The 55,192-nt window shown below is 68.9% G+C and carries 53 protein-coding genes, 2 tRNA genes and 1 pseudogene (2 of these 56 cut by a window edge); 33 read left to right on the top strand and 23 right to left on the bottom strand.

Going from position 1 to position 55,192, the window contains the following annotated elements; all coding sequences use genetic code 11:
* Together M2165_RS25405 and M2165_RS25400 are read right to left on the bottom strand one after the other, a co-directional pair.
* Nucleotides 1-238, bottom strand: the start of a protein-coding gene (locus M2165_RS25405) for an ATP-binding cassette domain-containing protein (RefSeq protein WP_280817323.1). It extends 1,538 nt beyond the left edge of the window; the window shows 238 of its 1,776 coding nt (coding positions 1-238); it begins with the start codon at nt 236-238; its stop codon lies beyond the left edge, outside the window.
* Entirely contained in the window at nt 239-1,249 is a 1,011-nt protein-coding gene (locus tag M2165_RS25400; protein ID WP_280817322.1) for an HlyD family efflux transporter periplasmic adaptor subunit, read from the bottom strand.
* 100 nt (nt 1,250-1,349) lie between these two features.
* Here M2165_RS25400 and M2165_RS25395 point away from each other — a divergent pair, with 100 nt between their 5' ends.
* A complete protein-coding gene (locus tag M2165_RS25395) occupies nt 1,350-2,084 on the top strand; it encodes a CerR family C-terminal domain-containing protein (RefSeq protein WP_280817321.1) in 735 nt (244 codons plus the stop codon).
* Here the strand turns inward: M2165_RS25395 and M2165_RS25390 are convergent.
* The 3 genes from M2165_RS25390 to M2165_RS25380 all read right to left on the bottom strand — a co-directional run bounded on the left by M2165_RS25390 (nt 2,062) and on the right by M2165_RS25380 (nt 5,400).
* Nucleotides 2,062-3,441 carry a phospholipase D-like domain-containing protein gene (locus tag M2165_RS25390; RefSeq protein ID WP_280817320.1) on the bottom strand — a complete coding sequence of 460 codons (1,380 nt, stop codon included), beginning with the start codon at nt 3,439-3,441 and terminating at the stop codon, nt 2,062-2,064. The two genes, M2165_RS25395 and M2165_RS25390, sit on opposite strands and share 23 nt — an antisense overlap.
* Nucleotides 3,442-3,482: 41 nt before the next feature.
* Nucleotides 3,483-4,148 carry a glutathione S-transferase family protein gene (locus M2165_RS25385; protein WP_280817319.1) on the bottom strand — a complete coding sequence of 222 codons (666 nt, stop codon included), beginning with the start codon at nt 4,146-4,148 and terminating at the stop codon, nt 3,483-3,485.
* 130 nt (nt 4,149-4,278) lie between these two features.
* On the bottom strand, nt 4,279-5,400 hold the full coding sequence (locus M2165_RS25380) for a 5-methyltetrahydropteroyltriglutamate--homocysteine S-methyltransferase (protein WP_280817318.1): 1,122 nt from the start codon (nt 5,398-5,400) through the stop codon (nt 4,279-4,281).
* 145 nt (nt 5,401-5,545) lie between these two features.
* On the opposite strand from M2165_RS25380, the gene M2165_RS25375 reads away from it, so the two are divergent.
* From M2165_RS25375 to M2165_RS25335, 9 genes are all read left to right on the top strand, one after another.
* Nucleotides 5,546-6,655, top strand: coding sequence for an aromatic ring-hydroxylating dioxygenase subunit alpha (locus M2165_RS25375; RefSeq protein WP_280817317.1), 1,110 nt, complete (start codon nt 5,546-5,548; stop codon nt 6,653-6,655).
* 23 nt (nt 6,656-6,678) lie between these two features.
* Nucleotides 6,679-7,440, top strand: a complete 762-nt coding sequence (locus M2165_RS25370; protein WP_280817620.1) for a GntR family transcriptional regulator — start codon at nt 6,679-6,681, stop codon at nt 7,438-7,440.
* Between the two features lie 35 nt (nt 7,441-7,475).
* Nucleotides 7,476-8,462 (top strand): PDR/VanB family oxidoreductase, encoded by a 987-nt coding sequence (locus tag M2165_RS25365; protein ID WP_280817316.1) that lies wholly within the window; start codon nt 7,476-7,478, stop codon nt 8,460-8,462.
* Between the two features lie 160 nt (nt 8,463-8,622).
* Nucleotides 8,623-9,798, top strand: coding sequence for an ABC transporter substrate-binding protein (locus tag M2165_RS25360; protein ID WP_280817315.1), 1,176 nt, complete (start codon nt 8,623-8,625; stop codon nt 9,796-9,798).
* 163 nt (nt 9,799-9,961) lie between these two features.
* Nucleotides 9,962-10,834, top strand: a complete 873-nt coding sequence (locus M2165_RS25355; protein ID WP_280817314.1) for a branched-chain amino acid ABC transporter permease — start codon at nt 9,962-9,964, stop codon at nt 10,832-10,834.
* Entirely contained in the window at nt 10,835-11,824 is a 990-nt protein-coding gene (locus M2165_RS25350; protein WP_280817313.1) for a branched-chain amino acid ABC transporter permease, read from the top strand. It begins immediately after the preceding gene.
* Nucleotides 11,821-12,591, top strand: coding sequence for an ABC transporter ATP-binding protein (locus M2165_RS25345; RefSeq protein WP_280817312.1), 771 nt, complete (start codon nt 11,821-11,823; stop codon nt 12,589-12,591). Before M2165_RS25350 ends, M2165_RS25345 begins: the two co-directional genes overlap by 4 nt.
* The gene (locus M2165_RS25340; protein WP_280817311.1) at nt 12,584-13,288 is read left to right on the top strand and encodes an ABC transporter ATP-binding protein; all 705 of its coding nucleotides are present in this window, start codon (nt 12,584-12,586) and stop codon (nt 13,286-13,288) included. The genes M2165_RS25345 and M2165_RS25340 overlap by 8 nt, the downstream gene beginning before the upstream one ends.
* A 178-nt stretch (nt 13,289-13,466) precedes the next feature.
* A complete protein-coding gene (locus M2165_RS25335; RefSeq protein ID WP_280817310.1) occupies nt 13,467-15,167 on the top strand; it encodes a tannase/feruloyl esterase family alpha/beta hydrolase in 1,701 nt (566 codons plus the stop codon).
* A gap of 18 nt (nt 15,168-15,185) precedes the next feature.
* On the opposite strand, the gene M2165_RS25330 is transcribed toward M2165_RS25335, so the two are convergent.
* On the bottom strand, nt 15,186-15,929 hold the full coding sequence (locus M2165_RS25330) for a DsbA family protein (RefSeq protein WP_280817309.1): 744 nt from the start codon (nt 15,927-15,929) through the stop codon (nt 15,186-15,188).
* A 118-nt stretch (nt 15,930-16,047) separates the two neighbouring features.
* Nucleotides 16,048-16,965 carry a LysR family transcriptional regulator gene (locus M2165_RS25325; RefSeq protein ID WP_280817308.1) on the bottom strand — a complete coding sequence of 306 codons (918 nt, stop codon included), beginning with the start codon at nt 16,963-16,965 and terminating at the stop codon, nt 16,048-16,050.
* A gap of 101 nt (nt 16,966-17,066) precedes the next feature.
* Between M2165_RS25325 and M2165_RS25320 the strand changes: the two genes are divergently transcribed.
* Genes M2165_RS25320 through M2165_RS25310 form a run of 3 tightly spaced genes read left to right on the top strand, consistent with a single transcriptional unit; the run spans nt 17,067 to nt 20,264 of the window.
* Nucleotides 17,067-18,014 (top strand): hydroxymethylglutaryl-CoA lyase, encoded by a 948-nt coding sequence (locus M2165_RS25320; RefSeq protein ID WP_280817307.1) that lies wholly within the window; start codon nt 17,067-17,069, stop codon nt 18,012-18,014.
* Nucleotides 18,011-19,231, top strand: a complete 1,221-nt coding sequence (locus tag M2165_RS25315) for a CoA transferase (protein ID WP_280817306.1) — start codon at nt 18,011-18,013, stop codon at nt 19,229-19,231. Before M2165_RS25320 ends, M2165_RS25315 begins: the two co-directional genes overlap by 4 nt.
* A gap of 46 nt (nt 19,232-19,277) precedes the next feature.
* Complete coding sequence (locus M2165_RS25310; RefSeq protein ID WP_280817305.1) at nt 19,278-20,264, top strand: tripartite tricarboxylate transporter substrate binding protein; 987 nt, start codon at nt 19,278-19,280, stop codon at nt 20,262-20,264.
* Between the two features lie 6 nt (nt 20,265-20,270).
* Here the strand turns inward: M2165_RS25310 and sugE are convergent, their stop codons facing one another.
* The 5 genes from sugE to dnaG form a co-directional block, all read right to left on the bottom strand.
* Entirely contained in the window at nt 20,271-20,591 is a 321-nt protein-coding gene (gene sugE / locus M2165_RS25305; RefSeq protein ID WP_280817304.1) for a quaternary ammonium compound efflux SMR transporter SugE, read from the bottom strand.
* Nucleotides 20,592-20,619: 28 nt separating this feature from the next.
* Nucleotides 20,620-21,756: an HPP family protein gene (locus M2165_RS25300; RefSeq protein WP_280817303.1), complete on the bottom strand. Its 1,137-nt coding sequence runs from the start codon at nt 21,754-21,756 to the stop codon at nt 20,620-20,622.
* A gap of 3 nt (nt 21,757-21,759) precedes the next feature.
* Nucleotides 21,760-22,995 (bottom strand): multidrug effflux MFS transporter, encoded by a 1,236-nt coding sequence (locus M2165_RS25295; RefSeq protein WP_280817302.1) that lies wholly within the window; start codon nt 22,993-22,995, stop codon nt 21,760-21,762.
* A 98-nt stretch (nt 22,996-23,093) separates the two neighbouring features.
* Nucleotides 23,094-25,439 (bottom strand): RNA polymerase sigma factor RpoD, encoded by a 2,346-nt coding sequence (gene rpoD, locus M2165_RS25290; RefSeq protein ID WP_280817301.1) that lies wholly within the window; start codon nt 25,437-25,439, stop codon nt 23,094-23,096.
* A gap of 298 nt (nt 25,440-25,737) precedes the next feature.
* Nucleotides 25,738-27,720 carry a DNA primase gene (dnaG, locus tag M2165_RS25285; protein WP_280817300.1) on the bottom strand — a complete coding sequence of 661 codons (1,983 nt, stop codon included), beginning with the start codon at nt 27,718-27,720 and terminating at the stop codon, nt 25,738-25,740.
* 80 nt (nt 27,721-27,800) lie between these two features.
* On the opposite strand from dnaG, the gene M2165_RS25280 reads away from it, so the two are divergent.
* On the top strand, nt 27,801-28,733 hold the full coding sequence (locus M2165_RS25280) for a YihY/virulence factor BrkB family protein (protein ID WP_280817299.1): 933 nt from the start codon (nt 27,801-27,803) through the stop codon (nt 28,731-28,733).
* On the opposite strand, the gene M2165_RS25275 is transcribed toward M2165_RS25280, so the two are convergent.
* Both M2165_RS25275 and M2165_RS25270 read right to left on the bottom strand, forming a co-directional pair.
* Entirely contained in the window at nt 28,693-29,451 is a 759-nt protein-coding gene (locus M2165_RS25275) for a 3-hydroxyacyl-CoA dehydrogenase (protein ID WP_280817298.1), read from the bottom strand. The genes M2165_RS25280 and M2165_RS25275 overlap by 41 nt on opposite strands.
* A 122-nt stretch (nt 29,452-29,573) precedes the next feature.
* Entirely contained in the window at nt 29,574-30,125 is a 552-nt protein-coding gene (locus tag M2165_RS25270) for a phasin family protein (protein ID WP_280817297.1), read from the bottom strand.
* 194 nt (nt 30,126-30,319) lie between these two features.
* Here M2165_RS25270 and M2165_RS25265 point away from each other — a divergent pair, with 194 nt between their 5' ends.
* Nucleotides 30,320-30,763 (top strand): thioesterase family protein, encoded by a 444-nt coding sequence (locus M2165_RS25265; RefSeq protein ID WP_280817296.1) that lies wholly within the window; start codon nt 30,320-30,322, stop codon nt 30,761-30,763.
* Nucleotides 30,764-30,860: 97 nt separating this feature from the next.
* On the opposite strand, the gene M2165_RS25260 is transcribed toward M2165_RS25265, so the two are convergent.
* Nucleotides 30,861-31,268 (bottom strand): hypothetical protein, encoded by a 408-nt coding sequence (locus tag M2165_RS25260; protein WP_280817295.1) that lies wholly within the window; start codon nt 31,266-31,268, stop codon nt 30,861-30,863.
* Nucleotides 31,269-31,332: 64 nt separating this feature from the next.
* Nucleotides 31,333-31,566, bottom strand: coding sequence for a CsbD family protein (locus M2165_RS25255; RefSeq protein ID WP_157613120.1), 234 nt, complete (start codon nt 31,564-31,566; stop codon nt 31,333-31,335).
* A gap of 175 nt (nt 31,567-31,741) precedes the next feature.
* Here M2165_RS25255 and pncB point away from each other — a divergent pair, with 175 nt between their 5' ends.
* From pncB to M2165_RS25230, 5 genes are read left to right on the top strand one after another with little or no spacing between them, the layout of a single operon-like run.
* Nucleotides 31,742-32,962, top strand: a complete 1,221-nt coding sequence (pncB, locus tag M2165_RS25250; RefSeq protein WP_280817294.1) for a nicotinate phosphoribosyltransferase — start codon at nt 31,742-31,744, stop codon at nt 32,960-32,962.
* A gap of 24 nt (nt 32,963-32,986) precedes the next feature.
* Nucleotides 32,987-34,399 (top strand): sodium:proton antiporter, encoded by a 1,413-nt coding sequence (locus tag M2165_RS25245; RefSeq protein WP_280817293.1) that lies wholly within the window; start codon nt 32,987-32,989, stop codon nt 34,397-34,399.
* A gap of 11 nt (nt 34,400-34,410) precedes the next feature.
* A complete protein-coding gene (locus tag M2165_RS25240) occupies nt 34,411-35,397 on the top strand; it encodes a D-glycerate dehydrogenase (RefSeq protein WP_280817292.1) in 987 nt (328 codons plus the stop codon).
* A gap of 32 nt (nt 35,398-35,429) precedes the next feature.
* The gene (gene rmuC, locus M2165_RS25235; protein WP_280817291.1) at nt 35,430-36,800 is read left to right on the top strand and encodes a DNA recombination protein RmuC; all 1,371 of its coding nucleotides are present in this window, start codon (nt 35,430-35,432) and stop codon (nt 36,798-36,800) included.
* A complete protein-coding gene (locus M2165_RS25230) occupies nt 36,797-37,960 on the top strand; it encodes an MFS transporter (RefSeq protein WP_280817290.1) in 1,164 nt (387 codons plus the stop codon). Before rmuC ends, M2165_RS25230 begins: the two co-directional genes overlap by 4 nt.
* Nucleotides 37,961-38,001: 41 nt before the next feature.
* Here M2165_RS25230 and M2165_RS25225 read toward each other — a convergent pair whose 3' ends face one another.
* The 3 genes from M2165_RS25225 to earP all read right to left on the bottom strand — a co-directional run bounded on the left by M2165_RS25225 (nt 38,002) and on the right by earP (nt 40,798).
* Entirely contained in the window at nt 38,002-38,865 is an 864-nt protein-coding gene (locus tag M2165_RS25225) for a TIGR00730 family Rossman fold protein (RefSeq protein ID WP_280817289.1), read from the bottom strand.
* Nucleotides 38,866-38,971: 106 nt separating this feature from the next.
* Entirely contained in the window at nt 38,972-39,526 is a 555-nt protein-coding gene (efp, locus tag M2165_RS25220) for an elongation factor P (protein WP_280817288.1), read from the bottom strand.
* Nucleotides 39,527-39,697: 171 nt separating this feature from the next.
* Nucleotides 39,698-40,798, bottom strand: coding sequence for an elongation factor P maturation arginine rhamnosyltransferase EarP (gene earP, locus M2165_RS25215; RefSeq protein ID WP_280817287.1), 1,101 nt, complete (start codon nt 40,796-40,798; stop codon nt 39,698-39,700).
* A gap of 85 nt (nt 40,799-40,883) precedes the next feature.
* Between earP and M2165_RS25210 the strand changes: the two genes are divergently transcribed.
* The 4 genes from M2165_RS25210 to M2165_RS25195 all read left to right on the top strand — a co-directional run bounded on the left by M2165_RS25210 (nt 40,884) and on the right by M2165_RS25195 (nt 45,840).
* Nucleotides 40,884-42,317 (top strand): M20/M25/M40 family metallo-hydrolase, encoded by a 1,434-nt coding sequence (locus tag M2165_RS25210; protein WP_280817286.1) that lies wholly within the window; start codon nt 40,884-40,886, stop codon nt 42,315-42,317.
* A gap of 67 nt (nt 42,318-42,384) precedes the next feature.
* A complete protein-coding gene (uvrC, locus tag M2165_RS25205; protein WP_280817285.1) occupies nt 42,385-44,346 on the top strand; it encodes an excinuclease ABC subunit UvrC in 1,962 nt (653 codons plus the stop codon).
* Nucleotides 44,347-44,392: 46 nt separating this feature from the next.
* Nucleotides 44,393-44,959 carry a CDP-diacylglycerol--glycerol-3-phosphate 3-phosphatidyltransferase gene (gene pgsA / locus M2165_RS25200; protein ID WP_280817284.1) on the top strand — a complete coding sequence of 189 codons (567 nt, stop codon included), beginning with the start codon at nt 44,393-44,395 and terminating at the stop codon, nt 44,957-44,959.
* Nucleotides 44,956-45,840: a DMT family transporter gene (locus tag M2165_RS25195; protein WP_280817283.1), complete on the top strand. Its 885-nt coding sequence runs from the start codon at nt 44,956-44,958 to the stop codon at nt 45,838-45,840. Before pgsA ends, M2165_RS25195 begins: the two co-directional genes overlap by 4 nt.
* 7 nt (nt 45,841-45,847) lie before the next feature.
* Here M2165_RS25195 and M2165_RS25190 read toward each other — a convergent pair whose 3' ends face one another.
* On the bottom strand, nt 45,848-46,807 hold the full coding sequence (locus M2165_RS25190; RefSeq protein ID WP_280817282.1) for a LysR substrate-binding domain-containing protein: 960 nt from the start codon (nt 46,805-46,807) through the stop codon (nt 45,848-45,850).
* A gap of 70 nt (nt 46,808-46,877) precedes the next feature.
* On the opposite strand from M2165_RS25190, the pseudogene M2165_RS25185 reads away from it, so the two are divergent.
* The 6 genes and pseudogenes from M2165_RS25185 to M2165_RS25160 all read left to right on the top strand — a co-directional run bounded on the left by M2165_RS25185 (nt 46,878) and on the right by M2165_RS25160 (nt 52,242).
* Nucleotides 46,878-47,794, top strand: a pseudogene (locus M2165_RS25185) (alpha/beta hydrolase).
* On the top strand, nt 47,791-48,876 hold the full coding sequence (locus tag M2165_RS25180; RefSeq protein WP_280817281.1) for a tartrate dehydrogenase: 1,086 nt from the start codon (nt 47,791-47,793) through the stop codon (nt 48,874-48,876). The pseudogene M2165_RS25185 and the gene M2165_RS25180 overlap by 4 nt, the downstream one beginning before the upstream one ends.
* A 233-nt stretch (nt 48,877-49,109) precedes the next feature.
* Nucleotides 49,110-49,382 (top strand): HU family DNA-binding protein, encoded by a 273-nt coding sequence (locus M2165_RS25175; RefSeq protein ID WP_007830705.1) that lies wholly within the window; start codon nt 49,110-49,112, stop codon nt 49,380-49,382.
* A gap of 28 nt (nt 49,383-49,410) precedes the next feature.
* Nucleotides 49,411-49,486 (top strand) — tRNA-Val (locus M2165_RS25170).
* 72 nt (nt 49,487-49,558) lie between these two features.
* Nucleotides 49,559-51,472: a SurA N-terminal domain-containing protein gene (locus M2165_RS25165; protein ID WP_280817280.1), complete on the top strand. Its 1,914-nt coding sequence runs from the start codon at nt 49,559-49,561 to the stop codon at nt 51,470-51,472.
* Between the two features lie 95 nt (nt 51,473-51,567).
* Nucleotides 51,568-52,242, top strand: coding sequence for a histidine phosphatase family protein (locus M2165_RS25160; protein ID WP_280817279.1), 675 nt, complete (start codon nt 51,568-51,570; stop codon nt 52,240-52,242).
* Between the two features lie 20 nt (nt 52,243-52,262).
* Here M2165_RS25160 and M2165_RS25155 read toward each other — a convergent pair whose 3' ends face one another.
* Nucleotides 52,263-52,595 (bottom strand): hypothetical protein, encoded by a 333-nt coding sequence (locus M2165_RS25155; protein ID WP_280817278.1) that lies wholly within the window; start codon nt 52,593-52,595, stop codon nt 52,263-52,265.
* Between the two features lie 23 nt (nt 52,596-52,618).
* A complete protein-coding gene (locus tag M2165_RS25150) occupies nt 52,619-52,867 on the bottom strand; it encodes a GlsB/YeaQ/YmgE family stress response membrane protein (RefSeq protein WP_280817277.1) in 249 nt (82 codons plus the stop codon).
* 162 nt (nt 52,868-53,029) lie between these two features.
* Between M2165_RS25150 and M2165_RS25145 the strand changes: the two genes are divergently transcribed.
* From M2165_RS25145 to M2165_RS25135, 3 genes are all read left to right on the top strand, one after another.
* On the top strand, nt 53,030-53,662 hold the full coding sequence (locus tag M2165_RS25145; protein WP_280817276.1) for a YbhB/YbcL family Raf kinase inhibitor-like protein: 633 nt from the start codon (nt 53,030-53,032) through the stop codon (nt 53,660-53,662).
* Nucleotides 53,663-53,736: 74 nt separating this feature from the next.
* Nucleotides 53,737-53,812, top strand: a tRNA-His gene (locus M2165_RS25140).
* A gap of 269 nt (nt 53,813-54,081) precedes the next feature.
* Nucleotides 54,082-54,426, top strand: coding sequence for an H-NS histone family protein (locus tag M2165_RS25135; RefSeq protein WP_280817275.1), 345 nt, complete (start codon nt 54,082-54,084; stop codon nt 54,424-54,426).
* Nucleotides 54,427-54,518: 92 nt separating this feature from the next.
* Here the strand turns inward: M2165_RS25135 and M2165_RS25130 are convergent, their stop codons facing one another.
* Nucleotides 54,519-55,192 carry the 3' portion of an NADPH:quinone oxidoreductase family protein gene (locus M2165_RS25130; protein ID WP_280817274.1) on the bottom strand. Its footprint extends 313 nt past the window's final position, so 674 of the gene's 987 nt are visible here — the last part of the coding sequence; its start codon lies off the right edge, out of view — the gene reads right to left on this strand; the stop codon is at nt 54,519-54,521.

Here is a 55,192-nt window from a genome sequence, read left to right as displayed (position 1 = left end):
CCTGCGGATCGGCCGCCACGTCGATGCCGAGCACGCGCAGCGTGCCTTCGTCGGCGCGCAGCAGGCCCGCCATCAGCCGCAGCAGCGTGGTCTTGCCGGCGCCATCGGGCCCGACCAGCGCGGTGAGGGTGCCGGCCGGCACCTCGAGCGAGACGCCGGCGAGCGCATGCACCGCCTGCTCCGAGCCCTTGATCTCGAAGCGCTTGTGCAGCGAGCGGGCGATGACCGCGGGCGCCATTCAGGTGCCGCCCGTGGCGAGTTGCAGCGTCACCGTCGCGGGCATGCCGAGCCGCAGCCGGTCGTCGCGGTCGTCGACCATCACGCGGATCTCGTAGACCAGGCTGCTGCGGAGCTCTTCGGTCTGCACCGTCTTGGGCGTGAACTCCGCCACCGACGAGATGTAGCCCACCCGGCCGGCGATCGGCTGGCCCGGATGGCTGTCGGTGGTCACGCGCGCGGCCTGGCCGGGGCGCACGCGGCCGAGGTCGGGCTCGGCCACATAGGCGCGTACCCACTTGGGATCGGTGATCGCGAGCGTGAAGGCCGGGCGCTGCGGCGAGGCCATGTCGCCCGGCTCGAGCAGGCGTGCGCGCACCACGGCATCGATGGGCGACCGGAGCTCGGCCTCCTGCAGCTGGTGGTTCATGAGCGCGAGGTCGGCACGCGCCGATTCGAGCTGCGCCTGCGCCTGCGCGATGTCTTCCCTGCGCGGACCGGCCACCACGAGCTGCTGTGCCTTGCGCGCGTTGTCGAGCTGCGCCAGCGCCACCTTGCGCCGCGCCTGCGCGCTGTCGAGGTCCTGCTGGCTCACGGCACGGCCGGCCGTGGTCTGGCCGATGGCCTGCAGCCGCGCGAGCTGCTGCTGCGCGAGATCGGCATCGGCCTGCGCCGCGGCGACCTGCGCCGATGCCTGCGCCACCTCTTCGGGGCGGCTGCCGGTCTTCAGCCGCAGCAGCGCCTGCTCCTGCACGCCGATGCGCGCCTGCGACTGCGCCACGCGCAGCGCCAGCGCGCGGGTGTCGAGCCGGCCGAGCACCTGGCCCGCGCGCACGCGGTCGCCTTCGCGCGCCGCGAGTTCGGCCACGCGCTCGGTGCCGTTGAAGGCGAGCGAGACCTGGCGCAGGTCGACGTTGCCGTACAGCACGATCCGGTCCGAGGGGGCGGCCGGGCGGCCGAAGTGCCACCAGCCGGCAGCAGCGGCTGCGGCCAGTGCCACGAGGGCAGCGGCGATGAGGGGTTTCCTGTTCATGGGCGTTTTCCTGCCGGGTGGTTTCAGATCGGGTGCGGCGGATGTTATCAAATTCAAATTTGAATTTGAAGTATTTTCTGCTTTCGATTAACCTCGGCCCATGGCGACCCGCTCTTCCCGTACCCCTTCTTCTTCTTCTTCCTCCGCCGCGGCCCGCGCGCCCGATGCGGCGCGCAGCCAGCGCACCGACGGCAGCACCACGCGGCTGCACATCCTCGAGACGGCGGGCCGGCTGTTCGCGGAGCGCGGCTTCGCCGAGAGCACCAGCAAGGAGATCTGCACGCGCGCGGGCACCAACATGGCGGCGGTCAACTACCACTTCGGCAGCCGCGACGGGCTCTACGAGGCGGTGCTGGTCGAGGCGCACCGCCAGCTCGTGAGCCTGGACGAACTCGCGAGCCTCGCCGGCGCCCAGGCCGATCCGCGCGAGAAGCTGCGCGCGCTGCTGGCGCACCTGATCGCCGCCGGCAGCCGGCCCGAGGCGCCCTGGGGATTCCGCGTGGTGCTGCGCGAGGCGCTGTCGCCGTCGCCGGCGCTGCCGGTGATGATCCGGCAGGCGGTGCAGCCCAAGGCGCGGCTGATCCGCGGCCTGATCGGCGACATCGTGGGCCTGCCCGAAGACCATCCCTCGGTGCAGCGCGCGCTGCTGTTCACGGTGCTGCCCTGCATCGTGCTGATGGTCGCGCCCAAGGACCTGGGCAACAAGGTGCTGCCGGCGCTGAAGGATGCGGACGGCCTGGCCGACGATCTGATGCGCTACGTCTTCGCCGGCCTCGATGCGCTGGCGAAGCAGGCTGCCGGGCCGGCCCCTGCTACAGCTGGAAAGCGACGGTGAGCAGCAGCCCCTCGGCCAGGTCGCGCAGGAGGCCCGGCCGGCGCGCACGGTAGGCCTCGCCGGCCGAGGCGGTGGTCTCGATCCACTCGGCCAGCCAGTCGATCTCGCGCGCGCCGTAGAACACCACCGCCGCCTCGTGGTTGATCAGCAGGCTGCGCAGGTCGAGGTTGATCGAGCCGCAGAGCGCCAACTCCTCGTCGACCACCACGGCCTTGGCATGCACCATGAACGGCAGCATGCGAAAGCTCACGCCGGCGCGCGCGAGGTCGCGCATGGCGCGGGCGCGCACGAAGTCGGCCAGCCGGTGGTTCGAGCGCGCGGGCATCGCGATGGTCACCTGCACGCCGCGGCGCGCCGCGAGCCGGAGCGCATCGCGCAGCCCGTCGCCGGGCACGAAGTAGGGCGTGACCGCGAGCACCCGGTGCTCGGCGCGGAAGCAGGCGTCGATCAGCAGCGCATGGGCCGTGTCCTCCGTCTGGTCGGGACCGCTCGGCAGGAACTGCGCGAGCGCGCCGCCCTCGCGCTCGTCCACGTCGGGCGCAGTGATGGCGCGCGCCTTGCGCCCGCGCACCGAACTCCAGTCGTGGTCGAACTGCCGCGCCGCCGCGGCGGCCACGCTGCCGCGCAGGTCGAACGAGAGGTCGCGCCAGGCTTCGGGGCAGCGCTCGCTGCCGGTGAAGTACTCGCCCGCGAGGTTGCGTCCGCCCGACCACAGCCAGCCGTCGTCGGCAATGGTGAACTTGCGGTGGTTGCGCAGGTTGCGCGGCCCGATGCGACGCAGGCTGAAGAAGGGCCGGAACACCGCGACCTCGCCGCCGGCGTCGCGCAGCCGGTCGAAGTGGCGGCGCGGCAGCGTCAGCGCGCCGAAGCCGTCGAGCAGCACGCGCACCTTGATGCCTTCGCGCGCGCGCGCGGCGAGCCGCTCGATCACCGCGCGGCCCATGGCGTCGTCGCCGATGATGAAGGTGCACACGTCGATGCGCTCGCGCGCGCCGTCGATCACCTGCCACAGCGCCTCGCGCGCGGCCTCGCCGTCGGCATGCAGGCGGATCGCGCAGCGCCCCGGCGGCGCGAGGCCGAAGCTCTCGATCAGGTCGGCCGCCCAGTGCTTGGGCGGCAGCGAGCGCGGCGGCCGCGGCGAGCCCGCCGGGCGCAGCTTGCGCTGCCCGAACAGCAGGTACATCGGCAGGATGACGTAGGGCATGAGCACCAGCCCCATGACCCAGGCGATGGCGGTGGTGGGCGCGCGCTGCTCGCGGCGCGCGCGCGTGGTCAGCACGTAGACCAGGAGCGCGAAGGTGACGACGAGAAAGTGCTGGGACGGGGAGGGGAGCCAGTCGAAACTCGTGTTCGGCATGCGGCGATGATGCCTGAGGACGCCGCCGCCGCGCCAGCCAGTCAGCGCTGCAGGAACGAGGCCACCTCGCGGCCTTCCGATGCCAGGAACTTCATCATCGGATCGACCACCGCATGCACGGCCGGACGGTTGCCCACGCGGCTGCGCCAGGCCAGCAGCCGCGGCGTGTCCTGCGCCATGCGCGCGCCCTTGCGGTCCGCGAAGATGCAGGCCATGTAGAACGCGATGTCGGCGAAGGAGTAGGGCCCGGCCAGGTGGTCGCGGTCGGCGAGCAGGGCCTCCATCTCGTCGTAGTAGCGCGTGCAGGCGGCGACCGCCGCGACCGCCGGGGCGCTCTGCATGTCGTGCTGCAGGCCGAAGAGCTTGATGACGTTGGGAAAGAAGACCTCGTCCGACTTCTGCTCGAGCTGCCGCGCGCGGGCCCGCTCGGCGATGCCGCGGGGCCAGAGTGCCGGTTCGGGATGGCGGTCTTCGAGGTATTCGAAGATCTGCGTGGAGTCGAACAGCGCCACCTCGTCGTCGACCAGCACCGGCACCTGCTGCTTGACCGGGTTCACGCGCAGCACCTCGGGGTGCTTGGGCTCGTAGGCGTCGTCCTTGGTGAACGGCACCATCACGAGCTCGAAGTCAATGCCCTTTTCGAGCGCGGCGATCTGCACCTTCGCGCCGAACATGCTGAGGGGGCCGGAATAGATCGTGGTTGTCATGCCCTGATTTCACCAGAAGCCGCCGGGGAGCACCCGCGGAACCGGCTTGGCCGGGCCGCCGGGTGCGCCCCCCTCCCGCCGAAGGCGAGAGAGGGGGGAGCCGCGAAGCGGCTTGGGGGGTGCTTCCCTTTCAGGTCGAGCCCCAGACTTCTTGCGCGGTTTCGACGACCAGACGCAGCTTGGCGCGCTGCGCTTCCACCGCGATGTTGTTGCCGTGCACCGTGCTCGAGAAGCCGCACTGCGGCGACAGCGCGAGCTGCTCGATCGGCGCGTACTTGGCGGCCTCGTCGATGCGGCGCTTGAGCGCGTCCTTGTCCTCCATCTCGCCGAACTTGGTGGTCACCAGGCCGAGCACCACGGTCTTGCCCTTGGGCAGGTAGCGCAGCGGCTTGAAGTCGCCCGAGCGCGCGTCGTCGTATTCCATGAAGTAGGCGTCGAGGTCCATCTCCTGGAGCAGCGCCTCGGCCACCGGCTCGTAGTTGCCGGCCGCGGCATGCGTGCTCTTGAAGTTGCCGCGGCACAGGTGCATGGCCAGCAGCATGCCCGGCGGCTTCTGCGCCACCACCTTGTTGATGAAGCCGGCATAGCGGTGCGGCAACTCGTTGGGATCGTCGCCGCGCTTGCGCGCCGCCTCGCGCATGTGCTCGTCGCAGAGGTAGGCGAGGTTGGTGTCGTCCATCTGCACGTAGGTGCAGCCGGCCGCGGCCAGCGAGCGCAGCTCGTCGCCATAGGCCTTGGCCACGTCGTCGTAGAACGCGGGATCGAGCTCGGGGTAGGCCTCCTTGCTGATGCCGGCGCGGCCGCCGCGGAAGTGCAGCATGGTCGGCGAAGGAATGGTCACCTTCGGCGTGCGGCCGGCCGAAACCTGGCTCTTGAGGTACTCGAAGTCGGCGAGCTGGATGTTCTTGGCGTGGCGCACCTTGTCGATGACGCGCATCACGGGCGGCGCGAGCTCCTCGGTGCCGTCGGGCTTGCGAATGGTGACCGGGATGTCGGTCTTCACGCCGCCGAGCTGCTCGAGGAAGTCGATGTGGAAGTAGGTGCGGCGGAACTCGCCGTCGGTGATGCTCTTGAGGCCGATGTCCTCCTGGAACTTCACGATCTCGGTGATCGCCTGGTCCTCGACCTGGCGCAGCTGCTCGGGCGTGATCTCGCCCTTGGCGTTCTTCTCGCGCGCTTCGAGCAGGTAGCGCGGGCGCAGGAAACTGCCGACATGGTCGTAGCGGGCGGGCAGGGCGGCGTGTTGGGACATGGAGTTCTCCGTCGTGGCTGAAAACGAGGCGTCCATGCTATCGCCTCGATAAGCTGCGTCGCTGTATACATTGATCTTAGTATTTACCCTTGGATTTCCGCTAAGGGGCTGGAAATTTTCAATCATCTGTATACATTGAGTATCCATGAACACCTCCACGCCCGCCTTCCCGCTCAACGCCTGGTATGCCGCCGCCTACGACGTCGAAGTGCGGCACGCGCTGCTCTCGCGCACCGTCTGCAACGAGAAGCTGGTGCTGTTCCGCCGCACCGACGGGCAGGTCGCCGCGCTCGAGGACGCCTGCTGGCACCGGCTGCTGCCGCTGTCGATGGGCCGGCTCGAAGGCGACGAGCTGGTCTGCGGCTACCACGGCCTGGTCTACAACAGCCAGGGGCGCTGCACCCACATGCCGAGCCAGGAGACGCTCAATCCCTCGGCCTGCGTGCGCAGCTTCCCGGTGGTCGAGAAGCACCGCTTCGTCTGGGTCTGGCCCGGCGATCCGGCCAAGGCCGATCCGGCGCTGGTGCCCGACATGCACTGGAACGACGACCCGGCCTGGGCCGGCGACGGCAAGATGATCCGCGTGGCCTGCGACTACCGGCTGGTGGTCGACAACCTCATGGACCTCACGCACGAGACCTTCGTGCACGGCTCCTCGATCGGCAACCGCGAAGTGGCCGAGGCGCCCTTCGTCGCCACGCACGGCGACCGCTCGGCCACCGTCACGCGCTGGATGGAGAACATCGATGCGCCGCCGTTCTGGGGCGGCCAGATCCGCCATGCGCGCGGCTACGCCGGCAAGGTGGACCGCTGGCAGATCATCCGCTTCGAGGCGCCGTGCACCGTCAACATCGACGTCGGCGTGGCCGAGGCGGGCAGCGGCGCGGTGCCGAAGGACGGCCGCCCCGGCGACCGCAGCAAGGGCGTGAACGGCTACGTGCTCAACACCATCACGCCCGAGACCGACAAGACCTGCCTCTACTTCTGGGCCTTCGCGCGCAACTACTGCCTGGGCGAGCAGCGCCTCACGCACGAGCTGCGCGAGGGCGTGGCGGGCATCTTCCGCGAGGACGAGATCGTGCTCGAGGCGCAGCAGAAGGCGATCGACGCGCGGCCCGGCCACCAGTTCTACAACCTCAACATCGACGCCGGCTCGATGTGGGCTCGCCGCCTCATCGATCGCATGGTCGAGAAGGAGCGGCCCGCGCGCGCGGCGATCCCGATCCGGCCGGTGCCGCAGAAGGTGGCCGCGTGAAGGGCCCGGCGGCGGTCACGCCGTTGCCGGCCGCGGCCGAGACGGTCGACGGCGGCGGCTCGCAGGCGGTGAAGGCGCAATTGCGGCTGCGCGAGATGATCCTCGCGGGCGAATTGCCCGGCGGCGCGCGCATCGCCGAGGTCGCGATCGCCGAGCAGCTCGGCGTCTCGCGCACGCCGGTGCGCAGCGCGCTGATGCGGCTCGAACAGGAAGGGCTGCTGGAAGCGCTACCCAACGGCGGCTATGCAGTGCGCACCTTCTCCGAACGCGACGTGGCCGATGCGATCGAACTGCGCGGCACGCTCGAGGGCCTGGTCGCGCGGCTCGCGGCCGAGCGCGGTGCGGCGTCCGTGGTGCTGCGCGAGGCGCGCGCCTGCCTGGCGCGCATCGACGAACTGCTGCGCGAGCCCGCGCTCGACGATGCGGCCTTCTCGCGCTACGTCACGCACAACGAGAAGTTCCATGCGCTGCTGTGCGAGATGGCCGCCAGCCCGGTGATCGCGCAGCAGCTCGACCGCGTGGTCAACCTGCCATTCGCCTCGCCCTCGGGCTTCGTGATCGTGCAGGCCAACTCGCCGGCCGCGCGCGACATGCTCGTGATCGCGCAGGACCAGCACCGGCAGGTGCTCGATGCCATCGAAGCCGGCGAGGGCTCGCGCGCCGAGGCGCTGATGCGCGAGCACAGCCGCATCGCGCGGCGCAACCTGCGCGAGGCGCTGCACGGCACGCCGGGCGCCGAGCAGCGCCCGCTGCCGGGCGTGCAACTGATCCGCCGCCGCGGCTGACGCCCCACTCCTTTTTCCCTGTTGGTGTTCTCTCGATGAAAAGCGATCTTCAATGGATGCAGGCGCAGGTGGTTGCGCTGCGCGACCTCACGCCCACCGTGCGCGAGTTCGAACTGCGGCCCGCGTCGGGCGAAGTGCTGCCCCACGAGCCCGGCGCGCATCTGCAGGTGCAGGTGATGACCGCCCAGGGCCGGCTGCAGACGCGCTCGTACTCGCTGGTCGGCGAAGGCGAGGGCGGTTGCTGGCGCATCGCCGTGAAGCGGCTCGACGACGGCCGCGGCGGCTCGCTCGCGATGTGGCGGCTGGCCGAGGGCGACCGGCTGCAGGTCAGCACGCCGCAGAACCACTTTCCGCTCGACACGCGCGCGCCGGGCTACCTGCTGGTGGCCGGCGGCATCGGCATCACGCCGCTGGTGCTGATGGCGGAACGCCTGGGCGCCCAAGCGCGGCGCAGCGGCGTGCCGGTGCGCATGCTCTACGGCGCGCGGCATGCGGGCGAGTTCGCCTACCTCGACCGGCTGCGCGCGGCGCTCGGCGACGACGTGGTGCCGCACGAAGGCACGGCGCCGATCGACTTCGCCGCCGCCATCGCCGCGCTGCCCGCGGGCGGCCAGCTCTACACCTGCGGCCCGGTGCCGATGCTCGAAGCGGTCAAGCGCGCCTGGGCCGACGCGGGCCGCGCCCCGGCCGACCTGCGATTCGAGACCTTCGGCAGCAGCGGCCGCCTCGCGGCGCAGCCTTTCACGGTGCGCATTCCGCGCCACGAACTCGCCATCACCGTACCGGCCGACTGCACGCTGCTCGAGGCGCTCGATGCCGCGGGCGTCGAGACCCTGTGGGACTGCAAGCGCGGCGAATGCGGGCTGTGCGCGATGGACGTGCTCGCGGTCGAGGGCGAGATCGACCACCGCGACGTGTTCCTGAGCGAGCACGAGAAGCAGGCCACCACGCGCATCTGCGCCTGCGTCTCGCGCGCGGTCGGCACGCTCACGCTCGACTCCTCGTACCGCCCCGACAGCTGAGCCGGACGGCGCGTTGCGCGATGATCGCGCAGTGCGTTTGTTCATCGCGCAACAATGCCGTGCGCCGCGCGGGGCCTAGGTGAATGCCTGGCCCCGCCGCGTGTTGCAAAGTGCACAAAATACGCCGGTTCCGCATTCCGCCCCTCCAAGGAAAAAAACCATGCAAAGACGCCACATCCTCCAGACCGCGGCCCTGACGGCGCTCGCGCTTTCCATGCCGTTCGCGAGCGCGCAGGACGGCAACAAGTTCAAGATCGGGCTGATCCTGCCCATGACCGGCCAGCAGGCCTCGACCGGCCGGCAGATCGAGGCGGCGGCGCGGCTCTACATGGCGCAGCACGGCGACACGGTGGCGGGCAGGAAGATCGAGCTGATCGTCAAGGACGACGTGGCCACGCCCGACGTGACCAAGCGCCTCGCGCAGGAACTCATCGTCAACGACAAGGTGAACGTGATCGCGGGCTTCGGCGTCACGCCGGCCGCGCTCGCCGCCGCGCCGCTGGCCACGCAGTCGAAGACGCCGCAGGTGGTGATGGCCGCCGCCACGTCGAGCATCACCGAGGCCTCGCCCTACATCGTGCGTTCGAGCTTCACGCTGCCGCAGGTGTCGGTGGCGATGGGGGACTGGGCGCCGAAGAACGGCGTGAAGACGGTGGTCACGCTGGTGGCCGACTACGGCCCGGGCAACGACGCCGAGAAGTTCTTCAGCGAGCGCTTCCAGCTCAACGGCGGCAAGGTGGTCGAGAAGCTGCGCGTGCCGCTGCGCAACCCCGACTTCGCGCCCTTCCTGCAGAAGGTGCGCGACGCCAAGCCCGATGCGCTGTTCGTCTTCGTGCCCTCGGGCGCGGGTGCGGCGGTGATGAAGCAGTTCCTCGAACGCGGCATGGACAAGGCCGGCATCCGCATGATCGCCACCGGCGACGTGACCGACGACGACCAGCTCAACGATATGGGCGACGGCGCGCTCGGCGTGGTCACCTCGCACCACTACTCGGCCGCGCATCCCTCGGCGCTGAACAAGAAGTTCGTCGAAGCCTTCCAGAAGGCCAACCCCAAGATGCGCCCCAACTTCATGGCCGTGGGCGGCTACGACGGCATGCGCGTGATCTACGAGGCGCTCAAGGCCACCAAGGGGCAGGGCGGCGGCGAGGCGCTGCTCGCGGCCATGAAGGGCCAGATCTTCGAAAGCCCGCGCGGGCCGGTCTACATCGACGCGCAGACGCGCGACATCGTGCAGGACGTGTATCTGCGCAAGGTCGAGAAGAAGGACGGGCAGCTCTACAACGTCGAATTCGACGTGATCAAGGGCGTGAAGGACCCCGGGAAGGCCAAGTAATACGAATACGGGATCGGGAGCCGAACGCAGAGGCCGCGAAGGTTTCGCAGAAGTCGCAGAAGGAAAACCAAGAATTCATTCTGTTTTTTCTGCGACTTCTGCGTAGCTTTTGTCTTCCTTCTGCGTTCGGCTGTCCGCTTTCGGCTGCATCGAAGACCCTCGCATGCTCACCATTCTTTTCGACGGCATTGCCTACGGCATGCTGCTCTTCGTGCTTGCCGTCGGGCTGGCCGTCACGCTCGGGTTGATGAACTTCATCAACCTCGCGCATGGCGCCTTCGCGATGGCGGGTGGTTATCTCACGGTGTTCGCGATGCAGAAGCTGGGGTTGCCGTTCCTGGCCTGCCTGCCGCTGGCGTTCATTGCGGCGGCGCTGGCGGGTGCGCTGCTCGAGCGCACGCTCTACCGGCCGATGTACGGCAAGCCGCACCTCGACCAGGTGCTGTTCTCGATCGGGCTGGCCTTCATGGCGGTGGCGGCGGTCGACTACTTCGTCGGCTCCTCGCAGCAGAACGTGCAATTGCCCGAGTGGCTGCGCGGCCGCACCGAGATCGGCGACGGCGCGCTGCTGCTCGGCATGGGGCACTACCGGCTGTTCATCATCGCGGTCTGCGCGGTGCTCACGGTGGTGCTGCAGCTGATCCTCTCGAAGACCCGCTTCGGCAGCCGGCTGCGCGCCGCGGTGGACGACCCGCGCGTGGCCGCGGGGCTGGGCATCAACGTCAACGTGGTGTTCCTGCTGACCTTCGCGGTCGGCTCGGGGCTCGCGGGCCTGGGCGGCGCGCTCGGCGCGGAGATCCTCGGGCTCGATCCGACCTTTCCGCTCAAGTACATGATCTATTTCCTGATCGTGGTGTCGGTCGGCGGCACCTCGTCGATCACCGGGCCGCTCGCGGCCGCGCTGCTGCTCGGCATCGCCGACGTGGCGGGCAAGTACTTCATCCCGAAGATGGGTGCGTTCACCGTCTACCTGCTGATGATCCTGATCCTGATGTGGCGCCCGCAGGGCCTCTTCACGCGCAAGGGGGGCCGCTAGATGAGCACTTCCGCGCATGAAACGGCGCTGCTGCGCCAGGCGCGCTGGCGCCCGCTCGAGTTCGTGGTCTGGGCCGCGGCCTTCGTGCTGCCCTTCCTCGTGCCTTCGCACTCCTTGCTGGTCAACGAGATCGTCATCGTCGCGCTGTTCGCGATGTCGCTCGACCTGATCCTCGGCTACACCGGCATCGTCTCGCTGGGGCATGCGGCCTTCTTCGGCTTCGGCGCCTATGCCGCGGCGCTGTTCGCCAAGCTGGTGATGCCCGATCCGCTCGTCGGCCTGCTCTTCGCGACCGTGCTGTCGGCGGCGCTCGGGCTGGTGGCGAGCGTGACGATCCTGCGCGGCAGCGACCTCACGCGGCTGATGGTCACGCTGGGCACCGCGCTGCTGCTGCTCGAACTCGCCAACAAGCTCGACTGGCTCACCGGCGGCGCCGACGGGCTGCAGGGCGTGGTCATGGGGCCGCTGCTCGGCCGCTTCGAGTTCGACCTCTACGGCCGCACGGCGGCCTGGTATTCGCTCTCGGTGATGCTGCTGCTGTTCCTCGGCATGCGCCGGCTCGTGCACTCGCCCTTCGGCGCCACGCTCAAGGCGATCCGCGACAACCGGCTGCGCGCGATGGCGATCGGCATTCCGGTGGTCTCGCGGCTGGCCGTGGTCTACACCGTGGCCGCCGGCATCGCGGGCGCGGCGGGCGCGCTGCTCGCGCAGACCACCGGCTTCGCCTCGCTCGACGTGCTGGCCTTCGACCGCTCGGCCGATGTGCTGCTGATGCTGGTGATCGGCGGCGTGGGCTGGCTCTACGGCGGCGTGGCGGGCGCGATCGTCTTCAAGCTGCTGCAGACCTGGCTCTCGAACGTCACGCCGCAGTACTGGATGTTCTGGATCGGCCTGATCCTGGTGCTGCTGGTGCTCGTGGGCCGCGACCGGCTGCTCAAGCCCTGGGCCCTGCTCGGCGCCGGCCGCGCGAAGAAGGGCGGTGCGCGATGAGCGAGACCGTGCTTTCGATGCAGAACCTGGTGATGCGCTTCGGCGGCATCACCGCCACCAACGACGTGACGATGGCGCTGCGGCGCGGCGCGCGCCATGCGCTCATCGGCCCCAACGGCGCGGGCAAGACCACGCTGATCAACCTGCTGACCGGCGTGCTGGTGCCCACGGCGGGCCGCATCGCGCTGCTCGGCGAGGACATCACCACGCTCGCGCCGCACAAGCGCGTGGCGCGCGGGCTGGTGCGCACCTTCCAGATCAACCAGCTGTTCGACTCGATGACGCCGCTCGAGACGCTGGCGCTCGTGGTGTCGCAGCAGCGCGGCCTGGGCGCGCGCTGGTGGCGCCCGCTCGGCGCCGACCGCGCCGTGACCGGGCGCGCCGCGCAGCTGCTCGAGCAGTTCCGCCTCGCCGACGTGGCGCAGCAGCAGGTGAAGCACCTGGCCTACGGCAAGCGCCGGCTGCTCGAGATCGCGATCGCGCTCGCCTGCGAGCCGCGCGTGCTGCTGCTCGACGAGCCGGTGGCCGGCGTGCCTGCGGGCGAGCGCGAGGAGCTGCTGCAGACCGTGGCGGCGCTGCCGGCCGACGTGTCGGTGCTGCTGATCGAGCACGACATGGACCTGGTGTTCAGCTTTGCCGACCGCATGACGGTGCTGGTCAACGGCACGCTGCTGACCGAGGGCGACCCCGAGACCATCGCCAACGACCCGAAGGTGAAGGAGGTCTACCTGGGCCACGGCACGGCCGCGGAGGGCGCCCATGTCTGAGCTGCTGCGCATCGACAACCTCAGCGCGGGCTACGGCGAAGCCGTGGTGCTGCACGACGTGGCTTTCGCACTCGCCGAGGGCCAGACGCTGGCGCTGCTGGGCCGCAACGGCACCGGCAAGACCACGCTGATCAACACCCTGGCAGGCGCCACGCGCCAGCACGGCGGCAGCATCACGCTCGGCGGGCAGGCGCTGCACAGGCTCGCGCCGCACCAGCGCGCGGCGGCGGGCATCGGCTGGGTGCCGCAGGAGCGCAACATCTTCAAGTCGCTCACGGTGCACGAGAACCTCACGGCCGTCGCGCGGCCGGGCCGCTGGAATCCGCAGCGCGTGTACGAGATGTTCCCGCGCCTGGCCGAGCGCAAGACCAACCTCGGCACGCAGCTCTCGGGCGGCGAGCAGCAGATGCTCGCGGTGGGCCGCGCGCTGGTGCTCAACCCGCGGCTGCTGCTGCTCGACGAGCCGCTCGAAGGCCTGGCGCCGATCATCGTGGAAGAGCTGCTGCGTGCGATCCGCCGCATCACGCAGGACGAAGGCCTGGCGGCGATCATCGTCGAGCAGCATCCGCAGGCGATCCTCGCGATCTCCGACCAGGCGGTGGTGCTCGACCACGGCACGGTGGTCCACACCGACAGCGCGGCGGCCCTGCGCAGCCAGCCGCAGGTGCTCGAACGACTGCTGGGCGTCGGCAGATGAAACACCCCCCATGCCGCTTCGCGGCTCCCCCCTCTCTCGTCTTCGGCGGGAGGGGGGCGCACCCGGCGGCCCGGCCAAGCCGGTTCCGCGGGTGCCCTGGGCTGGGCCTGCGAAGTTTCGTGCGATGCGGGTAGCGCGTTGCGCCGTCGAGAACCGAAGAACCACAAGGAGACAGACCATGGCGATCCCGAACACAGTCTTCCGCGGGGGCGCCATGCTGGCGGCCGCCGCCTTGCTCGCGGCCTGCGACACCACCTCCGGCCCGCAGCGCATTCCCCTCGGCAGCAACCCACCCGTGGCCTGCGCGGCGCTCGCGGCGCCGGTCGCGCCTTCGGCGATCGGCCTGCCGAGCGGCGCGGCAAGCATCGATTCGGCCACGCTCGTCCCGGCCTCCGCGCTCGCGGTGGCCGAGCGCGGCCCCACGCCCGCGGCGCGCATCGCGCCCGCGCTGCCCGCGCACTGCAAGGTGCTGGGGCGCATCGCGCCGCTCGACCCGAACGCGCCGCCGATCCTGTTCCAGGTCAACCTGCCGCTCGCATGGAACGGGCGCAGCGTGCAGTACGGCGGCGGCGGCTTCAACGGCACGCTGATCACCGGGCTCGCGCTGGTGCCGGGCGCGCGCTTCGACCAGCCCGCGCCGCTCGCGCAGGGCTACGTGACCTACGGCACCGATTCCGGCCACCAGAACGTCGCCGGCCAGCCGCCGCAGGCCTTCGCGCTCAACGATGAGGCGCTGGTGAACTTCGCGCATGCCTCGTACAAGAAGGTGCGCGACGTGGCGGTGGCGCTGATGCAGCGCGCCTACGGTCAGGCGCCGCAGAAGCTGTACTTCGTCGGCAGTTCCGAAGGCGGGCGCGAGGCGCTCACGATGGCGCAGCGCTATCCGCAGGATTTCGACGGCATCTTCAGCCGCGTGCCGGTGATCCACTGGACCGGGCTGCAGCATGCCGGCACGCGCAACGGCATCGCGACCTTCGGCGAAGGCTGGCTGCGGCCGGCGCAGGTGCAGCTGGTGCACGACGCGGTGCTCGCCGCCTGCGACGCGGCCGACGGCCTGGCGGACCGCGTGGTCTCGAACCCGGTGGCCTGCCTGCAGCGCTTCGATCCGGCCGCCTTGCGCTGCGCGGCCGGCACCAGCGGCACCAACTGCCTGAACGATGCGCAGGTGCAGGCGGTGCGCACGCTGCGCTCGCCCTGGCGTTCGCCGGTGCCGCTGGCGAACGGCGTGGCCGAGTACCCGGGCTGGGGCATCGGCGGCGAAGCCACGCCGGCCTTCGCCTCGACCGGCGGCTGGACCGCCTGGTGGACCGGCACCGCCGCGCCCACCGTGCCGCCGCAGCCGGCCAACGGCATCGCCTGGTTCTACGGCAGCGGCGCGCTGCAGTACTTCTATGCACGCGATCCTTCGCTCGACGTGCGCAACTACCGCGCGGAGAACTTCGCGGCGCGCATCGCCGCCGTGTCGCAGCTCATGGACTCGACCAACCCCGACCTCTCGGCCTTCGCCGCGCGCGGCAGCAAGCTGCTGATGCTCGAGCACATGGCCGACTACGCGCAGAGCCCGTTCGCGGGCATCCTCTATCACGAGTCGGTGGTCGCGCGCATGGGCCGCGACAACGTGAGCCGCTTCATGCGCCTCTACACGGCGCCCGGCGTCGACCACGTCGGCAGCGGCGCGCCGGCCAACGTCGACATGCTGGCGGCACTGGCCGACTGGGCCGAGCGCGGGCGCGCGCCGGCGGGGCTGCAGCTCGCGGAGCAGGAGCTGCAGCCGCCGTTCAGGACCGTGCGCGCGCGACCGCTGTGCGAGTGGCCGCTGTGGCCGCGCTACACGGGCGGCGATGCGGCGCTCGCCTCGAGCTTCCAGTGCAGCCGTTGACGGCCTGAGGCCGAGGCGCTAGCGCGCGCAGCCGCCGGGTCCGCAGGCCGGCCCTGACTCGGCCGCGGCAGCGGCATCGGCGGGCAAGGGCGCCGCGCCCGCGAGTTCACGCAGGTGCGCCGTCCAGCCGTCGACGTTGCCGAGCCACGGGCCGATGTCGAGCAGGCTTGCGCGCACGTCCGCCTGCGCGAACACGAAGGTCGGAAAACCCTGGCCGCCCGCGCGCTGCAGCAGCGCGCGGCTCTCGGCGATGTGCCGCGCGGTCGGCGCGCCGGCGAGGCGCGCGAAGGCCGCGCCGAACGCGTCCGGCGCGAAGCCGAGTTCGGCCGCCAGCGCATGGAGCACCGCTGCATCGGCGATGCGCCGGCCCTCGACGTAGTGCGCACGCTGCAGGCGGTGGACCATGTCGAGGCCGCCGCCGCTGCGCAGCGAGTCGGCCGCGAGCACGGCCGTGGTCGGCGGCTCGGAATCCATCACCGCGCCGCTGTCCCGCAGCAGGCCCTCGAAGTAGGGCTCGCCGAAGGGCTGGCCCGTCATCTCCGCGATGCGGCGGTCGTGCGGCATCACGTAGGCGCGCCATGCCGGCGAGACGCTGCGCCGGTTCGCGCCGGTCATCATGCCGCCGCCATGGAAGCGGACCGCGAGGCCCGGGATGCCGCGGGCGGCCTCCACCAGCGGCGCGGCGGCATAGCACCAGCCGCACATCGGGTCGAAGATGTAGTGCAGCGTGGCACCGGTGGCGGACGGGGTCTGGTGGCGCATTCGGGCTTTCGGGGGTGGGCGCCTGCGTGGCGGCGTGAGCGCGCATGGTAGGCGGCGGCAGGCGGCGCACCAAGCACCGCCGCCGCAACGCACCGTTGCCGGTTCCGTGCAGATCGGCTCAGGCGTCGGCGGCGCGGTCGGTCGCGCAGTGCTCCAGGTGCGCCATCAGCAGCCGGGCCGCGAGCGACAGCGTGGCCTCGTCGCGGAAGCAGATCGCGAAGCGCCGCCGCGCCCAGGCGTCGGTGAGCGGCATCAGCCGCAGGCCGTAGGTCTGGGCGAAGGGCTCCGCCACCTCCGCGGGCACCACGCTGATCGCGAGCCCGGCGCGCACCACGCGCAGCGCCGCGTCGAAGTTCGACACCAGCACGCGGTGCACCAGCGGCTTGCCCGCGACGGCGGCCTCGCGCGCGAGCATCAGCTGCACCGCGCTGAGCGCGGGCATGCCGACGAATTCATGGTCGAGCACCTGCTCGAAGCGCACCGATGCGTGCTGCGCGACCGGATGCGCCGGGTGCGCGACGATCGCCAGGTGGTCGCTGCGGTAGCTGCGCCGCTGCAGGCCCTCCAGGTCGGCCGCGTCCCAGCACAGGCCGATGGAGGCGCTGCCCTCGCGGATGCCGCGCACGATCTCGGGGCTCACGCGCTCTTCCATGTCGACGCGGATGTCGCGGTGCGCGGGGTTCTGCAGGAAGTTCGCCACGTCCTCGGCCAGCGACTCGGCCATGACCGAGGCCGAGGCGAGGATGCGCACATGCCCGCGCGCGCCGCCCGCGTAGGCGGCCATGTCGCGCTCGATGCGGTGCGCGCTGCCGAGCATCGCGCGCGCATGCTCGAGCAGCGTCTCGCCGGCCGGCGTCGGCACCACGCCGCGGCGCTTGCGCAGCAGCAGCGGCGTGCCCACGGTGTCCTCCAGTTGCGCCAGGCGCTTGCTGATGGCCGAGCCGACGATGCTGGCCTGCTCGCCCGCGCGCGCGATGCTGCGGGTTTCGCAGACGGCCACGAAGAGCCGCAGGGTGGTGAGGTCGAGGTCTCTCATGATGTTCCATTCTGGAATCGGATCGCTTCCAAAATATACCTTCTGGATCGAATCGGAACTTCTAAGATCGACGCCGTACCCCCCACGACGGAGACAAAGACTTGATCCACGCCTTCCTGCCGCCGCGCGCGGTCGTCCGAGAAGTGGGCCTGCGCGACGGCCTGCAAAGCATCGCCCGCGTGCTGCCCACCGAACGCAAGCGCCAGTGGCTGCGCGATGCGCATGCCGCGGGCCAGCGCGAGATCGAGGTCGGCTCGTTCGTGCCGGCGCACCTGCTGCCGCAGCTGGCCGACACGGCCGAGCTGCTGACCTTCGCGAAGACGCTGCCGGGGCTCTTCGCCTCGGTGCTGGTGCCGAACCTCAAGGGCGCCGAACGCGCCATCGCCGGGGCGGCCGACCTGATGGTCGTGCCGCTGTCGGCGAGCCATGCGCACAGCCTCGCCAACCTGCGCAAGACGCCCGACGAAGTGGTGGCCGAGGTGGCGCGCATCCGCGCCGCGCGCGACGCGGCGGGCGCGAAGACGCTGATCGAGGGCGGCGTGGGCACGGCCTTCGGCTGCACCATCCAGGGCGAGGTCGACCCCGACGAGGTGCTGCGGCTGATGCAGGCGCTGCTCGACGCCGGCGCCGACCGCGTCAGCTTGGCCGACACCGTGGGCTATGCCGATCCGGCGATGGTGCGCAGCCTGTTCGAGCGCGCCCTGCGCATCGCGGGCGATCGCCTCTGGTGCGGCCATTTCCACGACACCCGCGGCCTCGGCCTCGCCAACGCCTACGCCGCGCTCGAACTCGGCATCGCGCGCTTCGACGCCTGCCTCGCGGGCATCGGCGGCTGCCCGCATGCGCCCGGCGCGAGCGGCAACGTCGATACCGAGGACCTGGTCTTCATGCTCGAGCGGATGGGCGTGGCCACCGGCGTCGACCTGCCGCGGCTGCTCGCGCTGCGCGAACACGTGGCGGGCTGGCTCGAGGGCGAGACGCTGCAGGGCACGCTCTGGCGCGCGGGCTTTCCGAAGACCTTCGTGCCCGCCGCGGCGGAGGCGGCATGAACGCGGCGGCAGCGGAGGCGACGAGCGAGGGCAAGCGCCTGCCGCTCGCGGGCATCCGCGTGGTCGAGTTCACGCACATGGTCATGGGACCGACCTGCGGCATGGTGCTGGCCGACCTCGGCGCCGAGGTCATCAAGGTCGAGCCGATCGAGGGCGACCGCACGCGCCATCTGCTCGGCGCGGGCGCGGGCTTCTTCCCGATGTTCAACCGCAACAAGAAGAGCATCGCGCTGGACCTGCGCCACCCGCAGGGCCTGGAAGCGGCCCTGCGGCTGTGCGTCAGCGCCGACGTGGTGGCGCAGAACTTCCGGCCCGGCACCATGGACAAGTACGGTCTCGGCCATGCCGCGCTGCGCAAGCTCAACCCGCGGCTCGTGTACGTGAACCACACCGGCTTCCTGCCCGGGCCCTACGAGCATCGCACCGCGCTCGACGAAGTGGTGCAGATGATGGGCGGCCTGGCCTACATGACGGGACGGCCCGGCGATCCGCTGCGCGCGGGCACCAGCGTGAACGACATCATGGGCGGCATGTTCGGCGCCATCGGCGCCATGGCCGCGCTGATGCAGCGCCAGCAGACCGGCGAGGGGCAGGAGGTGAACTCGGCACTGTTCGAGAACAACGTGTTCCTCGTCGGCCAGCACATGCTGCAGTACGCGATCACCGGCCAGCCTGCGGCGCCGATGCCCGAGCGCATCTCGGCCTGGGCGCTCTACGACGTGTTCACCGTGAAGGACGGCGAGCAGATCTTCCTCGCTGCGGTGAGCGACGCGCAATGGACGGTGTTCTGCGACGCGCTCGGCTTCGACGACCTGCGGGCCGACCCCGCGCTGCGCACCAACAACGACCGCGTGCGCCTGCGGCCCACGCTGCTGGCGGAACTGCGCCGGCGGCTCGCGGACCGGTCGGCCGCGGAGCTCTCCGCGATCTTCGAGGCGCGCGGCCTGCCGTTCGCGCCGATCACGCGGCCCGAGGACCTCTACGGCGATCCGCACCTCAAGGCGACGGGCGGCCTGGCCGACATCCGCCTCCCCGACGGCGAACGCGCGGGCGAAGTGGCACAGACCACGCTGTTCCCGATCACGCTCGGCGGCGAGCGCCTGGGCGTGCGCCTCGATCCGCCGACGCTCGGCGCGCACACGCGCGAGCTGCTCGCGGAACTCGGCTATGCCGAAGCGCAGGTGGCGGCGATGCAGGCGGAGCGGGCGGTGGCCTGAGCGCCGGCCTTCTTCTTTTTCCAGAACCACGACGAGAGACAAGCACATGCACACGATTTCTTCGGCGATGAACCGCCGCACGGTCCTCGGCCTCGGCGCCTCGGCCGCGGCGCTGGCGGCCTGGCCCGCGCTTGCGCAGGGCTCCGACAAGCCGATCCGGCTGATCCTGCCGATCAGCGCGGGCTCGGGCGTGGATGCCATCGCGCGCGCGGCCTCGGTCGCGCTCGGCAAGGCCTTCGGCCAGCCGGTGGTGATCGAGAACCTGCCCGGCGCGGGCGGCATCACCGGCACCTCGGCCGTGGTCAAGGCCGCACCGGACGGGCTCACGCTCGGCATGGTGTCGAACAACCATGTGATCAACCCGGCGGTCTACAAGAAGATGCCCTTCGACGCGATCGCCGACGTGACGCCGATCACGGTGGTGGGCGCGACGCCGCTGGTGCTGGCCGTGCATCCCAAGGTGGCGGCGAAGAACGCGAAGGAACTGATCGCGCTGCTGCGCGCCAGGCCCGATGCGTACAACTACGCCTCGTCGGGCAACGGCACCATCATCCATCTGGCCGGCGAGATGTTCCTCGATCAGGCGGGCGTGAAGGCGCGGCACATCCCGTACAAGGGCACGGGGCCGATGGTGACCGACATGATCGCGGGCCAGGTCGAGATGGGCGTGGTGGCGCTGCCGGCGCTGCAGCCGCATCTGAAGAGCGGCGCATTGCGCGCCATCGGCGTCTGCGGCCCCGCGCGCTCGCCCGCCGCACCCGAGATTCCCACGATCGCGGAGCAGGGCCTGCCGAACTACGTGGTCGAGGGCTGGGTCGCGGTGATCGGCCCCGCGAAGATGCAGCCCGCCGACGTGCAGCGCGTGCACGACGCCGTGGCCGCCGCCTTCGCGACGCCCGAGGTGCGCGAGGCGATGGACAAGCAGGGCAACATCGTCAAGCCCACCACGCCCGAGCAGGCCGCGAGCTACTTCCGCAGCGAGGCCGCGCGCTATGCCGCGCTGGTGAAGAAGGCCAACGTGGTGGTCGAATGACGCGGCTCAGTGCGGGCTCGTGAGCTTGAGCCCGAGGATGCCCGCGACGATCAGGCCGACACAGATCAGCCGCGCGGCATTAGCGGGCTCGTGGAACAGCACGATGCCGAGGATCACGGTGCCAACCGCCCCGATGCCGGTCCACACCGCGTAGGCCGTGCCCACGGGCAGCGTGCGCATTGCCCAGCCGAGCAGCACCACGCTGAGCACCATCGACAGCGCGGTGCCGATCGAGGGCCACAGCCGCGTGAAGCCCTCCGTGTACTTGAGACCGATGGCCCAGCCCATCTCCAGCAGACCCGCCACGAACAACACCGCCCACGCCATGCGCGCTCCTTGAGGAAAAGGTTTTTCTTCAGCTCTCCGGCCGCACGGCGCTGTACAGGGCGCGAACGAAATCGGACTGCGTGATCATGCCGGTGAGGCGCTTTTCATGGTCGATGATGGGGATATGGTGGTGGCCGCCCTCGGAGAACAGCGGCACCAGGTCGACCACCGGCCGGTCGGCGCTGGCCACGCGCACCTGGCGTGTCATGATCTGGCCCACCACCTCGGGCTTGGTCGAGACCACGGTGCGCGTGGCCCGGATCAGGTCGCGCAGCCGGCCCGCGATGCCTTCATGGTGCTCCAGGTCGAGCTGGCGGAAGAAGTCGGCCTGCGTCACGATGCCCACCACGCGGCGCGTGCGGTCGGTGACGGGCAGGGCCTTGATGCGGCGCTGCTTCATCAGCATCCAGGCCTCCTGGAGCGGCGTGCCGAACTCCACCGAGACCGGGTCGCGCGACATGATGTCGTTGCAATGCAGCGTGCCGAGGCGGCGCTTGTACGACTCGAGCTCGGTCTGCTGGATCAGCGATTCGAGGTCGTCGCGGCTGATGTCGAGCACCTGGTTGTAGCGCGCGAGCACCGCGTCGATGTCGGCCTGGCTGAAGCGCGCTTCCGGCGAGGGCGGGCGCGCGACCTGCACGTGCGGATAGCGCCGGCCCGTGAGGCTGTTGTAGGCCACGCCCGCGAGCACCAGCAGCAGCGAATTGGCGAGCGCGGGGAACAGCGCGGCCGAGTAGTCGGTGGTGTGCGTGAGCACCGCGAGCAGCGCTGCCGCGCCGCCGGGCGGATGCAGGCTGCGCGTGGCGAACATCAGCCCGATGGCCACGCCCACGGCGGCGGCGGCGGCCCAGGCGGTGTCGGGGATCCAGTGCACGCAGGCGATGCCGACCAGCGTCGAGAGCGTGTTGCCGACCAGCACCGACCATGGCTGCGCCAGCGGGCTCGCCGGCACGGCGAACACCAGCACCGCACTCGCGCCCATGGGGGCGATCAGCCAGACGCTGTGGCCGGTCCAGGGCGCCATCCAGCGGCACAGCAGCGCGGTGATCACGAGGCCCACGGCCGCGCCGAAGGCGGCGCGCATGCGCTCGCGCGCATCGACCGTGTTGCGGCCCGGCAGCCAGGCGCGGGCATGCGTCAACAGGGCGGAAATCGGCGCCGGCATGCCTCAGGCTTCCGCGGCGACCCTGCGGCCGATCTCGGGCCAGCGCCCGTGCAGCCAGACCCAGGCCACCAGGCCGATGCCGAGCATCAGCATCGAGGTCAGCGCCAGCGCGAGCGTGGAATGCATCACCAGCGGCGCGATCACGCCCGCGACGATGCCGTTGGCGGTGGAGCCGATCACCGCCTGCAGCGACGAGGCCATGCCGCGCCGGTCCGGATGCAGGTCGAGCACCAGCAGCGTCACGACCGGCACCATCAGCGCCCAGCCGAAGGCGAACACCGCGATGGGCCAGAGCGCCCAGGCCGCATGCGCGGTGAAGAGCGCGTTGGCCGCCACGTTGACCAGCGAGGTCAGCAGCATGATCAGGAAGCCGTCGCGGATCTGCCGCTTGGGCGCGACCTTGCCGGCCATGCGGCCGCTGGCCCAGGCCCCCGCCATGATGCCGCCGATGGTCAGCATGAAGAACCAGAAGAACTGCGTCGGCGCGAGCGCGAGGTGGTCGCCCAGGAAGGCCGGCGCCGCGAGCACGTAGAGGAACATGCCGTTGAACGGCACGCCGCTCGCGAACGCGAGCAGCAGGAAGCGCGGATCGGAGCAGAGGTCCCAGTAGCCGCGCATCAGGTGCCGGACCTGGAACGGCTGGCGCTGGCTCTGGTGCAGCGTCTCCGGCAGCAGCTTGTAGTTGGCCGCGAACAGGATCACGCCGACCGCGACCAGGAACCAGAAGATCGCATGCCAGCCGGCATGGACGAAAAGAAAGCCGCCGACGATCGGTGCGATGGCCGGCGCCACGCCGAAGTAGATCGTCACCTGGCTCATCACGCGCTGCGCGTCGGCGGGCGGGAACATGTCGCGGATCACCGCGCGCGAGACCACGATGCCGGCGCCGGTCGACAGGCCCTGCAGCCCGCGGAACAGCACCAGCTGCGCGATGTTCTGCGACAGCGCGCAGCCCAGCGAGGCGAGCGTGAACACCGCGAGGCCCCACAGCACCACGGGCCGGCGGCCGAAGCTGTCCGACAGCGCGCCGTGGAACAGGTTCATGAACGCGAAGCCGAACAGGTAGGCCGAGAGCGTCTGCTGCATCTCGGCGGGCGTCGCGCCGATCGAACGCGCGATGCCCGAGAAGGCCGGGATGTAGGTGTCGATCGAGAACGGGCCCAGCATGCCCAGCACCGCGAGCAGCACGGCCAGCGCCCAGCGCGGGGCCTGCCAGAGTTTGGCTGCGTCTGGATTCATGGCGATTGATCCATTCTTCTTATTTGCGTGGCACAAAAGAGAACGCCCGCCGCCCCGTGAGGGGCGCTGCGGGCGCTTGTGGCTTCAGGGAACCCGGATTACAGAGTATCGATGAAGCTGCGGAGCTTGTCCGAACGCGACGGATGCTTCAGCTTGCGCAGCGCCTTGGCCTCGATCTGGCGGATGCGCTCGCGGGTCACGTCGAACTGCTTTCCGACTTCTTCCAGCGTGTGGTCCGTGCTCATCTCGATGCCGAAGCGCATGCGCAGCACCTTGGCTTCGCGCGGCGTGAGCGAATCGAGGATGTCCTTGACCACGTCGCGCAGGCCGGCCTGCATCGCGGCCTCGATCGGGGCCGTGTTGCTGCTGTCCTCGATGAAGTCGCCCAGGTGCGAATCGTCGTCGTCGCCGATGGGGGTTTCCATCGAGATCGGCTCCTTCGCGATCTTCATGATCTTGCGGATCTTGTCTTCCGGGATCTCCATCTTCGCGGCCAGGATGCCGGCGTCGGGCTCGAAGCCGAACTCCTGCAGATGCTGGCGCGAGATGCGGTTCATCTTGTTGATCGTCTCGATCATGTGCACCGGGATGCGGATCGTGCGTGCCTGGTCCGCGATCGAGCGCGTGATGGCCTGGCGGATCCACCAGGTGGCGTAGGTCGAGAACTTGTAGCCGCGGCGGTATTCGAACTTGTCGACCGCCTTCATCAGGCCGATGTTGCCTTCCTGGATCAGGTCCAGGAACTGCAGGCCGCGGTTGGTGTACTTCTTGGCGATGGAGATCACGAGGCGCAGGTTGGCCTCGATCATTTCCTTCTTGGCATCGCGCGACGAGGCCTCGCCCTCGTTCATGCGCTTGTTGATGTCCTTGAGCTCGGTCAGCGGCACCACCACGCGCGACTGGATGTCGGCGAGCTTCTGCTGCAGTTCCTGCACCGGCGGGATGTTGCGGGCCAGCACCGCGCTCCAGGGCTTGCCCGAGGCGGCCTGCTTCTCGATCCACTTCTGGTTCAGCAGGTTCGACGCCACGCGGTTGCCGTTCTTGTCGTAGCCGGAGAAGTCGCGGATGAACTCGTCCTGCGGGAAGCCGCACTTGTCCACGATGATGCGGCGCAGCTCGCGCTCCTTCTTGCGCACGTCGTCGACCTGCGTGCGCACCAGGTCGCACAGCTTCTCGATCGTCTTGGCCGTGAAGCGGATGGTCATGAGCTCGTCCGACAGGGCCTGCTGGGCCTTCTGGTAGGCGGGCGTGCCGTAGCCTTCCTTGTCGTAGATCTTGTGCACCTTCTCGAACATCTCGGCGATGCGGTCGAAGCGCGAGAGCGCCTCGTTCTTGAGTTCCTCGAGCTTCTTGGTGAGCGCCTTGGAGCCGCCCTTGCCGTCGTCGTCGTCTTCCTCGTCGAACTCGTCGAAGTCTTCCTCAGCCACGTAGTCGTCGGCCTCGTTGGGGTTCGAGAAGCCGTCGACCACGGTCGAGATGACGACCTTGCCCTCGCGGATGTCGGCCGCCATGCGCAGGATCTCGGCGATGGTGGCGGGGGAGGCCGAAATCGCCTCCATCATGGCCATCAGGCCGCCCTCGATGCGCTTGGCGATCTCGATTTCGCCTTCGCGCGTCAGCAGCTCGACCGTGCCCATCTCGCGCATGTACATGCGCACGGGGTCGGTGGTGCGGCCGAATTCGCTGTCCACCGTGGAGAGCGCGGCTTCGGCTTCTTCCTCGGCTTCTTCCACCGTGGTGGCGGTGGGCGCGGTGTTGTTCAGCAGCAGGGTCTCGGCGTCGGGCGTCTGCTCGTACACCGCCACGCCCATGTCGTTGAGCATGGTGACCACGACTTCCATGGTCTCGGCGTCGACCAGCTTGTCGGGCAGGTGGTCGGAGATTTCGCCGTGCGTGAGGTAGCCGCGGGTCTTGCCGAGCGTGATCAGGGTCTTGAGGCGCGAGCGGCGCTTGGCCAGGTCTTCCTCGGAGAGCACGGTCTCGTCGAGGCCGAACTCCTTCATCAGGGCGCGTTCCTTCGCCTTGCTGATCTTCATGCGCAGCGGCTTGACCTTTTCCTCGGTCGCCGCCGCGGGTTCGTCGCCGGCCAGGTCGTCCTCGATGTCCGACAGGTCGATGTCGTTCTCGGCGGCTTCGTTGCCGGCCTTGGGCTTGCGGCCGCGCTTGGCGCCGGTGGCGGGCGCGGCGGCGCCGGCGGCCTTGGGCGGGCGGCCGACCTTCTTGGCGGGGGCGGCGGTGGCGGCCTTGGCGGCAGCCTTCTTCGGATCGTCGATGGAGGTCGATTTCGTGGGCACGGTTTTCACTTTCGTAGCGGTTGCCGATTTGGAAGCGGCGGCACCCGACTTAGTTGCCGGCATGGCGCCGGCTTTCAACGGTTTTTCTGCAACAGACTTCGGGGCGACGCTTTTGGCGAGTGAAGGAGCAGGCTTCTTTGAACTGGGCATACGACCTCGTTGCGACAAGATGGACCAAGCGAACTCACAGGCGCAACGCCGCACCAGGGCAGCGTCGCCACAGCCCGCGCACGGGCGCGGACGGACAAATGGGAAAGAGGAAGAAATTCCTCGTCAGGCAAGATGTCGGGCGAACATTTGGTGTGCAGTCCTTGCGGTTATTGACCCTTTCCGACGGAATCTGCCGTCGGAGTGCATTGCGCGAGGGGTCGGCCCGGAGGTGCTGCTGTCGCTCTTGCCTGGATTTCGCCAGTTGCGAAGCCTTACATTATAGCTTATTGCGCGGATTTCAAGCGTTTTCTGCGCCGCGCGGGTTCAGCCGCTGGCGCAGTTCGAGGCGGCGGGCCTCGAGCGCCTTGTAGCGTTCGAGCGCCTTCGGGTCCTTGCCGACCGCCGCGATGGCCTCGCTCTGCTGCGCTTTCAGGCGGTCGTCGAGCATGAAATCGAGCACGCTGGCGAGTTCCTTGGCCGCCTCGGCCAGATGCTGCGCCTCCTCGCCCTCGGGCACCGGCGCCGCTTCTTCCACGCTCATCAGGCGCTCGGCCAGCGGCTCGAAGTCGAGCCCGCGCATGCCTTCGCGCAGCGCCGCCCAGGGCTGGACGCCATGCTCGTGCGACTGGCTGTCGAGCCAGGTGAAGAGCGCCCCGTGCGGCCCCGGCAGGTCGCAGAGCATCAGATGGAGCTCCTGCGAGAGCGCCTCCCATTGCGCCATGTTCGACAGCAGCAGCCGCGCCGCCACGTCGGGCCGGCTCGGCGGCTTGCCGCGGCCGCGCAGCGGCTCGGGCGCCGGTTCGAACTTGCCGCCCCAGCGCTTGCCCTTGACGAACTTGCGCGGCTTGCTATCGCTTTCGTAGCGCGGCGGTTCGGAGTCGAAGGGCGGCGGCATGCCCGGGTCGTGGCCGAATTCGTCGCCCGGCCCGCTGCCGTGGCGCGGCGCGGGCGCCGCCGCCTTCCGCGGGCCGGGCGTGGCGGCCCAGAGCTCGGTCAGCGCCGGCGCGTCCAGCTGCACCAGCGTGGCGATCTCGCTCAGCAGCTGCCGCTTGAGCGCGCCGTCGGGCATGGCGCTCCAGAGCGGGCGGGCATTGCTGCTCATGTGGGCGCGGCCTTCGGCGGTCGTGAGGTCGCAGCCCTCGCGCGCCACCTCGATCATGAAGCGGGACAGCGGCGTGGCTTCCTGCACGAAGCGCGCGAAGGCGTCAGCGCCGAATTCGCGGATGAAGCTGTCGGGGTCGTGCTCCGCGGGCAGGAACAGGAACTTGATGCTGCGCACGTCCGTGGCGTAGGGCAGGGCGCCGTCGAGCGCCTTGCGCGCGGCGCGGCGGCCGGCGGCGTCGCCGTCGAAGCTGAACACCACCGACTCGGTGAAGCGGAAGAGCTTCTGCACATGCTCGGTGGTGCAGGCCGTGCCCAGGGTCGCCACGGCATTGGGAAAGCCGAGCTGGGCCAGCGCGACCACGTCCATGTAGCCCTCGGTCACGAGCGCATAGCCGCGCTCGCGGAAGGCCGAGCGGGCCTCGTACAGCCCGTAGAGCTCGCGGCCCTTGCTGAACACCGGCGTTTCGGGCGAGTTCAGGTATTTGGGCTTCTCGTCGCCGAGCACCCGGCCGCCGAAGCCGATGCATTCGCCCTTCACGTTGCGGATCGGGAACATCACGCGGTCGCGGAAGCGGTCGTAGCGCTTCGCGTCCTCCGCGCCGTCCTCGGTGTTGACGATCACGAGGCCGCTCTCGGCGAGCAGCGGGTCGTCGTAGTCGGGGAACACGCTCGCCAGCGTGCGCCAGCCCGCGGGCGCGTAGCCGATGCCGAACTGCTTGGCGACCTCGCCCGAGACGCCGCGGCCCTTGAGGTATTCGATCGCGCCGGGCGCCTGCCGCAGCGCCTTGCGGTAGGCCTCGCCGGCCTTCTCGAGCACGTCGGTCAGCGTGGCCTGCTTCTGCCGCTGGCTCGCGGCGCGCGCGCGCTCGGCGGGCGAGGCGTCGTTCTCGGGCACCTGCAGGCCGTACTGGCCGGCGAGATCGTGCACCGCCTCGACGAAGCCCATGCCGGCGTGCTCCATGAGAAAGCCGATCGCGTTGCCGTGCACGCCGCAGCCGAAGCAGTGATAGAACTGCTTGGTCGGGCTGACCGAGAAGGAGGGGGACTTCTCGCCATGGAAGGGGCACAGGCCCATGAAATTGGCGCCCGCCTTCTTGAGCTGCACGTAGCGCCCGACGATTTCCACCACGTCGGCACGCGCGATGAGTTCCTGGATGAAAGAAGCGGGGATGGTCATGTAGGCGAAGAGCGGCAAATCATACGCAAGCGCCCGGACCCGCGCGTCCCGGCGGCATACTTTCGACGGAATTTCCACGGATGACGACGCCCAACCCATTCCGCCACGCCGCGCCGTTGCTGCGCCATCCCCTGCGTTTCGTCTGGGATGCGCTCAAGGCGTTCCGCGCCAACCAGGGGCTGCTGCTCGCGGGTGCGGTGGCCTACTACGCGCTGCTGTCGATCGTGCCGCTGCTGATCGTCAGCGTGATCGCGCTGTCGCACGTGATCGAGCAGGCCGAACTGCTGCGCACCATCGGCCGCTATCTCGAATGGCTGCTGCCGGGGCAGTCCAGGGCCATCGTGACCGAGCTGTCGAACTTCCTCGACCATCGCGACCTGATGGGGCCGGTGCTGCTGGTCACGATGATCTTCTTCAGTTCGCTCGCGTTCAGCGTGCTCGAGAGCGCGATGGCGGTGATCTTCCACCATCGCAAGGCCGACCACCGGCGGCATCTCCTGGTGTCGGTCGTCATGCCCTACATCTACATCCTCTGCCTCTGCGTCGGGCTGCTGCTGGTCACGCTGGTGTCGGGCGCGCTGCAGATCGTGGGGCAGGAAAGCGTCGACCTGTTCGGCCGCGAATGGTCGCTCTCGGGCGTTTCGGGGCTGCTGCTGTACCTGCTCGGGCTCGGCGGCGAGATCTTCATGCTGACCTCGCTCTACCTCGTGATGCCGGCCGGGCGCATGTCGCTGCGCCATGCGCTGCTCGGCGGCGTGACGGCCGCGCTGCTGTGGGAGGCCACGCGGCATCTGCTGGTCTGGTATTTCTCGACGCTGTCGCAGGTCAACGTCGTCTACGGCTCGCTCACCACCGCCATCGTGGTGCTGCTGAGCCTCGAGGTCGCGGCCACGCTCGTGCTGCTGGGCGCCCAGGTGATCGCCCAGTACGAGCGGCTGGACCGCACCGGCAGCACGGCGGTGACGCCGAGGTTCAGCGCGGAGGGAGCCGAATCGCTCCGTCGAGACGGATGACCTCGCCGTTGAGCATGTCGTTCTCGATGATGTGCTTGGCGAGCTTCGCGTAGTCGTCGGGCGTGCCCAGGCGCGAGGGGAAGGGCACGCTGGCGGCGAGCGCGTCCTGCACCTCCTGCGGCATGCCGAAGAGCATCGGCGTGCCGAAGATGCCCGGCGCGATGGTCATGTTGCGGATGCCGTTGCGCGCCAGGTCGCGCGCGATGGGCAGGGTCATGCCGACCACGCCGCCCTTCGAGGCGCTGTAGGCGGCCTGTCCGATTTGACCGTCGTAGGCCGCGACCGAGGCGGTCGAGATGAGCACGCCGCGCTCGCCCGTGGCTTCGGGCTCGTTCCGGCTCATGGCGTCGGCGGCGAGCCGGATCATGTTGAAGCTGCCGATCAGGTTGACCGTGACGGTCTTGCTGAAGGTGGCGAACGCATGCGGCCCGTTCTTGCCCACGGTCTTCTCGGCCGGCGCGATGCCGGCGCAGTTGACCAGGCCCACGAGCTTGCCGAGCTGGAGTGCCGCCGCCACCGCGGCCTGGCCGTCGGCTTCCTGGCTCACGTCGCACTTGACGAACACGCCGCCGATGTCCTTGGCCACGGCTTCGCCCTTGTCGGCCTGCATGTCGGCGATCACCACCTTGCCGCCGTTGGCGGCGAGCATGCGCGCCGTGCCTTCGCCGAGGCCCGAAGCGCCACCGGTCACGATAAAAACCTTGCCGTCGATCTGCATATGAAAGTCTCCTGATGAGGCTCGCATTATCGAAGACGAAAAAAAAGGCCTCATCCGAGGATGAGGCCTGAATTGAGTCCGTGAGGACCCAAGGAGACAACTGGTGGTGGCCGGTCGGCGGCTCAGCGCTTGCGCGCGACGGTGGCGGTCTTGGCGGCGGCGACGGCCTGGGTCGACACGGCGTTGAAATTGGCTTCGGCGACGTCGCTGGCCTGCTTGACGGCCTTCTGGACCGATTCGAAGGCGTTGTTGGCGGCAGCCACCGCGCTCTTCAGCACGGCAACGGCGGTTTCCGAACCGGCCGGGGCATTCTTCGAGGCGCTGTCGACCAGGCCGACGAAGGTCTGCTGGGCTTCGGCAGCCTTGGCTTCGAACGCCTTGGTGAACTCGGCGCTGGTGCCTTGGGCGATGTCGTAGAGGTGACGGCTGTAGGCGGCGGTCTTCTCGGCCAGCGGCTGGAAGAGGCTGGCTTGCAGCGTCAGCAGTTCTTGCGCGTCCTTGACGTTCAGCGAGGCCTGGGCGGTGCTGGCGGCTTCGGCCAGGGCAGCCTTGGAGGCGGTCACGTTAAGTTCGATGAGCTTTTCGACGCCTTCGAAGGCCTTGGTGGTCAGGCCGAACAGGGTGTCGAGATTGGCTTTTTGGGCGGCGAGGATCTGGTCAGCGGTCAGGGCCATTTTGGAATCTCCGGAAAGTATGAGATGGGTGGTCGGTCACGTTGCGCTGCGCCTCGTCGTCTTTGTTGCGGTGCAGCATGACCTCAAGTATAGGCAGCGCAGCCTGGCGATCAAGGGCTTTTTGCTGCTTTGCAGCAATTTAGACGGCGCTTTCTAAATTGCGCCTGAGGCACCCCCTGGCACAATGCCGCGCGATGAGTTCCGCCACCCGACCAACGCCGAATGCCCGCAGCAGCTATCGCGCGTTCCGCAGCATTCCGACCCGCTGGGCCGACAACGACATGTACGGCCACGTCAACAACGTCGTCTATTACAGCTGGTTCGACACCGCGGTCAATGCGCTGCTGATCGAGCGCGGCGCGCTGGACATCCACCAGGGGCAGACGATCGGCTTCGTGGTCGAGACGCAGTGCAACTACTTCGCCCCGATCGCCTTTCCGCAGACGGTGGAGGCGGGCATCCGCGTGGCCGAGGCCGGGCGCTCGAGCGTGCGCTACGAGATCGGGCTGTTCGCCGAGGGCTCCGACAAGGCGGCCGCGCAGGGCCACTTCGTGCATGTGTACGTGGACCGCGCCACGCAGCGGCCGGTGGCGCTGCCCGAGGCGCTGCAGCGCGTGGTCGAGGCGCTGAAGGCCTGAGCCGCCGCCCGCGGATAGCTCAAAAAAAAACGGCGCCCGAGGGCGCCGTTCGTCTTGCAGCTTGCGCAGCACGGCCGCTCCGGCCGTGGTCACGCACTTACATGCTCTTCTTCATGGCCTTGATGTCGGCCTTGCCCTGCGACTCGTCGGCCTTGGCCTGCTTCACGCAGGCAGCCTTGGCGTCGCCGGTCTGGTCATCGCACTTTTCCTTGGCGACCTCGTAGTTCGCCTTCACCTTTTCCTCGGCGACCTTGCGCGCATGCGCGTCGCTGGGCTTGTACTGCTGTTCGAGTTCGGCCTTGGCGACGTTTTCCTTGCCCTTGGCTTCCTTCTCGCAGACGTCCTTGGCGTTGTCCTTCAGGGCATCGCATTGGGACTTGGCGGCCTTGTAGTCGGCCTCGATCTTTTCCTTCGCGGCCTTGTATTCGTCCTTGGTCAGCGCGGAGGCCTGGGTGGCCATGAAGCAGGTCGAGGCCAGGGCCAGCATGAGCAGATGTTTTTTCATTGTTCGTTCTTTCGGTTGGTTGAGGAGGTATCGGCCGGGGGCGCGCGGCGTCCCCGCGCGGACTTCAGTACTTTTCGTACCAGAGGGTGTCGGGCGTGCGGCCGTCGCGGGATTCCCATTCCTTGACCTGCTTCTCGGCTTCGTCGCGGCTGATGCCGTGGCGTTCCTGGATGCGGCCGAGCAGCTGGTCGCGCTTGCCGGCGATGACGTCGAAGTCGTCGTCGGTCAGCTTGCCCCATTGCTCCTTGACCTTGCCCTTGAGCTGCTTCCAGTTGCCTTCGATGGTGTCCTTGTTCATGCGAATCTCCTTTGCGAGTTGATTCAGCGGACTGTGTGGCCGCTGTGAATCCACTGTCGCGGGACCGATTCACCCTGGCGGTAGGACGCCCTGGGCGGGCGCCGTAGGCACAAGCCGACGGCGCCCGTGATAATCGGACGCACGCCTGAAAAGCCGAGACAACGCGCGCCGCACCATGATCATCCACAGCCTGCTCGATACCGACCTCTACAAGTTCACCATGATGCAGGTCGTCCTGCATCACTTCCCCGGGGCGCGGGTCGAGTACCGCTTCAAATGCCGCAATCCCGGCGTCGACCTCGCGCAGTTCGCGGGCCAGATCCGCGAAGAGGTGCGAAGCCTGTGCTCGCTGCAGTTCCGGGACGCCGAGCTGGCCTACCTGCGGTCGTTGCGCTTCATCAAGAGCGATTTCGTCGACTTCCTCGGTCTGTTCCGGCTCAACGAGAAATACATCAGCATCACGCCGCAGCCCTCGGGCGAACTCGAGATCCGCATCAAGGGGCCGTGGCTGCACACCATCCTGTTCGAGATCCCGGTGCTCGCGATCGTGAACGAGGTCTACTTCCGCAACACCCAGAAGAAGCCAGACTTCGAGGAGGGCCGCCGGCGCCTCGAGACCAAGATCGCGCAGTTGCAGGGCGCCGGGCTGTCCGATCTGAAGATCGCCGACTACGGCACCCGCCGCCGCTTCTCCAAGGACTGGCACGAGGAGGTGCTGCGCACGCTCAACGCCAGACTCGGCGCGGTCACTTCGCCGCCGGCCGCGCCCCGGCCCGGCGACCGGCTGCCGCAGCTCGCGGGCACCAGCAACGTGCTCTATGCCATGAAGCTCGGCCTGATCCCGCTCGGCACCATGGCGCACGAATACCTGCAGGCCTGCCAGGCGCTGGGCCCGCGGCTGCGCGACAGCCAGGTGTTCGGCTTCGAGACCTGGGCCCGCGAATACCGCGGCGACCTCGGCATCGCGCTGTCCGACGTCTACGGCATGAGCGCCTTCCTGCGCGACTTCGACCTGTACTTCTGCAAGCTGTTCGACGGCGCGCGCCACGACAGCGGCGACCCGTTCCAATGGGGCGAGCGCATGCTCGCGCACTACGCCGCCAACCGCGTCGATCCGCTCACCAAGACGCTGATCTTCAGCGACGGTCTCACCATGCCGCGCACCATCGAGCTCTACCAGCAGTTCCGCGGCCGCTGCCAGCTGGCGTTCGGCATCGGCACCAACCTCACCAACGACCTCGGCTACGAGCCGCTGCAGATCGTCATCAAGATGATCAACTGCAACGGGCAGCCGGTGGCGAAGCTCTCGGACACCCCCTCCAAGAACATGTGCGAGGACGAAAAATACCTGGCCTACCTGCGCCAGGTGTTCGAAATCGAGCAGCCGCCGGCCTGACATCGTCTGGTACGGTAGCGCCCCATGAAAAAAACGATCCGCCTCGCGGCAGCCGCGGTGCTGCCGATGATGTTTCCCGCCCTCGCGATGGCCGCCGAATTCGACGGCAGCAAGCTGTCCCCGCTCTGGGGCGTTCCGTTCGCGGGCATCCTGCTGTCGATCGCGCTGTTGCCGCTGCTCGCCCCCTCGGTCTGGCACCACCACTACGGCAAGATCGCCGCCGGCTGGGCGCTGGCCTTCCTGCTGCCCTTCGCCGCGGTCTACGGCGTGCCGCTCGCCGGCGTGCAGCTGGTGCATGCGCTGGTGGAGGAGTACATCCCGTTCATCATCCTGCTCACCGCGCTGTTCACCGTGGCCGGCGGCATCCACATCCGCGGCAACCTGCACGGCGCGCCGGGGCTCAACACGGCGCTGCTCGCGATTGGCGCGGTGCTTGCGAGCTTCATGGGCACCACCGGCGCCTCGATGCTGCTGATCCGGCCGCTGATCCGCGCCAACGACAACCGCGTGAGCAAGGCGCACGTGGTGGTGTTCTTCATCTTCATCGTGTCGAACGTGGGCGGTTCGCTCACGCCGCTCGGCGATCCGCCGCTGTTCCTCGGCTTCCTCAAGGGGGTCGATTTCTTCTGGACCGCGCGCCACATCTTTCCGGAGACGCTGTTCGTGCTCGGCGCGCTGCTGGTGCTGTTCTATTTCATCGACCGCCACCATTACCGCAAGGAAGGCGTGCTGCCTTTCGACCCGACGCCGGACACGCCGCGCCTCGGCTTCGACGGCGCCGCCAACTTCTGGCTGCTCGGCGGCATCGTGTGCCTGGTGCTGCTCTCGGGCTTCTGGAAATCGCCCGTGGGCTTCGAGGTCTTCGGCACCCGCGTGGGCCTGCCGGGGCTGGTGCGCGACGTCGGGCTGATCGCGATCCTGCTGGTCTCGCTGAAGATCACGCCCGCCAAGGTGCATTCCGACAACCAGTTCGAGTGGGGGCCGATGGCCGAGGTGGCCAAGCTGTTCGCGGGCATCTTCCTGACCATCATTCCGGTGATCGCGATGCTGAAGGCTGGCGCCCACGGACCGTTCAGCGCGGTCATCGCCGCGGTGACGCGCGCCGACGGCCAGCCCGACCCCGCGATGTACTTCTGGGCCACCGGCGTGCTGAGCTCGTTCCTCGACAACGCACCCACCTACCTGGTCTTCTTCAACACCGCGGGCGGCGACCCCGCCGCGCTCATGACCACCTTCGCCACCACCCTGGCCGCGATCTCGGCGGGGGCGGTGTTCATGGGCGCCAACACCTACATCGGCAACGCGCCCAACCTCATGGTCAAGGCCATCGCCGAAAGCCGCGGCGTGCGCATGCCGAGCTTCTTCGGCTACATGGCATGGTCGGTCGGCATTCTGGTCCCGCTGTTCGTCCTCTCCACCTTCATCTTCTTCCGCTAGGCACAGACATCATGAGCAAGCCCAAGATCCTGGTCGCGCGCGCGATCTTTCCCGAGACCCTCGAGCGCCTGTCGCAGCACTTCGAGGTCGAGTCGAACCAGGCCGACGAGACCTGGAGCAAGGAACAGCTGATCGCGAAGCTGCAGGGCAAGCAGGGCGCCTTCACCACGGGCAGCGAGCGCATCGATGCCGCGGTGCTCGACGCCTGCCCCGACCTGAAGATCTGCGCCAACATGGCGGTGGGCTACAACAACTTCGACGTCGACGCGATGGCCGCGCGCGGCGTGCTCGGCACCAACGCGCCCGACGTGCTGACCGAGACCACGGCCGACTTCGGCTTCGCGCTGCTGATGGCGACCGCGCGCCGCATCGCCGAGAGCGAACACTTCCTGCGCGCGGGCAAGTGGCAGAAATGGAGCTACGACATGTTCGCGGGCTCCGACATCCACGGGTCCACGCTCGGCATCATCGGCATGGGCCGCATCGGGCAGGGCATCGCGAAGCGCGGCGCGCACGGCTTCGGCATGAAGGTGGTCTATCACAACCGTTCGCGCCTCGATGCGGCGCTGGAAGCCGAATGCAAGGCCCGCTACGCGAGCAAGGAGGAGCTCCTGAAGACGGCCGACCACGTGGTGCTCGTGGTGCCGTATTCGCCGGCTTCGCACCACACCATCGGCGCGGCCGAGCTCGCGCTGATGAAGCCGACCGCCACGCTCGTGAACATCGCCCGCGGCGGCATCGTCGACGACGCGGCCCTGGCGGTCGCGCTGCGCGAGAAGCGGATCGCCGCCGCCGGCCTCGACGTGTTCGAAGGCGAGCCCAAGGTCCATCCCGACCTGCTGACGGTGCCCAACGTCGTGCTCACGCCGCACATCGCGAGCGCCACCGTGCCCACGCGGCGTGCCATGGCCGACCTGGCCGCCGACAACCTGATCGCCTGGTTCGGCGGCAAGGGCCCGCTGACGCCGGTCACGCCCGTGCCGGCGGCCGGCCGATGAACAGCGCCTAGACAGAGAGACCGCATCGCACCTTGGAACCGACCGAATTGATCCTTCTCGCGCTGGCTGCGCTCGCCGTGGTCCAGCTGGCACTGCTGGTCTGGCTGCTCGCGCGCCGGCCGCCCACGCCCGACCACGGCGAGGTGCTGGGCACGCTCGCCGCCATGGCGTCCGCCCACGAGCGCACCGAGCGCGAACTGCGCCACGAGATCGGCGAAAGCTCGCGCGGCGCGCGGCAGGAGACCGCGCAGGCCTTCGCCACCTTCCAGCAGGCGCTGGTGCAGCAGGGCGCCGAGGCCACGCGCACGCAGAACGCCCAGCTCGACGCCTTCTCGCTGCAGCTCGCATCGCTGCAGAAGAACCTCGGCGACACGCTCAACAACCAGTTGCAGGGCCTGAGCGAATCGAACGCGCGCCGCCTGGCCGAAGTGCGTGCGACCATGGAAACGCAGCTCGCGCAGCTGCAGCAGACCAACACCGCCAAGCTCGAGGAGATGCGACGGACGGTCGACGAGAAGCTCCAGAGCACGCTCGAGGCGCGGCTCGGCGAGAGCTTCAAGCAGGTGGCCGAGCGGCTCGAGCAGGTGCACAAGGGCCTGGGCGAGATGCAGACGCTCGCGGTGGGCGTGGGCAGCCTGCAGCGGGTGCTGACCAACGTGAAGACGCGCGGCGTGTTCGGCGAGGTGCAGCTCGAGGCGCTGTTGGAGCAGGTGCTCACGGCCGACCAGTACGCCCGGCAGATCGAGACCAAGCCGCGCAGCGGCCAGCGCGTCGATTTCGCGATCCGCTTCCCGGGCCGCGGCGACGACGGCGCACCGGTGTGGCTGCCGATCGATGCCAAGTTCCCGCGCGACGACTACGAACGGCTGATCGATGCGCACGAGCGTGCCGACGCCGCGGGCGCCGAGATCGCCGCCAAGGCGCTCGAGGCGCGCGTGCGCAGCGAGGCCAAGTCCATCGCCGAGAGCTATCTCGCCGCGCCGCACACCACCGATTTCGCGATCATGTTCCTGCCGGTCGAGAGCCTCTATGCCGAGGTGCTGCGCCGTCCGGGCCTGATGGACGCGATCCAGCGCCAGCACCGCGTGACGCTCGCGGGACCGACCACCTTGCTCGCGATGCTCAACAGCCTGCACATGGGCTTCCGCACCCTCGCGCTCGAGCAGCAGGCCTCCGAGGTCTGGAAGGTGCTGGGCGCGGTCAAGACCGAGTTCGAGCGCTATGGCGAATGGGTCGCGCGCATCAAGGAGCAGGTGGCCAAGGCCTCCGACACCATCGACAAGGCCGACACGCGCGCCAAGCAGATGCGCCTCGCGCTGCGCAAGGTCGAGGCACTGCCCGAGGCGCAGTCGCAGGCGCTGCTGCCGCCCACCGCCGACAGCGAGGGCGACGACACCCCGTGAAAGGTTCCGAACTGCTGCGCGTGATCGGCGCCCAGGTCTGCCTGCATGCGACCATGGCCGGCATGCGGCTCGCGACGCCGCTCCTGGCGCTGCAGCAGGGCTACAGCGCGGCGGCGGTCGGCCTGCTGATCGCGCTGTTCGCGCTCACGCAGGTGTTCCTAGCGCTGCCGGCGGGGCGCTTTGCCGACCGCCACGGCTTCAAGCGGCCCCTGTGGCTGTCGGTGCTGGCGGCTTCCATCGGCGCGGGGCTCGCGCTGGTGTTCCCGGTCTTTCCGGTCATGTGCCTCGCGGCGCTGCTGACGGGCGGCGCCACCGGCGCGACCGTCATCGCGCTCCAGCGGCACGTGGGCCGCTCCGCGACCGATCCCACGCAGCTCAAGCGCGTGTTCAGCTGGCTCGCGATCGCGCCGGCGATCGCCAACTTCGTCGGCCCCTTCATGGCCGGCCTGCTGATCGACCATGCGGGTCGCGTGCCCGCGGACTTGCTGGCCTTCCGCGTCTGCTTCGCGGCCATGGCGCTGCTGCCGGTCGTCTGCTGGATGCTCGCGCGCGGCGCGCACGAGCCGCCGCCCGCGGCCTCCGTGGCGGGCGCGACGCGCACGCGCGCCTGGGACCTGCTGCGCGAACCGATGTTCCGCCGCCTGCTGTTCGTGAACTGGCTGCAGTCCTCGAGCTGGGACGTGCATGCCTTCGTGCTGCCGGTGCTCGGGCACGACCGCGGCATCGGCGCTTCGGTGATCGGCTCGATCCTGGGCGCCTTCGCGGTGGCGGCCGCGGCGATCCGCGTGGTGCTGCCGATCATCGCCTCGCGCGCGTCCGAGCGCAGCGTGATCCTGAGCTCCACCGTCGTCACCGCCGCGGTGTTCGCGGTCTATCCGCTGCTCGACTCGGCCTGGACCATGGGCCTGTGCTCGGTGATCCTCGGCTTCGCGCTCGGCGCGGTGCAGCCGATGGTGATGAGCATGCTGCACCAGATCACGCCGCACGCGCGCCACGGCGAGGCGCTGGGCCTGCGGCTGATGACCATTAATGCCTCCAGTGTGGCGATGCCGATGCTGTTCGGCTCGCTCGGCGCGCTGATCGGCATCGCCGGCGTGTTCTGGGTCGTGGGCGGCGTGGTGGCGCTCGGGGCGCGCGCCACCTGGGGGCTGAAGGTCTGAGCCCGGCGCGGGTCCGGACCGGTCCCGCCCGCCGCGCGCGCCTACAGCTTGTAGAAGCGCTTGATCGCGTTCCAGCCGTCTTCGGGCGTGTCGACGTATTCGAACAGGTCCACGTCGCCTGGCGAGATCACGCCTTCCTCGACCAGGAAGTCGAAGTCGATCAGCTTCTTCCAGTAGTCCGAGCCGAACAGCACGATCGGCACCGGCTGCGACTTGCGGGTCTGCACCAGCGTGATGACCTCGAACAGCTCGTCGAGCGTGCCGAAGCCGCCCGGGAACGCCACCAGCGCCTTCGCACGCATCATGAAATGCATCTTGCGGATCGCGAAGTAGTGGAACTTGAAGCTCAGCGCGGGCGTGACGTAAGGGTTGGCCGCTTCCTCCATCGGCAGCGCGATGGCCAGGCCGACCGAGAGGCCGCCGCCTTCGTGCGCGCCGCGGTTGGCCGCCTGCATGATGCCGGGGCCGCCGCCGGTGCAGATGAAGAGCTTGTCCTCGGGCTCCTTGTCGCTGCTGTACTGCGCGACGAGCTTGCCGAACGCGCGTGCCTTCTCGTAGTAGTGCGAGCTGCGCGCGAGGCGGCGCCAGCGCTCGGCCGTGGCGGCGTCGCCGGCGGCTTCGGCGTTCGCGACGAGTTCGGCCGCTTCCTCTTCGCTGCGGAAGCGCGCGCTGCCGAAGACCACGATGGTGTTCTCGATGCCGTGGGCGCGCTGCTCCAGGTCGGGCTTCATGAGCTCGAGCTGCATGCGGATGCCGCGGGTTTCACGGCGCAGCAGGAACTCCGGATCGGCGAAGGCGATGCGCGAGGGATCGGGATCGAGGGGGAGGCCTTTCTCGGCGTGCGTCTTGAGCGTGGCCCAGGCGTCGGCGAGGCGTTTGTCGTGAAGGTCGTGCGTGTTGTTCATGAAGAATCTGCCGAGGGAATCGCTGCATTGTGCAGCGTTGCGGCCGGCGGGCGCGCCAAAGAAAAAGGCTCCTCGCGGAGCCTTCGGTCGTTCGGGCCGCGCAGGCTCAGACGCGCTTGCGGTATTCGCCCGTGCGGGTGTCGATTTCGATCTTGTCGCCTTGCGAGACGAACAGCGGCACCGGCACTTCGAAGCCGGTCGAGATCTTGGCGGGCTTCATGACCTTGCCCGAGGTGTCGCCCTTGACGGCCGGCTCGGTCCAGGTGATTTCGCGCTCGACGCTGGTGGGCAGTTCGACCGAGATGGCCTTGCCGTCGTAGAACACCACTTCGGCAGGCATGCCGTCCTCGAGGTAGTTCAGGGCGTCGCCCATGTTCTCGGCTTCGACTTCGTACTGGTTGTACTCGGTGTCCATGAAGACGTACATCGGGTCGGCGAAGTAGGAGTAGGTGCACTCCTTCTTGTCGAGCACGATCTGGTCCATCTTGTCGTCGGCCTTGAAGACCACTTCGGTGTTGAAGTTGGCGATCAGGCTCTTCATCTTCATGCGCACGGTGGCGCTGTTGCGGCCGCCGCGGCTGTATTCGGTCTTGAGCACGACCATCGGGTCCTTGCCGTGCATGATCACGTTGCCGGCGCGGATTTCTTGAGCGATTTTCATATCAGGTTCTCTGGATGTTGGCCGCTCGGTGCACGGGGCCCTCGGCGGCTTTTGCAAGATTGCCGAGGAATTGGCCCCGCGGTACAGGTCCCGCGGCGGGTTTTAAAGCAGGTTTGGCGGGAGCATCTCGGATGGTGTCGATCCGGGCCGAAATCCGCAAAGCCCGCTATTTTAGCTTTTTCCGGCGACCCAGCGTTGCAATTGGGTGACCAGATCGTCCTGGGCCTGCAGCTTTTCGCGCGCGGCGCGCACCGTTCCGCCCCACGGCTCCAGGTCGGCGAGCGGGGGCAGCGGCGCCTCGCCGAAGCCGTTCCAGGCGTGGTGGAACTGCCGCAGCGACGCCGGCGCGCCCAGCCAGTCGAGCCAGGCGTTGAGCTTGACGTGGTGGGCGTCGTCGTCCTGGGGATAGATCTGCCACACCAGCGGCGCGCCGGCCCAGAGGGCGCGCACGATCGAGTCCTCGCCCCGGACGAAATTGAGGTCGCAGGCCCACAGCAGATGGTCGAAATCGACCTGCGTCAGGTAGGGTAGGCAGGAGATCGACAGCACCCCGAAGCCGGCGAGCGCATGGCCGGGCGGCTGCCGTTCCGCGAAAAAGGCCTTGACGGCATGCGCGGCGCGGCCCGCGGTCACCAGCAGCCGCGTGGGCACGGGCGCGGCCGCAAGCTGCGCCAGCAGCTCGGCGAGCGCGGGCGGTTCGTAGCAGAAGAGCGACACCAGCCGTTCGCCAGGCTGCCACGGGATCTGCTGCGCCGCGAGCCACCCGGCGCGGTCGAAGCGCGCCCGCCGCTGCGCCAGGCCCGGTTCGCGCAGCAGTCCGCCCGTGGCCGGCGTGAAGCCCGGGTAGAAGAAGCGCTTCGAGAGCCCGGCGCCAGGGCCCTTGAACACGGGCGAGGGCAGGCCGTGCAGGCGTTCGACGTAGGGCTCGGCCGAGAGGTATTCGAGGTTGATCCAGGCCCGCGGCGGCGCACCCGGCGCGTGCGCCGCCTCGGCAAAGCGCACGATCAGCGCGGGCGCGGGGTCGCAGCCGAAGGCTTCGATCAGCACGTCGGGCGCCGGCGCGGCGGCGGCCTCGCGGACCGCGGCCGGGTCGAGCCAGTCGACCCGCTGCACGCCCTCGCAGCCCGCGGGCGCCATCCAGTGCAGCGCGGTGGCGTCGTCGATCCACAGCCGCACGCGCTCGCCGAGCGCCGCGAGCTGGGTCGAGAGCCGCCAGCAGACGCCGAGGTCGCCATGGTTGTCGATGACCCGGCAGAAGATGTCCCATTGCATGGCCCGGAGTGTGCCCGTGCCGGCGCGTGCGCGCGAGCCGTCGCTTGGTATGCTGCCCGCCACCACAACAGCCGGAGAGAGAAACATGCGCCTGCCGCGTCGTCGCCGTTCCCCGCTTTCCCATGGTGTCGCGAGAACCCTGCTCGCCCTGTCCCTCGCGCTCGGGGGGCTTGCGGCGCAGGCCCAGGACGCGCCCTTGTCGCCTCAGCAGCAGCGCTTCCGCGAGATCTACAAGGAGCTGATCGAGATCAACACCACCCATTCGGTGGGCGACAACACGCAGGCGGCGCGCGCGATGGAGAAGCGCCTGCTCGAGGCGGGCTTCGCGCCCGGCGACATCCAGATCTTCGAGCCCTTCCCGAAGAAGGGCAACCTGGTGCTCCGCTTCAAGGGCGACGGCAGCAAGAAGCCGCTGCTGCTGCTGGCCCACATCGACGTGGTGGAGGCGCGGCGCGAGGACTGGAAGACCGACCCCTTCAAGCTGCAGGAAAGCGGCGGCTACTTCACCGCGCGCGGCGCGATCGACGACAAGGCGATGGCGGCGGCGCTGGTGTCGGTGCTGGCGCAGCTCAAGCAGGAGGGCTTCAAGCCGAAGCGCGACATCATCCTCGCGCTCACCGCGGACGAGGAGCGCGGTGACGCGCTCAGCAACGGCGCCTTCTGGCTCATCAACAACAAGCCCGAACTGCTGCAGGCGGAGTTCGGCATCAACGAAGGCGGCGGCGGCGAGCTGCGCGGCGGCAAGCCCAACCTGCACCGCATGCAGGTGGCCGAGAAGATGTACACCACCTACGTGCTCGAGGCGCGCGACGTGGGCGGCCACAGCTCGGTGCCGACGAAGAACAATCCGATCTACGCGCTGTCGGCCGCGCTCGAGCGCCTCGGCAACCATGCGTTCCCGATCAAGCTCGCGGACGTGACGCGGACCTATTTCGCGCGCAGCGCGCCGTTCGCGACCGGCCAGCTCGCCGAGGACATGCGCGCGATCGGCACCGGCAATCCCGATGCCGCCGTGCTCGAGCGCATGACGGCCAACCCGGCCTACAACGCCCAGCTGCGCACCACCTGCGTGGCGACGATGGTGCAGGCCGGGCATGCCGAGAACGCGCTGCCGCAGTCGGCCAAGGCCACGGTCAACTGCCGCATCCTGCCGCACGACGATCCGGAGGAGGTCGAGCGCCAGCTGACGCAGGCGATCGGCAACGACAAGATCGTGCTGCGCAACGTCGGCAAGCCGCTGCGCAGCCCGGCCTCGCCGCTCAATGGCGACCTGGTGAAGACGGTCGAGTCGCTCACGCAGGCGATGTGGCCGGGCGTGCCGGTGGTGCCCGCGATGAGCACCGGCGCCACCGACAGCCGCTTCCTGCGCAACGCCGGCATCCCGATGTACGGCGTGACCGGCATGTTCCTCGACCCGGCCGATGCGCGCGCCCACGGCCTGGACGAGCGCATCGAGATCCGGCGGCTCTACGACGGGCGCGAGTTCCTCTACCGCCTGGTGAGCGAACTCGCCAAATAACCCCGGGCGGCCGCAGCGGCGCCGCGCGGCCGCCGCTTCGCCCGTGCCGCGCGCCACAATAGCCGCCATGTCCGACGTGCATTCCGAACAACTGCTCAGCGAAGTCGCGGCCCTGCCGCAGCTGCCCGGCGTCTACCGCTATTTCGACGCGGCGGGCGCGGTGCTCTACGTGGGCAAGGCGCGCAACCTCAAGAAGCGGGTCGCCAACTACTTCCAGAAGAACCACGGCGGCACGCGCATCGGCCACATGATCTCGAAGATCGCGCGCATGGAGACCACCGTGGTGCGCTCCGAGGCCGAGGCGCTGCTGCTCGAGAACAACCTGATCAAGACGCTCAAGCCGCGCTACAACATCTTGTTTCGCGACGACAAGAGCTATCCCTACCTCAAGATCGCATCGCACCAGTTTCCGCGGCTCGCCTACTACCGCGGGTCGGTCGACAAGAAGCACCGCTACTTCGGGCCCTACCCGAGCGCGTGGGCGGTGAAGGAATCGATCCAGCTGCTGCAGAAGGTGTTCAGGCTGCGCACCTGCGAGGACACGGTGTACGCCAACCGCACGCGGCCCTGCCTGCTCTACCAGATCAAGCGCTGTTCGGGCCCCTGCGTGGGCTACATCGCGCCCGAGGCCTATGCGCAGGACGTGGCGAGCGCGGAGGCCTTCCTGATGGGCGACACCCAGCTCGTGCTCTCGAAGCTCGAGGCGCGGATGACCGCGCATGCCGAGAGGCTCGAATTCGAGCAGGCGGCCGAGCTGCGCAACCAGATGTCGGCGATCTCGCGCGTGCTGCACCAGCAGTCGATCGAGATCGCGTCGGACAAGGACGTGGACATCCTCGCGGTGAAGGTGCAGGGCGGCAAGGCCTGCGTCAATCTCGCGATGGTGCGCGGCGGGCGGCATCTGGGCGACCGGCCCTACTTTCCGGTGCATGTGGAGGACGCCTCGCAGATTCATCACGGCGAACTCGACGCGGAGGAGGGCGCGCTGCCCGCGCTGGCCGACCCGGTCGAGGTGCAGGTGCTCGAAGCCTTCATCGCCCAGCACTACATCGACGTGCCGGTGCCCGCCACGCTGGTGCTCAGCCACCCGGTGAGCCGCGAACTGATCGAGGCGATCTCGCAGCAGGCCGGCTCGCGCGTGACGGCGGTGTTCCAGCCGCGCGAGCAGCGCCGCCACTGGCTCGAGATGGCCGAGACCAACGCCGGGCTGCAGCTCGCCCGGCTGCTGGCCGAGGAGGGCTCGCAGCAGGCGCGCACGCGCGCGCTCGCCGACGCGCTGGAACTCGCGCCCGACGACCTCGACAACTTCCGCATCGAATGCTTCGACATCTCGCACACCGCGGGCGAGGCCACGCAGGCCTCGTGCGTGGTGTTCGAGCGCCATGCGATGCAGAACCGCGAGTACCGCCGCTACAACATCGAGGGCATCACGCCCGGCGACGACTATGCCGCCATGCGTCAGGTGCTGCACCGCCGCTACGGCAAGCTGGCCGAGGCGATGGCGGCCGAGACCGATGCGCCGCCCGCGGGCGATGCGGCCGGTGCCGGCAGCGACGCGCCGCCGCGCACCCGGGCCGCGCGCATGCCCGACCTAGTGCTGGTGGACGGCGGCAAGGGCCAGGTGTCGATGGCGCGCGAGGTGTTCAGCGAACTCGGTCTGCCGCTGTCGCTGATCGTCGGCGTGGAGAAGGGCGAGGGCCGCAAGGTCGGGCTCGAGGAACTGGTGTTCGCCGACGGCCGCGAGAAGGTCTACCTGGGCAAGGACTCGGCGGCGCTGATGCTGGTCGCGCAGATCCGAGACGAGGCGCACCGCTTCGCGATCACCGGCATGCGCGCCAAGCGCGCGAAGGTGCGCGTGGGCGGCAGCCAGCTCGAGGACATTCCGGGCATCGGACCGAAGCGCCGCGCCCGGCTGCTGCAGCGCTTCGGCGGCATCCGCGGCGTGGCGGCGGCGAGCGTGGCGGACATCGCCTCGGTCGAAGGCATCGCGACCGACCTCGCCGAGGAAATCTACAAGGCCCTGCATTAGGCGAGAAGCGCCGGGGCCACTCCCGGCATGACACAATCGCCCGCATATGTTCTGGACCCTCCCGACCATCATGACCTGGACGCGCATCGTCGCGATCCCTTTGATCGTCGGCGTGTTCTATCTGCCGCTGGCCGAGCCGATGCGCAACCTGATCGCCACGGTCATGTTCATCGTGTTCGCCGCCACCGACTGGCTCGACGGCTACCTGGCGCGCAAGCTCAACCAGACCTCGGCCTTCGGCGCCTTCCTCGATCCGGTGGCCGACAAGTTCCTGGTCTGCGCCTCGCTGCTGGTGCTGGTGCACCTGAACCGGGCCGACGTGTTCGTCGCGCTGATCATCATCGGCCGCGAGATCGCGATCTCGGCGCTGCGCGAATGGATGGCGCAGATCGGCGCCAGCAAGAGCGTGGCGGTCCACATGATCGGCAAGGTCAAGACCACGGTGCAGATGGTCGCGATTCCGTTCCTGCTCTATGACAGGCGCCTGTTCGGCGTGATCGACACCGGCTGGTGGGGCCAGTGGCTGATCTGGATCTCGGCCGTGCTGACGATCTGGTCGATGGTCTACTACCTGCAGAAGGCCATCCCCGAGATCCGGGCGCGCGCCAAATGACCGCGGCCGCGGCCCGCGGCGCGGGCTGGCTGCGGGCGATGCCGGCGGTCTTCGTGCTGATCTGGAGCACGGGCTTCATCGTCGCGCGCTATGGCATGCCGCATGCCCCGCCGCTCAAGTTCCTGGCCGTGCGCTATGCGCTCTCGCTCGCCTGCTTCGCGCTCTGGATCGCACTCGCGCGCGTGGCCTGGCCGGCGCGCCGCGCGCAATGGGGCCACCTCGCGATCACCGGCGTGCTGATGCAGGCCGGCTACCTCGGCGGCGTCTGGGCCGCGGTGAAGGCGGGCATGGGCTCGGGGCTGGTGGCGCTGCTCGTCGGCATCCAGCCGGTGCTGACCGCCGTGTGGTTCTCGCTGCACGGCGGGCGCATCTCGCAGCGGCAGTGGGCGGGGCTGGTGCTCGGCTTCGGCGGCCTCGTGCTCGTGGTGCTGCGCAAGCTCGACCAGGGTTCCGAGGTGAGCGCGCTGACCATGGCGCTGGCGCTGATGGCGCTGCTGTCGATCACGGCCGGCACGCTGTACCAGAAGCGCTTCGTCGAACCCTGCGACGTGCGCAGCGCGAGCGCGGTGCAGATGGCCGCGGCACTGATCGTGACCCTGCCGTTCGCGGCCCTGGAAAGCGAGGCCATCCACTGGAACGCGCATTCGGCCGGCGCGATGGCGTGGTCGGTGCTCGCGCTGTCGCTGGGCGGCAGTTCGCTGCTCTACATGCTGATCCAGCGCGGAACGGCCACCGCGGTGACGAGCCTGCTCTACCTCGTGCCGCCGTGCACGGCCGTGATGGCATGGCTGCTGTTCGCCGAGCCGATCACGCTCACCACGCTGGCCGGCATCGGGCTCACTGCGATCGGCGTGAGCCTCGTGGTCCGCGGCGAGCGCTGAAGCGCAGTCAGCGTGCGCCCGGCTTCGCGGGCTTCCAGGGCTCGCCGCGGAACTGCTCGGCCAGGTGGTCCAGCAGCAGGCGCACGCGGCGCGGCGTCTTCGGGCGCCAGGGCGCGATCCAGTGGATGTCGGCATCGGGCATCGCGTAGGCCGGCAGCACGCGCACCAGCGCGCCCGACGCCAGCTGCGGTGCGATGTCCCACAGGCTGCGCAGCATGATGCCGTGGCCGGCCAGGCACCAGTCGCGCACCATCTCGCCCGAATTGCTGGCCAGCGGCCCCTGCACCCGCACGCGCGCCGTGCTGCCGTCGCGCGCATGGCGCAAAGTCCAGAGCGCGGACTGGCGCTGGTTGGCCTCGCCGTTCTCGCGTGCGATCAGGCAGGCGTGCGTGCCGAGCGCCTCCACCGTGGCCGGCATGCCGCGCCGTTCGAGGTAGGCCGGCGCCGCGGCCAGCACGCGCTGGTTGCGCGCGATGCGGCGCGTGACCCAGTCGGCCGCGCGCCGCTGCTGCACCGCCCAGAGCCAGAGCGCGCCGTCATAGCCTTCGGCCCCGAGGTCGGGCAGGCGCTCGGTCAGCAGCAGTTCGATCTGCAGGGCGGGATGCCGCGCCTGGAAGGCCGCGAGCGCGGGACCGAGCCAGCGCCGCCCGAAACCGAAGGTGGCGGCGAGCCGGATGGTGCCGACCAGTTCGTTCTGGCGTTCGCCGAGCTCGCTCTCGAGCGCCGCGAAGCCGTCGAGCAGCGCCTTCGCATGCAGGCACACGGCCTCGCCCTCGGCCGTCACGCTGAGCCGGCGCGTGGTGCGCTCGAAGAGCCGCTGGCCCAGCCGTGCCTCGAGCGCGCCCAGGCGCTTGGTGACCACCGAAGGCACCACGTCGAGCGTGGCGGACGCGCCGGCAAGGCTGCCCTGGTCGCGGATCGCCAGCACCAGTTCGAGGTCGCTGCGTTCGAGGGAGAGAGGATTCATGCCAGAACGGAAAGTATGAATTGGCCGATTGTTGCTTGATGATCGAGGGCACGCAACGCACAATCGCGCCGTGACCGCTTCTTCCTTTCTCGGCTTTCCGACTTTCGATCTCAAGCGCGATGGCGTGCGCGTGCATGGCCGCATCGGCGGGCAGGGCGCGCCCCTGCTGCTGCTGCACGGCCATCCGGCAGACGCATGCGATCTGGCACCGCGTGGCGCCAGCGCTCGCCGAGCGCTTCACCGTGGTCGCGATCGACCTGCGCGGCTACGGCGATTCGGGCCGCCCCGCGGCCGACGCGGCGCACGTCGCCTACAGCAAGCGGGGAATGGCGCTCGATGCGCTGGCCGCGATGCGGCACCACGGCTTCGAGCGCTTCGGCGTGCTGGCGCACGACCGCGGCGCGCGCGTGGCCCACCGTCTGGCTGCGGACCATCCGGATGCGGTCGATCGCATGCTGCTGCTCGACATCGCGCCCACGCTCGCGATGTACGAGAACACCTCCGATGCGTTCGCCCGCGCCTACTGGCACTGGTTCTTCCTGATCCAGCCGCCGCCGCTGCCCGAGGCGCTGATCGCCTCCGATCCGGTGCGCTACGTGCGCAGCGTGATGGGCGGACGGCATGCGGGCCTCGCGCCGTTCGCGCCCGAGGTGCTGGCCGAGTACGAGCGCTGCGCGGCCATTCCCGGCCACCGCCGAAGCCATTTGCGAGGACTACCGCGCCTCCGCCACCATCGACCTCGTGCACGACCGTGCCGACCTCGCGGCGGGCCGGCGCCTGGCGCAGCCGCTGCGCGTGCTCTGGGGCGAGCACGGCGCGGTGGGGCGCTGCTTCGATGTGCTCGCGCTGTGGCGCGCGCAGGCCGACGAGGTTTCGGGCCGCGCGCTGCCGTGCGGCCACTATCTTCCCGAAGAAGCGCCCGGCGAAGTGCTCGCCGAGGCGCTCCGGTTTTTCACCCCCTTGCAGCAAGAAGGAACCAGACCATGACCACCCACAGAATCGCAGTCATCGCCGGCGACGGCATCGGCAAGGAGACCATGCCCGAGGGCCTGCGCGTGGTCGATGCGGCGGCGCGCAAGTTCGGCATCGACCTGAAGTTCGATCACTTCGACTTCTCGAGCTGGGACTACTGCGAGAAGCACGGCAAGATGCTGCCCGACGACTGGAAGGACCAGATCGGCGGCCACGATGCCATCTACTTCGGCGCCGTGGGCTGGCCCGAGAAGATCGCCGACCACGTGTCGCTCTGGGGTTCGCTGCTGCTGTTCCGCCGCGAGTTCGACCAGTACATCAACCTGCGTCCCGCGCGCCTGATGCCCGGCATCACGGCGCCCGTGGTGCGGCGCGACGGCTCGCCGCGCCAGCCTGGCGAGATCGACATGTACATCGTGCGCGAGAACACCGAAGGCGAGTACTCGAGCATCGGCGGGCGCATGTACGAGGGCACGCCGCGCGAGATCGTGGTGCAGGAAACCGTGATGTCGCGCCACGGCGTGGACCGCGTGCTCAAGTTCGCCTTCGAGCTGGCCCAGTCACGCCCGAAGAAGCACCTGACGAGTGCGACCAAGTCGAACGGCATCTCGATCACCATGCCCTACTGGGACGAGCGCGTGGCCGAGATGGCGAAGAACTACCCGGGCGTGAAGCTCGACAAGTTCCACATCGACATCCTCACGGCCCACTTCGTGCAGCGGCCCGACTTCTTCGACGTGGTGGTCGCGAGCAACCTGTTCGGCGACATCCTCTCCGACCTGGGACCGGCCTGCACCGGCACCATCGGCATCGCACCGAGCGCGAACCTCAACCCCGAGCGGACCACGCCGTCGCTGTTCGAGCCGGTGCACGGTTCCGCGCCGGACATCGCGGGCAAGGGCATCGCCAACCCGATCGGCCAGATCTGGTGCGGCGCGATGATGCTCGAGTTCCTGGGCCACAAGAACGCGCACGACGCGATCCTGAGCACCATCGAAAAGGTGCTCGCGCCCCAAAGCGGCGCACCGCGCACGCCCGACATCGGCGGCACGGCGAGCACTTCGGACCTCGGCCGCGCCATTGCAGAAGCCCTTTGACGCGCTTTCAGGTCGCTGGAAATTGGCCCGCGCGAAACGCCCCTAAAATCGCGCGCTCCGCTGTTCTGCGTGGCCGCGTGTCGTATTGACACCCCGCAGACCAGTGGTTGTAATCCTTCTGGCAGCGCGCTGCCGAGGCGTCAGTCCTGCCAGGCTTCGTGCGTCGCGCCATCCTGCGACCGACTCGCAGCTGACGAAGCCGACCAACTTTATTTCTTCGACAAGGGGCCCTTGTGAACAAGACCGAACTGATTGAGCACATCGCAAAAAACGCCGATATTTCCAAGGCAGCCGCCACCCGCGCGCTTGAATCGACCATCGGCGCCATTCGTACCACGCTCAAAAAAGGCGGCTCCGTGTCGCTCGTCGGTTTCGGCACTTTCGCAGTCGGCAAGCGCGCCGCTCGCACCGGCCGCAATCCGCGCACCGGCGACGCGATTAAAATCAAGGCCGCCAAGATTCCGAAGTTCCGTCCGGGCAAGGCGCTGAAAGACGCGCTCAACTAAGACGTACACTCGGAGCGTATTTCCGGTGGGGTGCTTAGCTCAGCTGGTAGAGCGGCGCCCTTACAAGGCGTAGGTCGGGGGTTCGAACCCCTCAGCACCCACCACCCGATGCAAAGGCGAACACTGGTTCGCCTTTTTTTATTGCCACCGACATCCGTCGAAGAGAGTGTCCAAGCATGTTTGATTTCTTCCGCAAGTACAACAAGATCGTCATGATTTTCTTGTTCTTGCTGATCATTCCCTCGTTCGTCTTCTTTGGCGTGGAGCGCTACCAGAACTCGGGTGGCGACGAGAAGGTGGCGCGCGTCGACGGCCACAACATCACGCGGCCCGAGTGGGACCTGCAGCATCGCAACGAGACCGACCGCATCCGCCAGCAGTCGCCCAACGTCGACCCCACGCTGCTCGAATCCGACGCGCTGCGCTATGCCACGCTCGAGCGCATGGTGCGCGATCGCGTGCTCGCAGCGGCAGCCGCCAAGTCGAACGTGACGATCTCCGAGGAACGGCTGTCGCGCATCTTCGCGCAGGACCCGGGCCTTGCCTCGTTCCGCACGCCCGACGGCAAGTTCGACCGCGAGACCTTCCAGCGCGTGACCGGCCGCACGCCCGAGCAGTACGAGGCTTCGATGCGCTCGGAACTGGCCACCCAGCAGGTGCTGCTCGGGATCTCGGGCACGGCGTTCACGCCGCCTGCAGTGACGGCCGCCACGATCAACGCCTTCTACGACCAGCGCGAGATCCAGGTGGCGCGCTTCGCCCCCGACAGCTTCGCGTCGAAGGTGACGGTGAGCGACGCCGACGTCGAGACCTACTACAAGGACCATGCAGCACAGTTCCAGGCGCCGGAGCAGGCGAGCATCGAATACGTGGTGCTCGACCTCGAAGCGGCCAAGAAGAACGTGGCAGTGAACGAAGCCGACCTGAAGACCTACTACGAACAGAACGCCGCGCGCTTCGGCACCAAGGAAGAACGCCGTGCGAGCCACATCCTGATCACCGCACCGGCCAGCGCATCGGCCGACGAGCGCGCGAAGGCCAAGGCGAAGGCGGAGCAACTGCTGGCCGAGGTGCGCAAGAACCCCGCGAGCTTTGCCGACGTCGCACGCAAGAACTCGCAGGACCCCGGCTCCGCGGAGAAGGGCGGCGACCTCGACTTCGTCACGCGCGGCGCGATGGTCAAGCCGTTCGAGGATGCGATGTTCGCGCTCAAGAAGGGCGACATCAGCGACGTGGTCGAGACCGAATTCGGCTATCACGTCATTCGCCTCACCGACATCAAGCCGGCCGTGGTGCCGCCCTTCGAGCAGGTGCGCGCCACCATCGAGAGCGAAGTGCGCGCGCAGCAGGCCACGCAGGAATTCGCGAAGGCCGCCGAAGCCTTCACCGACACCGTCTACCAGCAGCCCGACAGCCTCAAGCCGGCCGCGGACAAGCTCAAGCTCACCGTGCAGACGGCCGCCAACGTTTCGCGCACGCCCGCGCCGGGCGCCACCGGCGTGCTCGCGAACCGCAACTTCCTCAACGCGCTGTTCGCGGCCGATTCGCTGAGCCGCAAGCAGAACACCGAGGCGATCGAGGTCGGCGCCAACCAGCTCGCGGCGGGGCGCATCACGCAGTACGCGCCCGCGCATCCGATGCCGCTCGCGGAAGTGAAGGACAAGATCCGCGCGCAGCTCGTCACCGAGCGCGCGGCCGTCATGGCCAAGGCCGAAGGCGAGGCCAAGCTCGCCGCCTGGACCACCAAGGCCGACGGTGCCACCTTCGGCGCGCCGGTCACGGTGTCGCGTCGCGATGCGAAGGCGCAGCCGCTGCCGGTCATCGACGCCGCGCTGCGCGCCGACCCGGGCAAGCTGCCCGCGCTCGTGGGCGTGGACCTGGGGCCGCAAGGCTACGCGGTGGTGCGGGTGACGAAGGTCGTTCCGCGCACGCCCTCGGCGCCCGAGCAGGCGCAGCAGGAGAACGCGCAGGTGGCGCAGTCGGTGGCTGCCGCTGAGGATGCGGCCTACTACAACCTGCTGAAGGAACGCTTCAAGGCCGAGATCCTCGTGCCGAAGCCGGCCGACACCCTGCCCGTCGCTGCGCGCTGAGGTCCGGCGCGGCGTGTCGCGTCCGCGTCGCGGGCGCGGAGGCTTCGTCGCACGTGGGACAAGCGCGCCATGCGCGCATCGACAGAATCCCGCACATGGGAACCCTCTATCTCGTGCGCCACGGGCAGGCCAGCTTCGGTGCTGCCGACTACGACAACCTGAGCGAGCTCGGGCACCGGCAGTCCGTGCGCCTCGGGGAGTACTGGCGCGAGCGCGGCATGCATTTCGATGCCGTCATCACCGGCACGCTCAAGCGCCATCGGCAGACCTGGGAGGGCATCGCCAAGGGGCTGGGCCTCGAGCGCGACGACGTGCTGCCCTGGCCCGGCCTCAACGAGTACGACAGCGAAGCCGTCATTGCCACCATCCATGAAGGCAAGCTCGAAAAGCCCGATTCCCCCGAGATGTACCGGCACCATTTCCGGCTGCTTCGCGACGGTCTCGGTGCCTGGATGCAGGGCCGCACCCAGCCTGCCGGGATGCCGAGCTATGTCGACTTCCTGGCGGGCGTCACGACCGCGCTCGACCATGTGCGCGACAGGCACCATGGCGCCAAGGTGCTGGTGGTGTCGAGCGGCGGGCCGATCAGCACGGCCGTCGGGCACGTGCTCGGCACGCGTCCCGAAGTCACGATCGAACTGAACCTGCGCATCCGCAACACCGCGGTGACCGAATTCGCCTTCACGCCGAAGCGTCACATGCTCGTCACCTACAACACGCTGCCGCACCTCGACGGGCCGGCCTACGAAGGCTGGGTCACCTACGCCTGAGCGGGACAGTGCGGCTTTGCTCAGGCCTGCCAGACGCCGTAGCCGCTCCTGCGCAGCGCGATGCCGAGTTCGACCTCCATCGAGCGCGCGTCCTCGTAGCACATCGGGTTGTAGCGCTCGTACAGCGCGGGCAGCAGCCGCAATCCGAATTCCTGAACGAAGCTGTTGGCCTGGATGCCGGCCTTGTGCTTGTCGAAACGGATGTCCGGGTCGAGCCCGGTCATGCCCACGTACACGAAGGGCTTGCCGAGCTGGTAGTCCGGGTTGGCGCGCCGGAAGCGGCCGTTGTTCCAGACGCGGTCGTCGAGCTCGACCACGTAGACGTGATGCCTGGCCCGGGCCTTGCGCGGCATCGGCGGGCGTCGCTGGCGCTCGCTCAGCGCTTGCGCTTCACCAGCCCGTAGAGAACGAGCAGCACGATCGCGCCGAGGACCGATGCGATGAAGCCCGCGCCCTGACCGGCGGTGTACCAGCCGAGAGCCTGGCCGACATAGGTCACGATCAGCGAACCCGCCACGCCGATCAGCGTGGTCACGATGAAGCCTGCGGAATCGTCGCCCGGCTTGACGGCCCGTGCCACCAGACCCACGATGAACCCGATCAGGATGGTCCAGACGATGCTCATGAAGAAGCTCCTTTGGCTGTGAATGGAGGTACGCGAACGGCGTGCACCCGGGGGTGCGGTGGCACCCATGATAGCGGAGCCATCACGGCGCGCACCGTCGCGGCACCACGCTTGCTGCAGCGTCCTACAGGCCGCCCGGCAGCGCGCGGCTATACCTGAGCCATGCTCGAAAAACTGCCTGAGGTCATCGGTCACGCCCTGCACGGCATGCGTGCGGGGCTGGACAAGATCGTCTTCAACGCGCTGGGCGTGCGGCAAGGCATGGCGTCGATCTCGCTCGACAGCGTGGCCTTCGTGGACCACGGGCCGCTGCCGCCGCGCTACACCGCCGACGGGGAGGGCGTCTCGCCGCCGCTGCAATGGACCGGCGTGCCGGCCGGCAGCGTCTCGCTGCTGCTCGTGGTGGAAGACGCCGATTCGCCCACGCCGAATCCGCTGGTGCACGCCATCGTGGTGGGCCTGCCGGCCGGTGACGGAAAGCTCGACGAAGCCGCGCTCCCGAGCCGCGAGAACGACGGCGATGCGGCATTGCATGTGGGGCGCAACTCCGCGCTCCAGGCCGCCTGGCTGCCGCCCGATCCGCCGCCGGGGCACGGCATCCACCGCTATGCCTTCCAGCTGTTCGCGCTCGACAGCGCGCCGGAGTTTTCCGCAACGCCCGGACGCGAGGAGGTGTTCGACGTGCTCAAGGCGCATGCCGTGGCCAGCGGCCTGTTGATCGGCACCTGCGAGCGGCCGGACGGCGCGATCAAGCTGCCCAAGACCGCGCCAGCCGGCCCGCTGGCCGCCGGCTGAGAAGAAATTCAACCCTTTCGGCGCGCGCGGCGGCGAAAACGGCGATTTTTGACGCTACAATTGCGGGCTCTCCGGTGGCTGTAGCTCAGTTGGTAGAGTCCCAGATTGTGATTCTGGTCGTCGTGGGTTCGAGTCCCATCAGCCACCCCAAAATTTCTTTCTTTCTTTCTTCCTGACTGCTATTGCGCAATAGCGTCCAGGTACATCGACGCCGGGCTTGCCCCGGCGTTGTCATTTCCGGTCCTCCCGCGGCCACGCAATCCTGGCATTTACACCAAAAAAGCCTGCCCCAAGCTTGGCGCATGCCGCTTTGGTGCACTGCCGCATTCCTGTCATCGGTGTTTTTCCGGTGGGGGCCTGCTTGTCATAATTTGGAATTGAATTAAAATCCGCCCCGTTTCCAATTTCAGGAGTCCAGAATGGCTTCGACCCTTGCCGATATCAATTCTCAGATCAAGAAGTACGACGAGCAGATTGCGCAATTGCGCAAGCAGGCCGAAGACCTTCGCAACCAAGAACGCGCTGGCGTGATTGAGGACGTGCGCAGGAAGATCGCCGAATACGGTTTGACCGCCGCGGACCTGAAACTCAGCGCGCGCGGCGGCTCGGTCAAGCGCAGCGCCGGTGCGCCTGTGGCAAAGGCAGCGGCCAAATACCGTGGTCCGACCGGCGAAACCTGGTCCGGTGGCCGTGGCCGCAAGCCGCGCTGGGTGACGGAAGCACTGGCCGCCGGCAAGTCGCTTTCGGAGTTCGAGATCAAGTAAGCGATCGAGACAGGCGGCCTCCGGCCAATAAAAAAGCCCGCGCATGCGGGCTTTTTTATTGGGACCGGCGGCGTCGTGCCAAACCGGCGTGCTCAGTTCACCATCACGAGTTTGCCTTTGACGCCGCGCGAGCCCATGTGGGCGTAGGCCGCTTTCAATTCGGCCATCGGCATCGTGCTGTCGATCACCGGCTTGATCTTTCCCTGCCCGTACCACTGGGCCAATTCGGCCATCATTTGTGCATTCGCCTTGGGCTCGCGCTTCGCGAAATCGCCCCAGAACACACCGACCAGCGAGGCACCTTTCAACAGCGTCAGATTCAATGGCAGCGATGGAATCGGACCGGAGGCAAAGCCGACCACCAAATAGCGTCCGCGCCAGCCGATGGAGCGAAATGCGGGCTCCGCAAAATCGCCGCCGACCGGGTCGTATATGACATCGGGGCCCTTGCCGTTGGTCGCAGCCTTGATCGCATCGCGAAATCCGCCGGGCAGCGCATGCGTCGTGTAGTTGATCGTGGCGTCTGCGCCGATCGAGCGGCAAAGTTCGCATTTCTCGTCGGTCGAGGCGGCCGCAATCACGCGCGCGCCCGCGGCCTTGGCGATCTGTATGGCGGCCGTGCCCACGCCGCCGGCGGCGCCGAGCACCAGCACGGTCTCGCCGGCCTTGAGCTGGGCGCGGTCCATCAGTGCATGCCACGAAGTCGCGTAGATCATGATGAACGCCGCCGCGTCCACATGGCCGAAGCCTTCCGGCAGCGGCATGC

The organism is Variovorax sp. TBS-050B (assembly GCF_029893635.1).
Classification (GTDB): domain Bacteria; phylum Pseudomonadota; class Gammaproteobacteria; order Burkholderiales; family Burkholderiaceae_C; genus Variovorax.
The sequence above is the reverse complement of the archived record's forward strand: the minus strand, read 5'-3'. Positions and strand labels throughout refer to the sequence as shown.

Coding starts and splice junctions, on each gene's coding strand:
- uvrC (WP_280817285.1), top strand. CDS start 42,385: ATGTCCGACGTGCATTCCGAACAACTGCTCAGCGAAGTCGCGGCCCTG.
- M2165_RS25340 (WP_280817311.1), top strand. CDS start 12,584: ATGTCTGAGCTGCTGCGCATCGACAACCTCAGCGCGGGCTACGGCGAA.
- M2165_RS25380 (WP_280817318.1), bottom strand. CDS start 5,400: ATGTCCCAACACGCCGCCCTGCCCGCCCGCTACGACCATGTCGGCAGT.
- M2165_RS25145 (WP_280817276.1), top strand. CDS start 53,030: ATGCTCGAAAAACTGCCTGAGGTCATCGGTCACGCCCTGCACGGCATG.
- M2165_RS25355 (WP_280817314.1), top strand. CDS start 9,962: ATGCTCACCATTCTTTTCGACGGCATTGCCTACGGCATGCTGCTCTTC.
- efp (WP_280817288.1), bottom strand. CDS start 39,526: ATGAAAATCGCTCAAGAAATCCGCGCCGGCAACGTGATCATGCACGGC.
- M2165_RS25195 (WP_280817283.1), top strand. CDS start 44,956: ATGACCGCGGCCGCGGCCCGCGGCGCGGGCTGGCTGCGGGCGATGCCG.
- M2165_RS25375 (WP_280817317.1), top strand. CDS start 5,546: ATGAACACCTCCACGCCCGCCTTCCCGCTCAACGCCTGGTATGCCGCC.
- pncB (WP_280817294.1), top strand. CDS start 31,742: ATGATCATCCACAGCCTGCTCGATACCGACCTCTACAAGTTCACCATG.
- M2165_RS25240 (WP_280817292.1), top strand. CDS start 34,411: ATGAGCAAGCCCAAGATCCTGGTCGCGCGCGCGATCTTTCCCGAGACC.
- M2165_RS25270 (WP_280817297.1), bottom strand. CDS start 30,125: ATGGCCCTGACCGCTGACCAGATCCTCGCCGCCCAAAAAGCCAATCTC.
- M2165_RS25155 (WP_280817278.1), bottom strand. CDS start 52,595: ATGCCGCGCAAGGCCCGGGCCAGGCATCACGTCTACGTGGTCGAGCTC.
- M2165_RS25315 (WP_280817306.1), top strand. CDS start 18,011: ATGAACGCGGCGGCAGCGGAGGCGACGAGCGAGGGCAAGCGCCTGCCG.
- M2165_RS25210 (WP_280817286.1), top strand. CDS start 40,884: ATGCGCCTGCCGCGTCGTCGCCGTTCCCCGCTTTCCCATGGTGTCGCG.
- M2165_RS25180 (WP_280817281.1), top strand. CDS start 47,791: ATGACCACCCACAGAATCGCAGTCATCGCCGGCGACGGCATCGGCAAG.
- M2165_RS25135 (WP_280817275.1), top strand. CDS start 54,082: ATGGCTTCGACCCTTGCCGATATCAATTCTCAGATCAAGAAGTACGAC.
- M2165_RS25280 (WP_280817299.1), top strand. CDS start 27,801: ATGACGACGCCCAACCCATTCCGCCACGCCGCGCCGTTGCTGCGCCAT.
- M2165_RS25310 (WP_280817305.1), top strand. CDS start 19,278: ATGCACACGATTTCTTCGGCGATGAACCGCCGCACGGTCCTCGGCCTC.
- rpoD (WP_280817301.1), bottom strand. CDS start 25,439: ATGCCCAGTTCAAAGAAGCCTGCTCCTTCACTCGCCAAAAGCGTCGCC.
- M2165_RS25335 (WP_280817310.1), top strand. CDS start 13,467: ATGGCGATCCCGAACACAGTCTTCCGCGGGGGCGCCATGCTGGCGGCC.
- M2165_RS25300 (WP_280817303.1), bottom strand. CDS start 21,756: ATGCCGGCGCCGATTTCCGCCCTGTTGACGCATGCCCGCGCCTGGCTG.
- M2165_RS25225 (WP_280817289.1), bottom strand. CDS start 38,865: ATGAACAACACGCACGACCTTCACGACAAACGCCTCGCCGACGCCTGG.
- M2165_RS25395 (WP_280817321.1), top strand. CDS start 1,350: ATGGCGACCCGCTCTTCCCGTACCCCTTCTTCTTCTTCTTCCTCCGCC.
- M2165_RS25325 (WP_280817308.1), bottom strand. CDS start 16,965: ATGAGAGACCTCGACCTCACCACCCTGCGGCTCTTCGTGGCCGTCTGC.
- earP (WP_280817287.1), bottom strand. CDS start 40,798: ATGCAATGGGACATCTTCTGCCGGGTCATCGACAACCATGGCGACCTC.
- M2165_RS25345 (WP_280817312.1), top strand. CDS start 11,821: ATGAGCGAGACCGTGCTTTCGATGCAGAACCTGGTGATGCGCTTCGGC.
- M2165_RS25255 (WP_157613120.1), bottom strand. CDS start 31,566: ATGAACAAGGACACCATCGAAGGCAACTGGAAGCAGCTCAAGGGCAAG.
- sugE (WP_280817304.1), bottom strand. CDS start 20,591: ATGGCGTGGGCGGTGTTGTTCGTGGCGGGTCTGCTGGAGATGGGCTGG.
- M2165_RS25350 (WP_280817313.1), top strand. CDS start 10,835: ATGAGCACTTCCGCGCATGAAACGGCGCTGCTGCGCCAGGCGCGCTGG.
- M2165_RS25260 (WP_280817295.1), bottom strand. CDS start 31,268: ATGAAAAAACATCTGCTCATGCTGGCCCTGGCCTCGACCTGCTTCATG.
- M2165_RS25390 (WP_280817320.1), bottom strand. CDS start 3,441: ATGCCGAACACGAGTTTCGACTGGCTCCCCTCCCCGTCCCAGCACTTT.
- M2165_RS25330 (WP_280817309.1), bottom strand. CDS start 15,929: ATGCGCCACCAGACCCCGTCCGCCACCGGTGCCACGCTGCACTACATC.
- M2165_RS25265 (WP_280817296.1), top strand. CDS start 30,320: ATGAGTTCCGCCACCCGACCAACGCCGAATGCCCGCAGCAGCTATCGC.
- M2165_RS25295 (WP_280817302.1), bottom strand. CDS start 22,995: ATGAATCCAGACGCAGCCAAACTCTGGCAGGCCCCGCGCTGGGCGCTG.
- M2165_RS25365 (WP_280817316.1), top strand. CDS start 7,476: ATGAAAAGCGATCTTCAATGGATGCAGGCGCAGGTGGTTGCGCTGCGC.
- M2165_RS25400 (WP_280817322.1), bottom strand. CDS start 1,249: ATGAACAGGAAACCCCTCATCGCCGCTGCCCTCGTGGCACTGGCCGCA.
- M2165_RS25190 (WP_280817282.1), bottom strand. CDS start 46,807: ATGAATCCTCTCTCCCTCGAACGCAGCGACCTCGAACTGGTGCTGGCG.
- M2165_RS25360 (WP_280817315.1), top strand. CDS start 8,623: ATGCAAAGACGCCACATCCTCCAGACCGCGGCCCTGACGGCGCTCGCG.
- pgsA (WP_280817284.1), top strand. CDS start 44,393: ATGTTCTGGACCCTCCCGACCATCATGACCTGGACGCGCATCGTCGCG.
- M2165_RS25150 (WP_280817277.1), bottom strand. CDS start 52,867: ATGAGCATCGTCTGGACCATCCTGATCGGGTTCATCGTGGGTCTGGTG.
- M2165_RS25160 (WP_280817279.1), top strand. CDS start 51,568: ATGGGAACCCTCTATCTCGTGCGCCACGGGCAGGCCAGCTTCGGTGCT.
- dnaG (WP_280817300.1), bottom strand. CDS start 27,720: ATGACCATCCCCGCTTCTTTCATCCAGGAACTCATCGCGCGTGCCGAC.
- M2165_RS25245 (WP_280817293.1), top strand. CDS start 32,987: ATGAAAAAAACGATCCGCCTCGCGGCAGCCGCGGTGCTGCCGATGATG.
- M2165_RS25275 (WP_280817298.1), bottom strand. CDS start 29,451: ATGCAGATCGACGGCAAGGTTTTTATCGTGACCGGTGGCGCTTCGGGC.
- M2165_RS25385 (WP_280817319.1), bottom strand. CDS start 4,148: ATGACAACCACGATCTATTCCGGCCCCCTCAGCATGTTCGGCGCGAAG.
- M2165_RS25165 (WP_280817280.1), top strand. CDS start 49,559: ATGTTTGATTTCTTCCGCAAGTACAACAAGATCGTCATGATTTTCTTG.